Here is a 57,197-nt window from a genome sequence, read left to right on the forward strand (position 1 = left end):
AAGCATGTCCAAGAAATCACTTTTGATTCGTGGCAAGACGGCCTGGGTTTCTGGATCGCCCATTCTCACATTATACTCGATCACTTTTGGTTCTCCATCCACATTCATCAGACCAATAAAAAGAAAGCCTTTGTAATTAACGCCTTCTTCATGGAGTCCTTGTATGGTGGGTTGCACAATGCTATGTTCAACTTTTGAAATAAAGCTGTCATCTGCAAAAGGAACGGGACTTACAGCTCCCATACCACCGGTATTTAACCCGGTATCCCTTTCCCCGATGCGCTTATAATCTTTGGCAGCAGGTAAAATTTTATAGTTTTCCCCGTCTGTCACCACAAATACAGATAGTTCGATACCTTGAAGGAATTCCTCTACCACAACCTTGCTTGACGCTTCGCCAAATTTCTGGTTGAGCAGCATGTCTCTGAATTCTGCCTCAGCTTCTTGGTAATTTTGGCAGATCAAGACACCTTTGCCAGCTGCAAGTCCATCTGCCTTGAGTACAATTGGAAGGGTTTGCTTTTTGATAAATTCCACACCTTCGTCAACCGTCTCTGGCGTAAAGGTATCATGGGCGGCAGTTGGGATGCCGTGACGGGTCATGAACTTCTTGGAAAAGTCCTTGCTGCCTTCAAGGGTGGCTCCTTTTTGGTCTGGTCCGATAACCGGGATTGATCTCAGGCTCTCATCCTTTGCAAAATAATCCACGATGCCTCTTACCAACGGCTCCTCAGGCCCCACCACTACCATCGTGATGTCCTTTTGAAGTACAAATTCACGGATGGACTCAAAGTCATTGACACCTAGATTCACATTTTCCGCAATTTGACCTGTTCCGGCATTGCCGGGCGCTACATAGAGCTTTTCACATTTATTGCTATTGACTATTTTCCAGGCGAAGGCATGTTCACGGCCCCCGCTTCCTAGTAGTAAAATCTTCATTTCTATTGGGTTAGTTGGCATGTTCAGAGATGAACTTGATCCGGTAGACTCTTATCTCCTCCTCACCAAAATCCTCATCCTCTAGCTCTGCCAGGGCGTCTTTAATCTTGTCAGTCTCTGCAGACATAAAATATTCATGGAGGATGTCCTCTCGTTCCTCGTCCATGATGTTTTGAATGTAATAATTTATATTAAGCTTGGTTCCGCTATAGATGATCTGCTCGATTTCCTGTAGCAACTCGCTCAAGCTGATGTTCAGATTGGATGCGATTTCGTCCAGATCGATCTTTCGGTCAATTTGCTGTATGATGGAAATCTTAACCTTTGACCGGGTACCGGATGATTTTACGACCACATCTGATGCGGTAATAATCTCATTTTCTTCTACATACGTATTAATTAGCTTTAGGAAGGGGGCGCCAAACTTGGTTACTTTTCCCATTCCCACGCCATTGATCTGAGCCAACTCCTCCCGTGTGGTAGGGTAGAGGGTGGCCATTTCCTCCAAACTTGGATCCTGAAAGATCACATATGGAGGCAGGTTTTTAGTTTTGGCGACCTTTTTCCTTTCGGCTTTCAGCAGCTCAAATAGCTTTTCATCATAGGCCTTGTTGGAGTTATTGAGCTCCTCGGCCAGGTTGTCTTCGGCTATTTGGTCAAAATCATGGTCTTTGCTAAATACCAAGGAATAAGGGCTTTTGACAAACTCTTCGCTTTTGTCAGAAAGTTTGATTACCCCATAATTCTCAATGTCTTTTTCCAAAAGCCCTATAATCATTGCTTGGCGAATAACGGTTTTCCAATGCTTTTCGTCATGATCCTTGCCCTTTCCATACACAGCCAGTTGGTCGTGATGGTAGCTTTCCATGTATTCATTGTTTTCCCCGCGGAGCACATTCACCACATGTTCCAGGCTGAAGCGCTGCTTGGTTTCTTTCACCGCCTCGATTACCTGCAGTACGGACTCCATGGCCTCAAAGGTCTCCTTCGGCTTTTTGCAGTTGTCGCAGAATCCACAGTCTTTTTCAAAGCGCTCCCCAAAATAGTGAAGCAACACTTTCCTGCGACAAACGCTGCTTTCTGCATAGGCTGCCATTTCCTGCAGGAGAACTTTGGCATTCTCACGCTCATTTACAGGCTTGTCCTTGTTGAATTTTTCCAGCTTGATGATGTCATCATACCTGTAAAACATCATGCAATGGCCTTCCAGTCCATCCCTGCCCGCACGTCCGGTTTCTTGGTAGTATCCCTCAAGGGATTTAGGCACGTCGTAATGCACCACATACCGCACGTCTGGCTTGTCAATACCCATTCCAAAAGCAATGGTAGCCACTATCACGTCGATTTCTTCATTGAGGAAATCGTCCTGGGTTTTAATCCTCAGATTGGAATCAAGTCCTGCGTGGTAAGGTGCTGCATTGATGCCGTTTACCTTGAGGAGTTCGGCTACTTCCTCTACCTTTTTGCGGCTGAGGCAATAGATGATTCCCGATTTGTTCTTGTGGGACTTTACGTACTTGATAAGTTGCTTTTTGGTCTCGTTCTTCACCTTGGGCTTCACCTCATAGAAGAGGTTGGTCCTGTTGAATGAGGACTTGAAGAGGTCGGCCTCCTCCATCTGCAGGTTTTTCTGAATGTCCTGCTGCACTTTGGGTGTAGCAGTGGCCGTAAGGGCGATTACAGGTAGGTTGTCGCCTATTTGAGCAATGATGCTTTTGATCTTTCGGTATTCCGGACGGAAGTCATGTCCCCACTCCGAAATACAGTGCGCCTCATCAATGGCCACAAAGCTAAGCTTGGCCTGCTTCAAGAAATTGATGTTTTCCTCCTTGGTCAGGGATTCAGGGGCTACATAGAGCAGCTTGGCCCGTCCGGCAAGAGTTTCTTTCTTGACTTTATTGATTTCGGATTTGCTGAGTGTTGAATTGAGAAAATAGGCGTCAATCCCAAAAGCATTGAGCTGATCCACCTGGTTTTTCATCAAGGCGATCAAAGGAGAAATCACAATCGCCGTCCCCTCTTTGATCACTGCCGGCAACTGGTAACACAGGGATTTGCCCGCTCCTGTGGGCATGATCACAAATGTATTGTTGCCTGCCAATATATTATCTACTATCCCTTCTTGGTTACCTCTAAATTGGTTAAAACCGAAGATTTTCTTAAGATTCTCTTTTACTGTTTTATCCACGCCTCTTTCTTGTTTTTAATGATGTGTGCCCCACCCCTCATTAAACTTTAAAGGATTCTTTTTTTACCTTTGTGACAAATTTAACAATTAACCGCGGTAAAATTGAAGTTAATAAAAAATATTAGAAACAGCGCTATAAAGGTGCTTCAATCCGAGGCTGAAGCCCTACAGTCCATATCTGAACGTATCAATGGCGATTTTGAAGCCTGTGTGGAGGCCATTCTGGAGTCGAAGGGTAGGGTGGTGATCACCGGGGTTGGAAAAAGTGCCATAGTCGCCCAGAAAATTGTGGCCACGCTCAACTCCACAGGCACCCCAGCCCTGTTTATGCATGCCGCGGATGCAATCCATGGAGATTTGGGTATGATTCAACGGGAAGATTTCGTAATTTGTATTTCCAAGAGTGGAAATACACCCGAGATAAAGGTGTTGGTACCATTATTGAAGAGGCTTGGATCGAAATTGATAGCTTTAGTCAGCAATACGCAGAGTTATTTGGCCGAACATGCGGATTTTGTTTTGGATGCGACTATAAAAGAAGAGGCCTGCCCCAATAATCTTGCGCCTACCACAAGCACCACGGTCCATATGGCTCTTGGTGACGCACTTGCGGTTTGCCTGCTGGAAGCCAAAGGGTTTTCCAGCGAGGATTTTGCCAAATACCATCCGGGAGGAGCGCTTGGCAAGCAACTTTATCTTACTGTGGCCGATGTGGTGCCCAAAAATACCATTCCGGTGGTAAGCCACGATTCGGCCTTGGCTGAGATCATTGTAGAGATCAGCAGCAAACGCTTAGGTGCCACTGCGGTGACGGGAGAAGAGGGACAACTGCTGGGGATTATCACCGATGGAGACCTGAGAAGGATGCTTCAAAACCACAGCGATATCACCAAGGTGAAAGCCCAGGATATTATGACTGCCAATCCAAAGACTATTGATGTACAGGAATATGCTATTCGGGCTCTGAACCGAATGAAAGAATATAATATAACCCAATTAGTTGCCATGGATAATGGAAATATCGCAGGATTTATCCATATTCATGATTTAATGAAAGAAGGAATTGTTTAATTTAATACTATGAAGCAAAAACCCTATGTAGTGATTATGGCTGGAGGTATAGGCTCCAGGTTTTGGCCATATAGCAGAAATAACCATCCAAAGCAATTTTTAGATATCCTTGGAACTGGGCGGACTCTGCTGCAGATGACTTTTGATAGGTTTGTTCAGATCTCCGATCCCGACCGTTTTTTTGTGGTTACTAATGATAGCTATTTTGACCTGGTAAAGGAACAGCTGCCAGAGATGCCGGAAGACCATATCCTCACCGAGCCTATGCGTAGAAATACGGCGGCTTGTATAGCTTTTGCCAGTTATAAAATCAAAAAACTAGATCCAGAAGCCAGAGTGGTGGTGACCCCTGCGGATCACCTCATCCTCAAGGATGAGAAATTCCAACTCAGGGTAAATGATGCCCTCGATGCGGCTGATGAAAATGAACGCCTGGTTACTATCGGTATTAAGCCAAACCGACCTGAAACAGGCTATGGCTATATCCAATTTATGACGGATACCAATGGGGTAGCCAAAAAAGTTAAAACCTTTACGGAAAAACCCAACCTCAACCTGGCCAAAACCTTTGTGGAAAGCGGCGATTTTGTGTGGAACTCTGGGATGTTTGTTTGGAAAAACAGCAGTATCCTAAAGGCTTTCGAAAAATACATGCCGGAGCTCGCCGAAGTGTTTGAGGAAGGGGAAGGATTCTTTTATACCGACCAGGAGCAGGAGTTCATCAAAAGGGCTTACAGTCTAGTGAAAAACATTTCCATAGATTACGGGGTAATGGAGAAATCCGAAAATGTATTTGTAGTGTTGGGGGATTTCGGCTGGTCTGACCTTGGTTCCTGGATGAGCCTTCACGAACTTCAGCCTCATGATGATAAAAACAACGTGGTGGAAGGTAATGCCTTGCTCTATGATACAAGTAACAGCTTTGTAAAAGTGAACAGCGACAAACTCGTTGTCGTACAAGGCTTAGACAATTACCTAATCACCGAAGCCGATAACGTGTTGCTAATCTGCAAACTTGATGCTGAGAAGAAGTTCAGAGAGTTTGTAAGTGATGCTAAGAGTAGGGGAGAGGAGTTTGTTTAAATAAAAAAGTTTTAAACCGCTGAGGCGCAGAGAATCAGAGAAAATTTATCTCTGAGACCTCTGCGCCTCAGCGGTTTTTTTTAATTTTTGGCTATTACTTAGCCTTCCTCTGCCTTACAGCTTCGTAGATCAACACACCAGAAGCGACAGATACGTTTAAGCTCTCAATGTTGCCAGTCATAGGGATGGCGACAAATTCGTCGCTGATGCCCATCAGTTCGTTGCTAATTCCATCTTCCTCAGAACCCATAATCAGGCAAGTCGGACCGGAGTAGTCGGCGGCATACATGTCACGCTCGGTCTTTTCAGTACAACTGATGACTGTAAGGCCCATTTTTTTCAAATCTTTGACCGTGTAGTAGAGATTTTTTACACGACAGATCGGTAGGAAATTCAGCGCACCGGCGGATGTTTTTACCGCATCGGAATTGATCTGTGCGCTGCCTTTTTCAGGGATGATGATGGCGTGCACCCCGGCACACTCCGCCGTACGGGCAATAGCGCCAAAGTTTCTCACGTCCGTAATCCTATCCAAAACTAGAATCAGTGGAGAAACCCCTTTGGAAAAGCAGGTTTCGATCACATTGTCGAGTGAGGCATACTGGATCGCCGATACATGTGCGACCACTCCTTGGTGGTTTTTGCGCGTGATGCGGTTTAATTTTGCCTCTGGAACCCTTACTACAGGGATTCTTTCTGCTTTGGCCAAAGCCAGCAGTTCCTTAGTCAAATCGTTGTTTTGGTCCTTGTTGACAAGGATTTTGTCTATATCCTTTTGGGCATTGATGGCCTCGATGACGGCTCTAGTACCGAAAAGGAAGTCCTTTTCGTGTTCGCCTTTATTTATTAGAAAGCTATCTTTCCGCTTCTCCATAGGGTGATTCGTTTAAACCATTCAGGCTGGTAGGCTCTGGAACGGTTCAGTTGGTAATAATTTGGAGTCAATACATTTTTGACCCGCGCAAAGGTAAAGTTTATTTTTGAATTTGAGTCCACGCCTCCATAAACCCACACTTCTCTATCCACATTGAAATAAACCTCTTCTGGGGGACCCATTACTACATAGATCATCCCCCGGTCGGTTTTCCAGCCTTCACGGAAGTCGGTAAAAAGGATGTTGGCAAATTCCACCTGGCGGAAATATTCCCGGATCAAGGTTTTGGAAATATCCTCACTCTTGGTCATGTTGATCCAGTATTCGTCCAAAGCCCGCTTCTTATCCTCGGCTTCCAAAAGCTTCTCATGCTCCCGACGGGTTGAGATATAAACCACCATCTGCACCATTTCATCCCAGTCTGCCACTTTTGGAAAAGTTTCATTTACCGTTTTGACAAGCACTCCGGCCGGGGCCGTGGTGTCAGACTGTATAAAATAATAGCCAGTTTGGTCAAAGGTTTTGGGGACATTTTGTAGAAAAGGTTCCTCTTCGATCACATCCACTTCTTTCTGTACCGGCGCAGGTTTGGTTTCCATTGGAGGCACAGGCACGTTGAATTCCTGGGGGTAATAGAAGCTGAAAAGATTTACCCCCTGGTTGGATTTAAATAGAAGGGCTTGTCCGCGGATAAGAAAGTTTTGATCAAATGGAATGTTGTTGCTGAAATAAGCACCCAATGAGGGGGTCTCAAAAATGTAAGGGCTGCGCAAGTCAGCATGGTAAATGTACTCATCTCCCTGCCTGGTATCTTTGGCCCAAAGGACCACATAAGCCTCATTTTGGTCAGCAGGCACCTCTATGTTTTCTTCAAAGTAAAAGTGCCTGTCCGTATCGTAGCGCAATTTATCCTCCGTCAGCGGGATGATTTTTTCATCGGTGATCTCTTCGGTGAAGCTGTTGACCACGGCATAGGAAAACAGGTAATCCCCAAATTCAATGTTGTCTTCAATTTTTTCAATAGGCATTTGCACCGAAAAGCTGTTTTCAGCCTTTTTGATGGGAATAATTTTCAAATCTATTCTGGAATAGCGTGAATAGCGAAGCGATTGATTAAGATTTTGAAGGGTGGCCTGTGCAAAAGCAAATTGTGGAACGGACCAGATTACCAATAAAAGTAAAAGGGTTTGGATTGATTTTTGCAATTTTTGAAACTTCATATGTTATGAAAAATTAACCGTATTTTTGTTGAAATTAATAAAATTTTCTATGGCTACCTATACAACGGAAATTACTTCAGATAAGTTGGTAAGTGACAACCCCATTCACCAACGCCTGTTGAAAGCATATATGGCAGCCATCCCTCACGTAAAAGGTGATTTATTGGAAGTTGGCTGTGGAGAAGGCAGGGGGGTGGACGCACTTATTGACCAGGTAAAAAGCTTTCATGCTATTGACAAAAACGAGGAAATCATCGAGAAGCTGAAGGGGAAATACCCTAAAGGCAAATTTGAGGTGATGAATATCCCTCCGTTTGAAACTGTCGAAAGCAACAAATATGACTTTGTGGTCAGCTTTCAGGTAATTGAGCATATCAAAGACGATAAACTTTTTCTAAAGGAAATCTACCGGGTGCTAAAGCCCGGGGGATATGCCATTATTTCTACTCCCAACATCCGGCACTCACTCACCAGGAACCCTTGGCACGAAAGAGAGTATACTCCAAACCAGCTGACCGACCTTTGCGATGGGATTTTTGACCACGTGGAGGCCAAAGGGATCGGCGGCAACGATAAAGTTTGGGAATACCATGAGGCAAACCGCGAATCGGTTAAGAAAATCACCAGGTTTGATGTCTTTGACTTGCAGCATAGATTGCCGGCAAAATGGTTAAGAAAGCCTTACGAGGTGCTGAATAGACTCAACCGCAACAAGCTCCACAAACAGCAAAGTGATGCTGTGGAGGGAATCACTTACAAGGACTATATAGAAGTAGACAACCCTGAACAGGCACTGGACCTCTATTATTTCTTACATAAGAAACCATAATAAAAAAGCCGTTCCGCTTAGATTGCGGAACGGCTTTTATCGTGTTACCTTCTTTGAAGCTGGTTTCCTCCAGAGGACTGTCCGAATATGCGGTCCATGTCATTCTGGATTTGGGTAGCCATTTCATCATAACCTCTTTCCTTGAGTAGGGGGACAAAATATTTCAGCATCTCTCCAGCAATCATTGCCTCTCGGTCGATAGCCCGGTCGCGCTCGGTGTAGAATTGGAGCATCTGAACAGATCTATGGGAAATCTTTTCGATGATATCCATAGCCCAGTCATCTTCTCCAAGTTCGAAAAGCAATGGAACCGCCTGCCCATTGGCCAAATCATAAGGAATGGCTTCGTGAGGGAAAGCCTCCAGACTCAACATTTGTATATCTCTAGCTTTTTCAGTCTGGTTCTCTTCCAATAGCGCGATAGTTAAACTATTCAACGCACTTCTATGATTAGAGGTGAATCTCCTGAACTCATCGTCAAAATAATTGTCAGGATTGTTCATGCCTCTGAAGGCAAAATCATTCATGACATTGTCATAAGCCTTATCCGTATTCACCAATTCTTCAACATATTCAGGCTTTTTGACAGGAAGCAACCTGTAGGTCAAGCCTTCCATTACCACGTGATCACTCAAGTCAAACCCAATGGAGGCCAATGAGGTGTTGTTGAAATAGATAGGTCTTTCCCAGTTGTTGGTCACAATCATGTCCATGAGCATCATGCCGCCTTTGGTGACATAATTGCCCTTCACACGCATGTTAAGCTGGTCAACCATGAGGTCTTCCATGTGCTCTGGTATCACCCCTTTGGCTCTTACTTCATCCTTGTTCACGTCCAGTATCAGGTTTTTGGAGGGAACTGAAAACAGGGTTCCTTTGAAGCTGGACCTCAATTTCAACAAGTCGCTTTCGTTTTTCAGCAGTTTCAAATATTCCCTGGCGGAGATAGCATCCAGCCCTGGCCTTTCGCTTACATATAGCACATCATTGGTGCCTTTGCGGTAATTTCGTGGCTCAAGGGTGAAGTCAATGGCTGGAGACTCATTCACCGGTCTTCTCATCTGGTCTACATACCAGTCCGTGTCAAAATAGCTCAATACAATTACCCGAACATCGGTTCTGAAACCTTCAACTTCCTGAACATACCAAAGCGGGAAGGTGTCATTGTCCCCACCTGTAAACAAGATAGCATTGGGCTCACAGGATGCCAGGAAATTCCTGGCCGAATCCACGGAGAAGAAACGGTCGCTTCTGTCATGGTCATTCCAGTTTTGGATTCCCATTATGGCTGGCACAGGGAAAGCAATCATGGTAGCGATGATGCCTGCCACCGCAAAATTCTTGTTCAGTTTGGCGATCCAGTGCGTAAGGGCCATCACCCCGATACCAATCCAAATGGCAAACGCATAAAACGAACCCACATAAATGTAGTCCCTTTCACGTGGTTCCACTGGAGGTGAGTTGAGGTAAAGTACCAGTACTGCCCCCATCATCAAGAACAGCATCAGGGTTACGTAGAAGGATTTCGGATCCTTTTTGGCCTGGAAGATCAACCCGATGATACCCAAAATGAATGGCAACATGAGGTAATTGTTGTGGGCCTTGTTATCTTGAATGTAATCTGGATAGGTGTCGTCAAAAGCATCCCAGAAGCCCAGCCAAGGTGCATCTGAGAAATCACTTTCCCTGCCCGAGAAATTCCACATGAAATATCTCCAATACATATGTCCCAACTGGTGGGAGAACATAAAATAAATGTTATCAGAGAAAGAGGGCTTTTCCCCTTCCCTCAAGCCAAGTTTGGCTCTGTAGATCTGTCTGTGCCTATCTTGCGTGGAATAGATCCGCGGCAGGATGGTGGTATGCTCTGGATCGTAGGTACTGTTGATTTGATAGTCTACAATTTCATACTTGTTTTCACCCTTCACATAGATGGGCGCCCCTTCTTCCTGATCAATGATGTCGGCTGTGAAATACCTGCCGTGCAAGAGCGGGCGATCACCATACTGTTCCCTTTTGAGATAACTTACAAAGCTGAGGACATCTTTAGGGTTGTTTTCGTTGATCACCGTGTCGGCATTGGCTCGGATCACGATCATGGCATAAGAACCGTATCCGATAAGGATAAAGGTTAGGCTTAAAAGTATGGTATTCAGCAATACTTTTTTCTCCCTGATGGAGAAAAACATCGCCCATATCAATGCTCCAATAAATAGAGCACTGAATACGATGATACCAGAGCCAAATGGCAACCCAAGACTGTTGACAAAGAAAATCTCCACGGAACCTGCAATGCTCGGCAGACCGGGGATGATGATGTTGTTGATGATAATTAGCGCAACCCCTCCAAGAACGAGTGCATAAAAGGCGCCTTTCAGATTAGGGTTGGGATATTTCTTGAAGTAATAGATCAGCGCCAAGGCAGGCAGGGTGACCAAGTTGAGCAAATGGACTCCAATGGACAGTCCTACCAGGTAAGCGATAAAGATCATCCAGCGGTTTTCTTCCCGTGGATCGGTGATCACATCCCATTTCAAAAACGCCCAAATTACAATGGCGGTAAAGAAAGAGGACATGGCGTAAACCTCCGCCTCAACGGCCGAAAACCAGAAACTGTCGGAAAAGGTGTAAGCAAGTGCGCCCACAATTCCCGCCCCCATGAGGGCGATGGTGTGGCCCTTGCTCTCTTGGCCCATTTCAACTTTGAAAAGTTTTTTTCCAAATAGGGTAATAGACCAAAAGAGGAACAAAATCGTGAATCCCGAAAACAAGGCACTGGCAATGTTCATCCAGTAGGCTACCTGCAGTTCATTTCCAAAAGCAAAAAAGCTGAACATCCGGTAGACCAGCAAAAAGAAAGGGGCTCCCGGAGGGTGGGGGACCTGGAGCTTGTAAGCTACCGCGATAAATTCTCCTGGATCCCAAAAGCTCGCCGTGTCTTCAACTGTCAGAACATAGACTAATGTGGCAAAGAAAAAAACAATCCAGCCCGTGAGGTTATTGACCTTGTTATAATTCAACATGTTTAAAATCTTAATTACAAATGGCGAAAATAAAAAATTATAGATGAAAAATAGGCGGTTTAACAGATTTTAAACCGATCTAGGGCATTCTTTATCCTTTATACACCATCGCATAATAGGCAAGCCATAAAAGTAACCCCATCAAATAGCTGCTCAAGACCAATCCCAAGCAGGTTTTGTAGTTTTTTCCAGTAAGGGTATGGATGCCTATTGCAAGCAAAAACCAATATGAAACCTCAAATAAATTAATTGCCTGAAGAGGATAGTGAAACCTGCTAGGCACATTGTCCGTCGAGAGAAATGAAAAGATTGAGAAAGGGTGAAAATTCCTGATCTCCCAATAATTATCAGGAGGGATGGCCGCAAAATACAGCAGGCGGATCAGGTCCGGCAAAATAAAAACCATTTCAGCCACCAGGACAAATTTCCATATTTCCCCGTATTTGACTTTAAATCCAAAAAGGAATGTGCCAATCCATAATAGAAAAGCGGTTAAGGTAAACTTCCAAAGCAAGGCAAAAGGCGTCCATAAATAATTGAGCGTATTGAAGATATGGAAAAAGGTGAATGTGCCGTCCTGACCCAATTCATTGGAGCCTGGAATGGCCTCAATGATTAAAATATTGGTGAGATAACGCAGTAAGATGAAGGTTATCACCAAAAAAGCAAAAAAGATTCTTTTGTCGAAATTAATTAGTTCTTCCGTGCGTTGTGATAAGTTGGTAGGAGAAACGGCCATAGAATTATCAAAATTATATTACCGTAAATGTATGCTTTTGAAAGCTATCGCGTATAATTTTGCGGAAAAATGAAGTATCGTATGCGAAATATATTGTGTTTGTTGGTGTTTGGACTGGGATTGGTTACGGGGGGAGTCCACGCACAAATGAAAGAAGCAGTCCGTACGACAGCGGGGGATACGGTTGGGGCAGAGCCGTTGGAAGAGGTAGTAGACAACCCCTCCGGATATCTTTTATTAGACAGGGGCCTGCAGTTTCGCATCACTGAGTACGTGAATAGCATGTACAACTTTGATTTTGCCACGGCTGAAAGGGGATTTATGGTGATGAAGCATTCTTATCCTGATCATCCTCTGCCAGATTTTCTGATAGGTTTGAGCCAGTGGTGGAAGATCGCCCCAGATATGGAAAACGAGCGGTTTGACAAACGTTTTATTGCTTATATGGATTCCTCTATTCATAAGGCCGAGAAACTTATTAAGCAAGATCCTGAGAATAAGGAAGCTGCTTTCTTTTTGGCTGGTGCACATGGTTTTAAGGGGCGATTATATAGTGAGAGAAAGGCTTGGACTAAAGCCACTTTCTCTGGAAAAAATGCCCTGAAATATCTGGAAATGAGTCGCGGCGAGGAAGAACTGGGCCCCGAACTTTTGTTAGGGGATGCCCTGTTCAATTATTTTTCGGTGTGGATTCCGGAAAATTATCCTCTATTGAAACCCATTTTGGCATTGTTTCCCAAAGGGGATAAGCAACTTGGCTTGCAACAGCTGGAGGATGTATCCAAAAATGCCTTCTATGCCAGAGTGGAGGCCCAATATTTTCTTTTCAGGCTTTATTCGGCGGAGGAAAAGAAACCTTACGAGGCTTTGAGTATTACGGAATATTTGCACAACAAATATCCCAACAATCCTTATTTCCATAGATTCTATGCCCGTCAATTATATTCGGTGGGAAGAAGCTTGGATGCTATGGAGTCGAGTATGGAGATCCTGAAGCGGATAGAGGCAAAACAGACGGGCTATGAAGCCAATAGTGGTCGATATGCAGCTTTCTTCGTTGGGCAGTATTATGAGCGTATTGGGCAGACCAAATCGGCTAAGCAATACTATCAAAAAGCCATAGCATTTGGAGAGGAGTCCGAGACACAAGAGAGCGGGTATTATTTGTATAGTTTGTTGAATTTGGGGAAGATAGCCACCAAGGAAAATGACAAGGCAGCGGCCAAAAAATACTTCAAGGATGTGAAGAAATATGCCAAAAGAAAGCACCCTGCGCACCAAGAAGCGCGAGATTTTGTGAAAAAGAATAAAATTTAATCAAAAATTCATTTCACCTAAATTGTAAATTCAGGAGATAATTTGAATTTTTTCAAGATGATTATAGGGTTTGATGGTAATATTTTAGATAATCTTCATTAAGATTAACAATATTTTGTTTGAATGGCCGTTTTTTGTTTTGAATTGCTTTAAAATAATTTAAGAATATAGTACATTTGTGCAACATATAATTTTGCAAATACCTACATTATGGATAATAGCATCAAAGTAAAATTTGACAAGATTGACAGGAAGATTTTAGAAATCCTTCAGGCTAACGCGAAAATCACTAATGCTCAGCTTTCGAAAGACATTGGGCTTTCCCCTGCACCTACTTTGGAGAGGGTGAAAAAACTGGAGCAGTCTGGGATCATCAAAAGTTACCATGCCAAACTTGACCCTGAGAAAATCGGGCTAGGTGTAAGTACCTTCGTATTGGTAGGTCTAGTAGGCCACAACAAAGGTAACATCGACGCTTTCATGAAGGAAATCAACCTTATTCAGGAAGTGATTGAGTGTCACCACATTACTGGTACTGGTGATTTCATCTTGAAAATCATCGCTAAAGACATCACTGCTTACCAAAAGTTGATGTTGGAAAGAGTTTCTGAAATCAAAGAAGTGGATTCCATGCAGTCAATGGTTATCCTTTCAACTTTCAAGGACAGCAAAGTCCTTCCTATACCTGCTTAAGAAAGACTTTAAAAAGTTTGAGGGTGGCTTAGCGGTCACCCTTTTTTTGTTGTTTAACTTTGTACTCTGGGACCGGTCAGTTTGGTTCCTTAATTGGTTGAAATAATGGAGACGAAGAATCCTTGGACCACCCTTTCTTTAGAGCTTAAATACGACAATCCGTGGATTGCCGTTGAGGAGCATCAAGTTTTGACACCTGCAGGCACAGATGGTATTTATGGCAAGGTTCATTTCAAAAACCTTGCGCTAGGGATTATTCCCGTAGATGAGCAGGGGGATACCTGGCTGGTAGGACAGTATCGCTATACACTGGGAGAATATTCTTGGGAAATCCCCATGGGAGGAGGACCGCTCGATGTGGATATGCTGGAAAGCGCCCAAAGGGAACTGAAGGAAGAGACGGGACTTTCCGCCCAAAAATGGGAAAACATCATGAGGATCCACACTTCCAATTCGGTGACCGATGAGGAGGGCTTCGTTTTTTTGGCCACCGATTTGACACAGGGTGAGACTGAATTTGAGGAAACCGAGAAACTCCACGTTAAAAAGCTTCCGCTATCCAAGGCTTTGGAAATGGTGATGAATGGAGAGATTACAGATGCGATAAGTATTGCAGGCTTGCTGAAAGCAGGTAGGCTTTTAGATATAAAATAACAGATGACTCAACTAACCTATAAAGAGCATTTCAACCGCACCTTCAATTTGGCGTATCCGGTGATGTTAAGCCAGTTGGGGCAGGTTTTGGTCGGGGTGGCGGACAGTATGATGGTGGGCCGCTTGGGAGCCGAGCCATTGGCCGCGGCATCATTGGCCAACAGTATTTTCTTTGTGGTGCTGATGTTTGGGATCGGCGTGTCCATGGCCATAACGCCTCTTGTTGCTGCAGCCGACGGGAAGGGCAGCAGGAAACGTATTGCCAAACTTTTTAAACATGGTTTTGTCATCAACATGTTCTCGGCGCTGGTGCTGTTTTTGATCATTGTGATGGCCGCGCCATCGCTAGGTTATATGAACCAGCCAGAAGAGGTGGTCAGGCTGGCCATTCCTTATTTGGGAATTATCACCCTTTCCCTTATCCCTTTCATGTTTTTCCAGACCTTTAAGCAGTTTGCTGAGGGGCTATCCCAGACCAAGCAGGCAATGTTTATAACCATTTTCTGCAACCTGATCAACGTATTCCTTAACTGGGTGTTGATCTATGGTAAGCTAGGTTTTCCTGAAATGGGCCTAAACGGAGCTGGATGGGCCACCCTGATTTCGAGGGTGTTGATGGGCCTGATCATGTGGTATTATGTGTGGCATTCCAAAAGGTACACTGAATATAAAATTGGCTTCGGCTTTAAAAAACTCAGTTTTCCCATGATTTCCAAAATGCTAAAGATAGGTGTGCCCACAGGGTTTCAGTTTATCTTCGAAGTGGGAGCCTTCAGTGCCGCAGCCATTATGATGGGCTGGATTGGGGTGAATGCCCTTGCCGCACATCAGATAGCCATAAATTTGGCCTCCATCAGTTACATGATGGCCTCTGGGCTATCGGCCGCCGCCATGGTGCGGGTGGGAAACCAGCTGGGACGAAATGATATCAAAACGTTAAGGGAAGCAGGATTTACCATCTTTGGCATGGTAGCCTTGTTCATGCTTTGTTTTGCTTTTATCTTCATTGTGTTCAGAAATTTCTTGCCGACCCTATATATCGATGAACTTCCGGTTATTGAAATGACCGCCTCCTTGTTGATTATCGCAGGATTTTTCCAGCTTTCTGACGGCATTCAAGTGGTAGGGCTAGGGGCCTTGAGGGGAATGTCTGATGTGAAAGTACCCACCTTGGTGACTCTGGTCGCCTATTGGGTGATGGGGCTTCCATTGGGTTACCTTTTTGCCTTTGTCTTCAACATGCAGGAAAAGGGGATCTGGTATGGGCTTCTGATTGGTTTGACATCCACAGGTGTGATGCTGTTGTGGAGGTTTCACAAGCTCAGTGATAAGTTACTCAAAGAAACAAAAGCGCCGGTTTTGGACTAAAGCCGGCGCCTTAATTGCCCTCTCTCTGGCGCAATTCAACATTTTTGACTATTTTCCAATCTACAATTTTTAAATATGGAAAATAAGAAAGATTCACGCCCAATCAATTTCAGCCGAACCACCATCACCGAACTCATGATTCCCAGCTACGCCAATTTTGGCGGGAAGATCCATGGGGGTATTCTATTGTCACTTATGGACAAAGTAGCCTACGCCTGCGCCAGCAAGCACAGTGGTGCCTATTGCGTGACGGTTTCCGTGGACACGGTAGATTTCCTTAAGCCAGTGTCAGTAGGGGAGTTGGTTTCCTTGAAGGCCTCCGTCAATTACGTGGGAAACTCTTCCATGGTAATCGGTATCAAGGTGATTTCCGAAGATGTCAAAACCGGGAAAGTGAACCATACCAATACCAGTTATTTCACCATGATTGCCAAGGGGGATGATGATAAGCCATTTACTGTTCCTAAACTAATACTGGAAACACCTACCGATCTCCGCAGGTTTGTGGAGGCAATCTATAGAAGGAAGTTTAAGAGAAGCTACGGCGAGAGCCTCAAGGATATCAAAAGCCATTGGGAAGATGAGGACATCAAGGCCCTGCTCAAGAATGAAAGATGTATTAACAAAGCCGACTTATGAAAAAAACTATACTGACCGCGGCCTTGGCCATTGCCTTGGCCTACTCTGAAAGCCACGCCCAGTCGCATGTCATGTCCCAGCGCGACCAAGCCGAGGTGATTGACCAATGGCTAAACGACAAACTGGATTCTGTCCTTCCCAAACTCATGCGCAGAGAGGGGATTGATATGTGGTTTGTGGTAAGCCGGGAATATAATGAAGATCCGGTGATCAGGACTTTGCTCCCTGCCACCTGGCATGCCGCAAGGCGAAGGACCATGCTCCTGCTTTATGATCAAGGGGAGGGAAAAGGGGTGGAAAAACTTGCCGTGGCCCGCTATGATGTGGGAAAAGCATTTAAGAAATCCTGGGATCCAGAGGAAACTCCTGACCAATGGGAGCAGCTTACCAAGCTAATTGAAGAACGCAATCCATCTAAAATCGCTGTGAATATGGCGGACAATTATGGGCATGCTGACGGGTTGAACGCTACCGAATATAACCTGCTGATGGAATACCTGCCGGAAAACCTGAAAGACAAGGTGGTATCAGCCGAAAACCTGGCCGTGGGCTGGCTGGAAACCCGCACTGTAGCGGAAATGGCTACTTACAGGCATATTGTAGGTTTGGCACATGAAATCATTGCCGAAGGGCTTTCCGAAAAAGTCATTACGCCAGGTGTTACTACCACCGATGATGTGGTGTGGTGGTATAGGGAAAGAATCAAGGAGCTCAAGCTGGATACTTGGTTTCATCCCACTGTAGATATTCAACGGTCTGAAAGTGAGAAAACGTTGAAGTCGTTTGCCAGCAGGCCAGAGGCTGAGGTGATCATGCCGGGTGATCTGCTTCACATGGATTTTGGAATTACCTATTTGAGGTTAAATACGGATACCCAGCAACTGGCCTATGTGCTTAAGCCAGGGGAAACCGAGGTGCCATCCTATTTGGAAGATGCCTTAAAGGTAGGAAACAGGCTGCAGGATATCTTGACCAGCCAGTTTGAGACAGGAAGAAGCGGTAACGAGATATTGAGGAGAAGTTTGGAAATTGCAGAGAAGGAAAACATCAAGGCTACCATTTACACCCACCCGATCGGTTATCATGGCCATGCGGCGGGCCCTACCATAGGGATGTGGGACAATCAGGGCGATACCCCCGGATCGGGAGATTACCCGCTTTACCCCAATACGGCCTTTTCTATTGAGCTGAATGCAGAGGTGTTTATAACGGAATGGGACAAAGATGTTCGCATAATGCTGGAGGAAGAGGCGATTTATGATGGGGAGAAGGTCACCTATATCAATGGAAGGCAGACCAAGATCATGCCCATTCCCCGGCGCTCCACTCATCTCAACCCGTAAGAGGGTTCTATCAAAGAGGATTGATCCTCCGGTATTTCATCACTAAACTGGAGGCTCATTCCTTCAATTACAAAGTAGTGGCCCAAGCTATAGGCGGCCACCAATACCACTACTCGAATGGGATCCTGATAGTATAGGCCCATACTATGCAGGATATCCACTGTCAAGAAGAGCACAGATCCCACCAAAACCGGAACATAAGTTCTTGGTTTTAAATATTTTCTTCGCCTAAATGCGGCTATCATGGTAAGCACCAAAAAGATGCTGTAAATCAAAACGGGTGTTTTGAACACGCCTAGACGTGGGAAAATGATCAACAATACCGCCAGAATGATGGTGATAAAGATGATTTCAGGAAGGAAGAAGGTATCTTTTTTGAACTTTGGCTTTTGCTGAAAGGAAAGAAAGAACATCAGCCCGTATGCCACATTGGCCACTATAAAGCTACAAAGGCCGAGCATTCTGAAAAGGATGATTTCAAAATCCACCATGAAGAAAATGTCCCCAAGAAATTTGAAGAAGGTTGCTGTGATAAGAATTGGGATCAATGGGTGTTCAAATTTTTTGAACAGGGTAATCAGGGCAAACAAAATGGCTGGCACAATCAAAAGCCTACTTAGGTAATGAACCATATTGCTGCCCCCGCCCAATAGTGCGCTAAAGATAGCCACCAGCGTGATGACAGTATATCCCAATATGAATGTTCTGTTATTGGCAATCATTACCTTTTACAAGAATTAGACTTCTGAAATATAGTAACAACTTTCAAGTAATGTATTAATGTTATATTATCAAAATGTTTTGCGTTTATTTGCCTATTAAATATTTTCTCTTGTATGGAAAAGTAAATAAGTAGACAAAAGCAATCAGCGCACTTACCGTGCCCAGCAAAAACACCATCTTGAAATTGCTAGCTTGGTTTGCAAACAACCAGCCGGAAAACAATGCCCCCATACCGATACCTGCCTCAAGGGCAATGTACATCGTGGCCAGCGCTCTTCCCCGATAAGCATCAAGGGATAAATCAATCGTCCAAGCCGTAACGGTAGGTGAGTTCATTCCCACAGAGCATCCAAAAAGTACTCCGCCAATCATCAGCATCATCTTGCTGTCTGCATAAGCTATAATTAGCATAGATAATGCCATAATGAAAGTGGCAATCTTGAGGATGGGGATCCTGCCATAGCGGTCCGAAGTTTTTCCAGCTATGATTCTGATAGCCAGAGAGGATAGGGTGAAGACTGCAAAAAACAGCCCTTTGTTCTTTATACCCAAATGCGCTGAATAATCCGGAATTATTGTCAGGATGATGCCAAAAGAGAAAACGGTAAAAAACAGGACTACCGATGGATCCACCACCCGCTTTTCAATGATCTCATGTCTTTTTAGCATGAGATGGCTTTTGTGAAGTTTTTCTTTGTTGGGTACAGTTTCTTTTAGCTTGAAAAGAATGACTACCGACAGCAATGCAATGATAGCCGAGAGATAAAACAATGGCGTAAGGCCATAAATGGCAGCAATGTATCCCCCAAGTGCCGGCCCCGCTGCCATGCCTAGGGATCCAAAAAGCGATTGTATACCCATAGCTTCTCCTCTCCGCTGAAAGGGCACAATGTCGGCCACATAAGCTGAAGTGCCGGTAGGGGTAAAGCCGGTTGAGAAGCCATGCACAAACCTTAAGAACAGAAAACCACCGATCGAGGTCATGATAGGATACATCAAGCTTACCCCGAAGCAAATCATGGCACCAAAAACCATCACGGGGATCCTTCCCACCTTGTCGGCCAGCTTTCCGCTAAAGGGCCTGGAAAGACCAGCTGTTAGGGTAAACAAGGAGATGATAAGGCCTTTGTAATCCTCCCCGCCCAAAGAAGTGAGATAGGAGGGGAGCTCGGGCACGATCATGTTGAAGCTGGCAAAGAACAGAAATGAACTTATGCACAGCAACATGAAATCAAGGGTAAAGAAGGAAGGCCGGAAGTTCATGGGGTTTCAAATGATTAAAGGCACCGCTTGTCGCAGTGCCTTTAATCGCATTAATAAGAATGGTGATGCTTAATCCTGTTTAGACTCCTCTTCGCTTTGGGCCAGCAGGTAAGCTTTGATAAATTCATTCAGGTTGCCGTCCAGCACAGACTGTACGTCGGAAGTTTCATGACCGGTCCGGGCATCCTTGATGAGCTTATATGGGTGAAGCACATAGTTACGGATTTGAGAACCAAAGTCGATCCTCATTTTGCCGGACTCAATTTTCGCCCTCTCGGCATTTCGCTTCTCCATCTCCAGCTGATAAAGCCTGGACTTCAGCATTTGCATGGCCTTCTCACGGTTGGCTAGCTGCGAACGCTCGATCTGGCAGACCACCACGATTCCGGTTGGCTTGTGGGTCAGCTGAACTTTGGTTTCTACCTTGTTCACGTTCTGCCCGCCTGCCCCACCTGATCGGGAGGTGTGTAGCTCGATGTCCGAAGGGTTGATTTCAATCTCAATGGTATCGTCCACCACAGGATAGGCATATACAGAGGCAAAAGAAGTGTGTCTTCTTCCACCACTGTCAAATGGTGAAATTCTTACTAATCTGTGTACTCCGATCTCGGATTTTAGAAACCCATAAGCCAGAGGTCCGTCAAATTCCAGCGTAACCGACTTGATCCCGGCCACTTCACCTTCTTGGAGGTCTACTTCACGAACTTTGTAGCCGTTTTTCTCTCCCCACATAATGTACATCCTCATCAGGATGGATGCCCAGTCGTTACTTTCCGTACCGCCCGCACCTGGATTGATTTCCAGCATGGCGCTCAATTGGTCCTCTTCACTGCTGAGCATTTTTTTCAGCTCGAGGTCTTCAACTTCTGATAAGGCCTTGTTGTAATCAGCTTTGAGCTCGCTTTCGTCTACCTCTCCGGCAGTGTAAAACTCATATAGCACTTCCAGGTCCTGCACTTGGGTTTCCACCTTTTCATAGGCAGATGTCCAAGCTTTACGCGCCTGGATTTGTTTCATTGTTTTTTCGGCTTCTTCCGGATCATTCCAGAAGTCCGGTTGGGCGGATACCGCCTCTAGGTCTTCTATTTCTACTTTCTTACGATCGTAGTCAAAGATACCTCCTCAAGGCCGTGATACGCGCCTTCAAGTCTTTCAACCCGTCTGATGTCATAATAAATTCGTTTTATTTTAAGGGTGCAAATTTCGATATTTAAAACCGATTTACCTAATCTCTCCAGTTTAACAATTACCTCAACAGAAATGTGGCCCTCCACCCAATCAGTCAATCTGGTCCTCAGGCTCCTGTCGGATCAATTGAATTCTGTTGCGGCCCTGGTTTTTGAAATACTTATATTTCGTAAGGGATATGATTCCACTGGTAGCAAAAAGTGCACCTGAGAGAATCAGCCCGCCTGTACTGTAGCTTAGCCTGCCGTCATGATAGAGGCTGTTGATCGTTTCGGCGGTCAACCATAGAGCTCCCGCTCCAGCCGCCAACGTGCTGAGGTTTCGAATAGTCTGGTTTCTCTCGTCCTTGTGCCGGATGTCCACCACAGCGATTTGCTCAGGCTTGAGCACATTTTCACGCATCACTATGATATCCTGCTGGATTTCTGTGATGACGTCGGTGTAGAAGTAGTCCGCATCAGTTTGCCTGTAGGTGATTTCTTCCCCTACTTCGTAGAAAATCCTAGTTTTCTTATTGGTGCCTCTTTGCAGAAGCAATACATGCTGGGCAAAAGCAGCCTCGAGGCAGAATAAACATGCCAGTGATAAGAATAATACTTTCATAAATCCAAGTGAAAGGTAATCGTGCACATAAAAAGAGCAACACCTAGGTGGATGTTGCTCTTTAAGAATTTAAAGTTTGGTAATCCAGCCGTAAGGATCTTCTTTTTTGCCATACTTGATAGCATCAAGTTCTTCCAATACGTTGTAGCTAAAGGAGTCGCTTGGTTTTTCTGGCAAAGTAAAATCCTTGCCATTTACAGAGATGAGTGAAATGTGGGCTATGGTAGCGGCGGTACCGGTACCAAAGGCTTCCACCACGGAGCCTTTTTCCAAGGCCTCTTCCAGTTCTGCCACTCTTAGAAATCTCTCTTCCACATTCAATCCCATTTCCTTGGCCAATATCAACACACTTTCCCTGGTAATACCTGCCAAAATGGTGCTGGTGGTCAATGGAGCCGTGATTAAGGTGTCGTTGATAATAAACATAATATTCATCGTGCCGCTTTCCTCTATAAACTGGTGGGACTTGGCGTCTGTCCAGAGTAGCTGGTCATAGCCTTCCTTCTGGGCAAGCAAGGCAGGATACAAGGAACCTGCATAATTGCCCGCGGCTTTTGCATAACCTGTACCGCCTTCAGCCGCGCGGCTATATTTAGTTTCCACCTTCACCTTCACTGGCTTGGCATAGTAGTGCCCCACCGGGCAGGTGAATATGATGAATTTATAATTGCTGGATGGTCGGATCCCAAGAAAATCATCTGTGGCAAAAATAAAGGGCCTGATGTAAAGAGAATACCCGTCCTTGTTAGGAATCCAGGCATTGTCCACCTCCAAAAGTTTTTTCAACCCGCTCATGAATATTTCCTCCGGAAGTTCAGGGATACACATTCTTTGAGCTGAGTCGTTGAGTCGTTTTTGGTTCTCCTCTGGTCTAAAAATCAGGGTTTCCCCGTCTTTGTTTTTGTAAGCTTTCATACCCTCAAATACCGACTGCCCATAATGAAGGGTCGAGTTTGCCGGATTGAGGGTGAGCGGAGCATACGGCTCTATTCTAAACTCGCCCCATTCGCCATCTTTAAAATCAGCCACAAACATGTGGTCGCTGATGGTCTGTCCAAACTGTAGGTTGTCGAAGTCAGTTTGCGATAGTTTGGAGTCGGAGGTTTGGTTAATTTGGATTTCTATGGTAGTGTTCATGTTGTTATTTTCTAGGTTCCCACAGGACCTCGTTAATTTTCAGTTCTTTAGCCATCATTCTACCCAGCACAAAAAGGTAATCGGAAAGCCGGTTGATATAGGTGACGATCAGTTCATCCACATGCTCCGATTCATTTAATAGAATGATGCATCTTTCTGTCCTTCTGCAAACCGTTCGGGCCAAATGACAAAAGGAAACCGCCTGGTGTCCACCTGGCAATACAAAATTTTTCAGCGGTGCAAGTTGCTTGTCCATCTCATCGATAGCTTTCTCCAGCAACTCCACATCTTGCTCATGGATGTCGGGCCTCTTGACCTTGTCCTTGCCTGGGGCCGTGGCCAGTGCCGCTCCGACGGTGAAAAGCCTGTCCTGAATATCCTTCAAAAAGTCCGCTCGGCTCGAATTGACCTCCTGATCTCTGAGCAAGCCTATATAGGAATTGAGCTCGTCGACTGTTCCATAGGCGTCAATGCGTAGGTGAGCCTTGGATACACGGGTGCCTCCAAGTAGAGAGGTGGTGCCTTTGTCCCCTGATTTGGTATAGATTTTCATGGAAGAATTGAAAGTTGGTGTTATGTTTAACCCAATTCTTGGGCTTCCTGTTTTACTTTGGCTCTGGTTGGGTTATGGTTGATAGTATCAGACTCTACAAGTCCATCTCTCAATCTTACAATTCTATGCGCATAATGGGCGATATCATCCTCGTGCGTGACCATGATGATGGTGTTGCCTTTGGAATGTAATTCCTCAAAAAGGCCCATAATGTCATAAGAGGTTTTGGTATCCAAGTTACCGGTAGGTTCATCGGCAAGGATGATACTCGGGTCATTCACCAATGCCCTGGCAATGGCCACCCTTTGGCGCTGACCTCCTGAAAGTTCATTGGGTTTGTGACTTACCCTGTCGGCCAGCCCCACATTCTTCAGTGCCATGTAGGCTTTGTCGTGCCGTTCGGTTTTGCCATACCCAGCATAGATAAGTGGAAGGGCTACATTTTCCAAGCAAGTGGCCCTGGGTAAAAGGTTGAACGTTTGGAACACGAACCCGATTTCCCGGTTTCTGATTTCGGCCAGCTCGTTTTCGGTCATGTCACTTACATCTTTGTTGTTCAAAATGTAGGTGCCCGCCGATGGGGTGTCCAAGCAACCGATTATGTTCATGAGTGTGGACTTTCCTGATCCGGAAGGCCCCATAAAAGCCACATATTCCCCTCTGTTGACGGTGATGGAAATAGATTTTAAAGCGTGTACTTCTTCGGCTCCCATTCGGTAAACCTTCTGAATGTCATTGGTTTCAATTACTTTTCCCATCGCATAAAATTATTTTAGGATTTCAATATACGGTTTTCAAAGGATTATTACAGTATGATATGCCACAAACGGCATTTAAAAGTGTTTAACTTGTAGTTCCTCAAGGGTTTGGTCATCCACCCAGCCCCGCATGTCGCTCAAAGCCTCACTTCCATATTGGTGCAAGCCGGCCATCCGGCTGTGTTTGACAAAATTGATCCACAACAAAGGATCTCTGTTGAAACTGATTGCTTCCTGAAGGATGTTGTATTTTTCCATCAGGTCTTCCTCAGCTTCTACCGCTTTGAGCACCAAAGGGGTCCAATAGGCGTTGGCGGTAAGGTCACTGCCGTCCACTGTTCTTTCCAATCTTTCTTGGCTTGGGATCTTCCATTCACCGGGTTTCAGCATGGTGATGAGCTCAGATATATAGCTTTCTTCCTGTTGAAAGGTTGGCGATTGGAGGATCAAGGTCTTTAACCCTTCCAATTCTTTTGTGTCGAACCAATGGGCTTTTCTCCAAAGTGTTTCATAAGCAAGTCTAGACCTCATATCCACATCATCTACAGTTGCAATTCTGTCCAAAACCTCTTGCTTGGTGGCGGGAAGCAATCTAGAAAGTGCGTGAAAGAAACGTTCTTCCTGGGTTTCCACTGCTGTTTCCTCTTCCAAGTTGAGCCACTCCGGCCAGTCTGCCTCATACTGCAGGGCAATCCGCATTGCCAAATCGGGCTTCCCTCCATAATATAAGATTGCCAAGTGCTCGGGCTTGAAATTCCGAAAGCCCTTTTCTTCTGCCTGCTGCAGTTCTTTGGCCGCCTTTTCAAAATCAAGTTGACCAGCCAGAATCATGGCTGTGAGATGGTGGTAATATCCGGCTGAGCCCGCAAACCCGAAGGCAAGACCGTTGCTGTATTCCACAGCTTCATTTATCCTGTTGGCCTGGAGGGTCCGCAGCACCCTGAGCTGCCTCCATTCTTCTTCGGCCTGGGGGGCATTTTCCTCGGAAAGTTTCTGGTCAATAAATGCCAGGTCATCCCCAACTGTCCCAGTGGTCTGGTTGCTCCATTGGTTGGTCAGCAGCGCCCTCTCCAGAAGTGGCGTATTCACTTCTTTTTCATCTCGTAAACTGAAAGGGGCTATATTCCCTTTTTGGTTGTGAAAAGCCAGGCTGTTGATCTGTGCAATCAAATCGTTTTCAGGATCCATTTCCTCTTCAAATCGGATGAGGTGTTTTACCTGAAGCCCGATTTTATTGGCCAAAATGATTTTATTGTTGGCTGAAAGATTTTCCAGCAAGGCGTAGGCATCTTCCGATTTGTTGATTCTGCTCTGCAGCAGCGCCAGGTTGTTGCTCAAATGAATGTTGTCAGGGAAAATCTCTAAGCCTTTGGTCAGGTAGAATATCGCATCCAGGACTTTGTTTTCCCTATGCAAAACCGAGGACAGCAAAATGATATCATTCACGGTAGGTGCCACCTCCAGACTTTGTTCGAGCTCTCTTTTGGCCAAGGTTGGCTGTCTTTGGTTGAGCTTCATGTGGGCCGAGGCATTTTTTGCCTTTGGGTTGTTCCTATAGCGGTCCCAGCTGTTTTCAAACAGGATCCCAGCTTCAAGTGGACGATTGGTGGCGTAATAATAGTCAGCGGCCAAATTAGTGGAGCTGGCCCCAAACTGCAAACCAATAACCCCGTCGGCAAACATGACCAAACTGAGCATACCGATCAGTGCTCCAAGTCTCATGTGGATGTAGGCGAAAAGCTTGGGTTCGAATAGCACCCTGTGCACCATCTGCCCGCTGTTCATCAAGTTGGAGAAATTGGCTAGCACATAGGCAAAGAAGAGTGTACTAAAGGCTATTTGGGTATAAATAAAACCATGTCTGAGAAAGTCATGCATGGGCTGGTTAACCGAAAAGGCTGCCTTCCAGTAGGTGAAAATAGCAATGGCGAAACCGATCAGATAGAAGTTTTTCCCTATGCTTGGAAAAGGGTAGGGCTGCTCAATCTGCTTGGTTTTGAGGTGCACCTCCAAAAAGCCCAAAGCTCCCACCAGCAAAAACAAAAAAGGAATGGGTACTATAGGGAAGCCAAATGTGGCGTTTCCGGTAATGTCAAGATATACAAAGATAAGTGCTATCAGGTAGATGATAAAGATAGTTACAAAGTGCCAGGTGACTTTGATCCCGACGCCTTTATTAAGTTTGACGAGCAGGAAAAACAAACCTGTGATGGCGGAGTGGCCTATGTAGGCAAAAAAGATGAAGGAAAATCCCATTGCCAAAAGGCTGAGGTTTTCGGCCATCATGAGGTAGGGATTGATCACCGGGCTTAAGTATGCCAACAGTGGCAAGGTCAAAAGACCAACAGGGATAATTACTAGGGCTCTTTTGCCAAGCTGCCAATGGTCCAAAAAAGTATGGATAAGCATGGCCGGAGCCACCATCCCCAAAATCCAGATCAATAGACCATAAGGAGTGTTAATGCCCCCAATATTCAAACCGTTGAATCCGGCCAGCAGGGATAGTCCTATGAATATTACTGCTGTGACAATGAACTGAACCCGCTTGAAGGTGGATACAAATACCATCCCCGCAGCGGTCAATAGCCAAATGGCCAACCCAAAAACAAGGGTGGAATTCGTCTGAAGGATAGGGGGGAGGGATTCGTAATTCTGGAAAAGCACAAAGTTTTCAACCTCCAGTGGCAACTGCCATAATCCCAAATTCAGAAACTTGAGGGGAATGTTTATCTTTTCGGAAAAGATGCCCGGCTCGAGCGGCATGGCTCTACCCGGGTTGATATAAAGTGTTTCTATAAGAATTACCGCCCCGATCAGGCATAGCAGGCCCAGAAGGAGGTAGTTCGTGCGACTCGAAAACCGCATTATTCCATTACTTTTGGTACCCTGAAGTAATCAGAGTCTTTCTGAGGAGCGTTTTTCAGTCCTTTTTCATGTGAAAGGTGCTCGCCTACTTTATCTTCCCTCAATACATTGACTTCAGATGACATGGTGGTGATGGGCTCCACTCCTTCGGTATCCACCTCGTTGAGCTTTTCCACCCAGTCCAAAATCTGGGTCATGTCTTTGGTCATTTTCTCTGCCCCTGCCTCATCAAATTCAAGTCTGGCCAAATGGGCGATTTTCTTAAGGGTATTGTTATCTATTTTCATGTATGATCAAATTCTGAAGATTATTGTTTTCAGCTACTGTTTGGCCTGAAACCACCAGCTCGGGGTTGTCCTTCCACAATTGCTCCTGAATGGTTTGGTAGCAACGTTCTTTTAGCTCCCCTGCAGCCTTTACATCCAGTCCTTCCACTGAAATCGGCGGGTGAAAAACGACCTTGATGTTTTTATAGTTCAGCAACAGTTTGCCGTCGTCCGGCAAAATTAAGTGATTATAGGATAAAGTTACAGGAATAATGGGGATTTGTTTCTCAATGGCCACCTTGAAGGCCCCATCTTTAAACCTGCCCATTTGCGGAGGGTTTTGGGCGATGATTCCCCCTTCGGGAAAAATCACCACGCTGCTGCCTTTATCCAAGGCCTCCTTGGTTTTGGTGATCGTTTCTCCCCTGCTTCTCAGGCTACTTCTGTTGACGGCAATGTGCAAATTTCTGAACATGTAGCCAAAAATCGGAAGTTTGCCCAGGGAGCTTTTCCCGATAAAGATGGCATCATTGGGAATCAGCCCCAAGGCGGGGATGTCCAGATAGGAGAAATGGTTGGCTACGATGATGTACTGCTTGCTGAACTTCAGGTGGTGTTTGTTTTCGTATTTCACCTTGATGAAAAGCATCACAAAAAACAGCTTGGCCCACACCCTGTTGAGCATGCGCCCGTATTTCTTCAGGCCGGGAATCTCGATGGTCAACACAAAAAAAGGCAAAAGCAACAGGAAGGTGATGATAAACACCCCCAAACCGTAAATTGAATATATCCTCCTCAGAATTTTCATTGCTTGTTTACCATGTGGTTGGCCACTTTTACGAAGTACCCCAACATTTGATCTTTTACCGTGGAATCAAAATCCATTTTATCCATTGCCTTCATCATGGCATTCAGCCAGGCATCCCGCATCCTACCGCCGATTTCCCAGTTGAAATGCCTTCTGCGCAACATGGGATGGCCCCGCTTTTCGCTGTAAGTCTGGGGGCCGCCAAATACCTGTAGCAAAAACAGGAAAAGCCTTTCCTCGGCAGGAGCCAACTCCTCGGGATAAAGAGCCCTCAGATCTGGGTTTAGAGCCACTTCCTCATAGAAATAATGGACCAGCTTCTTGATTTTTTCCTCCCCAATTTTGCTATAGATTGTTTGGAAATCGTGCATGCTTTTTCTTTGGCACAAACATACTTAAAAAAAACCTGAAATCTGCAGGCAAGGATCTTAACAAATATTAAACCATCCGTTTGACTCTTAGGGAGGTGCCCTCGGCGCTGATCACCACTATTTTTTCTCCCCTATCGATAAATTCCCCGCGGCTGTAGGCATCATACAGTTCATCTTCCACTATTATTTTGCCGCTAGGCATAAGGCGGGTATGCGTGACTCCTTCCTTGCCTACCAGCGAATCGCTGTAGAAGGAACTGGTATAGCCTTCCGACTTGCTGAGGGTAGTGGCCAAAGAGATGTGGTTGAAAGCTTTCCATTGGTTTACCTTTGGTGCCAGGTAGAAAATCAGGGCTATGCTGATTACTGCCGAAAGGATCACGGTAAGCAATGCGGTAAATAATTCCCCTGTGGGCACAAAAGTGAAGTCAAAGGCGTCGTTTGGCAGCATGCCGAAGGTAAGTCCGGCCAGGATACCCAAGATGCCCAATATGCCAAACACCCCAAATCCCGGCAGCACGAATACTTCGACCGCCAGCAGGACAAAACCAACTATAAAAATCAAAATCTCCCAATTCCCAGCCAACCCGGTGAGGTAATAGGGGATGAAATATAAGATCATCGCCAATACGGACGCAGCCAAAGGAAAGCCCACGCCCGGTGTCTGGATCTCAAAGTAAATGCCTGCAAAGATCACCAGAATCAAGAACCCGCTCACAGCAGGGTTTAGGAAGAAAGCAATGACTTTTTCCACGCCACTTGGTTCATATCGTGTGATTTCATAATCCGTAATCCCCTGCCTTTCTATGATTTCCTCAATACTGTTTACTTGGGCTTCACAAAAGCCGTTTTCTATGGCTTCAGAAACCGAAAAGGTAATAACCGAGCCCTCCTTGGTGATGCCTTCTATTTCGATGCTCTGGTCCACCATGGCTTCGGCGATTTGGGGATCGCGGCCTTTGGCTTCAGCGGTGCTTCTCATCATGGAGCGCATGTAGGATTGGTACTTGTCGGGGGCCGCTTCGCCTGATCCACCTACCACCACTGTGGCGGCGCCTATGCTTGCCCCGCGGGCCATGTAGATGCTGTCGGCTGCTATGGAGATCAGTGCCCCTGCGGAGGCGGCATCCTTGTCTATGAACACGTGGATGGGAATCTCCGACTCCAATACCATGGTACGGATATCGTCGGCATCATTAACAGCCCCTCCGTAAGTATCCATATGGATGATGATGAGGTCGGCGGCTTTTTCCTTGGCCTCCTCCATGGCAAGGGTAACCTGTCGGTTCATCCTGGGGTCTATGTCCGATTTGATGTCAAAAACAAAAACCTTGGAACTGGCGGCTGGAATGCTGTCCTCCTGAAAAGCAAAGCTTTGGGAAGCTACTAGGCCCAGCAAACATAGCCATATATAAAAAGGATACTTCATGAATGATGCTGTTTTACTCACCAATATACCTAAATTATTGATTTTATCGTTGCTCCTATAGTAAAAGAATCGACTTCCAAACTGATTACAGTGCTGATTTTAGGGTGTAATATTTAACGATAATTAAATATTTTAGTGGCTTTAGCCCGTTGTATTTAAAGAAATTAATTTGAAATTTGTAGGCAAAAATTACCTCTTTGCCACATATTTCGAGCGGATCGTCAAACATCAAATAAAACTATCCGTTATTGCTGGAAACAGGTTGATTTTGTTTAAAAAAGTAACATTAATACCAGGTAAGAATATTCTAATGAAGAAAAGTTTATTGACTTTGTGTTTTATGGGTTTAGGAGTGGCAGTGTCGGCATCAGAGTATGCGGCGATGGACTCCGTGGGGATTGAGAAAAAGGATGGCAAAACTTTCATCATCCATGAAATTGACCAAAAGGAAACCCTTTTTGGAATCGCCCGGCGCTATGATGCTCCCATGAACGATATTATTACCGCAAACCCCACCCTTGCCGGCGGCCTTCAGCCGGGGCAGAGGATCAGGATCCCATATACGGAAAAAGAGCCGCTTCCCGAGGGGGCTAAAGTACATAAGGTGATGCCTGGTGAAACCCTCTTCGCCATTGCCAAAACCCACAACGTATCCGTGCAGGAAGTGACAGAATGGAACAACCTCAACGGCAACGGCCTAAGTGTAGGCCAAAACCTAATCATCAAGGAGGGTAAAAAGCCAGCGGCAGTTGAATCAGCTGCAGCTCAAACACCGGCGGCACAGACTCCCGCTGCTCCAGCTACTAAGCGAGAGGAAAAAAGAGCTGAAGCTCCCCGTGATGCCCAGCCAAACGCAGCTTCTACTGATGGCGAATGGGTGATGCATACTGTAGCCCCAGGGGAAACACTTTTTTCATTGGCGAAAGATTACGACACCAAGGTGGATGATATCATCCGTTGGAATCTGCTTACTTCTACTAACTTGGCCCCTGGGCAAAAGTTGAAAGTTAGCCAGCGAGAAGGTGGGGCGGCCCCGGCCAGAGCGACCACCCAGACTCCAGCTCAGCAGAACCAAGCTGCCAATCAATCCCAGCCACAGCAGGCAAAAAGCGGGAATGCTGACAAAGCAGACGTTGCCCAAAAGTGGATAGAAACAGTAAGAAGTGAAGCCCCAGCCGAGAATCCCCGTCCGGTGGTGAATACCAGAACCGCACCGCCAGTGGAGGAATCTACAGAAAGAAAGAATATCAAGGAAACCGGTCAGGCTGAAGTAATCGAAGGGACCGGAAACCATACCAAATATCTAGTATTGCACAGAAATGCTCCCGTTGGTACCATCATGAGGATCAGAAACGAGGAGAATGATGTGACCATCTTTGCCCGAGTGGTAGGAAAACTTCCTGAAACCGGCGACAATGGCAGGTTGCTGATCAAAGTATCCAAGGCTGCCTACGAGCAACTCAGGGCAGTTAATAGCCGTTTCCCAGTGGAGGTTTCTTATTGAAAAAGACGGAAGACGGGAGACCGAAGGCGGGAGATTGAGGACGTAGATATATTCGGTCTTCGGTCTCCCGTCTTTTTTGCCATTTTTAACACATTAGGTTCAATGGGAGCAAAGGCCTTTTAAAAGGGTTATTTGCTTCATTTTCAGTGGGTAACTGTTTTGATGAAAAGGAGAGGAATAGCCAATGTTTTTGCGTTTGTCCTTTTTTCGATCTAGTTTTGTGTTCGATTACCACTATAATGAATAAATTCCAACTCTTCATTCACCACTTCTTCCGGTTTATCTGGAATGCCATCTTTGTAATTTCCTATCCAGTTCTTGCATCGTTTGGGCTCTTATTTATAGGGGTTACTTACATGTTTTCCGGCTTGTCAAGGGTGTTGACCAAGTTCAAGAAAGGGGAAAAGATGGAGATTACTTTTGATAAAGCTGAATGGAAGAAAATGGTTCAGGATAATTCGTTGATAGAGGGGAAGGTCTGCACGCAGATCATGTTTGGGCCTAGCGGGTATCATTTCCGAAGGTCTGATGGGGTACCTTCCGTTTTGGAAGACTATGTTTTTGGCAACAAAATCAAGGTGTTGGAAGAAGGCTTGCTGCTTGAAAAGTGGAACAGCACCGACTCGAAAGACCTTCCCGATTTCGATATCTGCCTTTACGACCCTGACGAAGATTCGCTAAAGTCTCTCACCAATATTAAATGCTTTGATTGGCACTTAGCCGAGCAAGATGACAATTCGCTGAACTTCAAATGGTTTGACGGTACCCAAGGCGGGGAGGTGAAGATAGCTCTATGAGAGAAAGTATGAAGGAGTTTTTGGATGAAAAAGTGGCTTATTATAACCAGCCGGATTTTATCGAAAACGACCCCATCTGCATTCCCCACCGTTTTACCAAACCCCAAGATATTGAGATTGCCGGGTTTTTTGCGGCCGTACTGGCTTGGGGACAGCGGAAGACCATAATCAACAAGTGTGTTTCCCTGCTCGAAATGATGGACAATGCTCCGTATGAGTTTATCCTAAACCATTCCGAATCAGACCTCAAGCCTTTCCTGCACTTTAAGCACCGCACCTTCAATGCCACTGACACGCTGTATTTTCTAGACTTTTTCCGCAGGTTTTATCAGCAGCACGAGAGTCTGGAAGAGGCTTTTCTGCCGATAGGCAGCCATATGGAGATGGAAAAAATGCTGATTCATTTTCATGATTACTTCTTTGCTGATCCACTAGCTCCCCAGCGAACACGCAAGCATATCGCCACACCGGCTAGAAAGGCCGCTTGTAAACGCATCAACATGTTTCTCCGCTGGATGGTGAGAAAAGACGACAAAGGCGTGGACTTTGGTATTTGGCGCCGGATCAAGCCCTCCCAACTCATCTGCCCCTGCGATGTACACGTGGACAGAGTAGGGCGCAAACTTGGTCTGATCGAAAGAAAACAGACCGACTGGAGGACAGCCGTCGAACTAACCGGAAGGCTGGCTGAACTTGACCCTCTAGACCCGGTAAAATACGATTTCGCGCTCTTCGGCTTGGGCGTAGAGGAGAAGTTTTGAGAAGACACAGAGAGACTTTTCACCACAAAGATCAGCTAAGAAACGCAAAGAATGAATAGTGGCTTCCTTTATATCATTCAGAATAATGATGAATTAGGGTACCAAGTACAACGTACCAAGTACCAGGTATTCGCTGCGGAGGTGTGCAGGTTTGGGAGGCACAGCCTCCATTTCTGCCGTCACGAGACATCTTTCCACTAATACCCCATCCGAAGAGCGCAGCTCGCAGGGAGGGCGGCCAGAATAAGAACGGTTAATATCAGAAAAGCCTCCAAATTACTCAAAAAAGCACCATGTTATGCGGTGTACTTAGTACTTGGTACCTAGTACTTTGTACCCATTCACCTCCGTACTTGGTACCTAGTACTTTGTACCCATTCGCTTCATTTACCCCAAATCTCCGGCTTTTCCCTCCATTCTTCCAAAGACTTCAAGTCCTGATCGGAAGCGTAGTCCAGGGCTACTGCCTGTGGCAACATAGCAGAGTAATCACTCAAACAAATCAACTTTATTCCAGCATCTTCAAAGTTTTTTCTTGCGATGTCAAATCCGTAAGTAAAAATGGCCACCATGCCCATTACTTCGAAACCGGCATTTTTTAAGTCCTGCACGGCCTTAAGGGAACTGCCGCCGGTGGAAACCAGATCTTCCACTACCACCACTTTTTGGCCAGGGGTTACTTTCCCTTCGATCATGTTTTCCATGCCATGGCCTTTTGGTTTGGATCTCACGTACAAAAATGGCAAATCCATCTCATCGGCAATCAAGGCCCCTTGTGGGATACCCGCAGTAGCCACGCCTGCAATGGATTCTACTCCAGGGAAGTTTTCATTAATAGCACCTACTAGCGCATGCTTGATGTGGTTTCTTACTTCGGGAAAAGAAAGGGACAATCTGTTGTCACAGTAAATGGGTGATTTCCAGCCTGATGCCCAAGTAAAAGGGCTTTCTGGATTAAGACGGATGGCTTTTATCTCTAGGAGGTTTTTGGCTACCTCTTCGGCAATGTTTTTGTTAAATAGTTCCATACAATAAAATTAAAAGATAAAACCCATAACGCTGTTGTGATAGGTGTATTTTTTATGCAATTTTAGCTTCTAATCGAATGCCCCATGAGAATTTTCATCAACGATAAGCCTTTAGACATTCTGTCTAGTGAGGAGCTTTCCCCGGAAAAAACCTTTGAATGTATTTATGACAACCCCACAGACCTGCCTTCCTATGTGGAATTTCACGATGATGTGCTGCTCGTAAATCCCTCCAAGGAGATCATCCACAAATTGCTCTACTTGCTCAGGACTCGAAAACTCAAAAACCTGGATAGCATTACCATCCTGTCCAAAGACAAAGAGAAGCTAAAGAGATATATCAAAAGCCGATTTTCCATTGTCAAAGCCGCTGGTGGTGTAGTCACAAAAGGCGAAAAGGTGCTTTTTATTAAGAGGCTGGGCAAATGGGATCTGCCAAAAGGAAAGTTTGACAAAGGTGAAACTCCAGAGGAATGTGCCGTTAGGGAAGTGGAGGAGGAGTGTATGGTAAAGGTGAAATTAGGTGAACCAATCGTGAAAACGTGGCACACCTACACCCATAACCGCAAAAGCATCCTGAAGAAAACCTATTGGTACGCCATGGAAATCGTGGATGACTCCAACATGAAGCCGCAGACCGAAGAGGGGATTGAGGATGTGAAGTGGCTCAACCATCAAGAGGCAAAATTCGCCTTGGTCAATTCCTACCCGTCCATGAGGTACCTTTACAAGAAGTTTATCAAGATGGTGCCCAAGGTTCAGACCTCGTAGGGGAGGAATTCATTGATCTCCCCGCCATAGCGGTGCACTTCCCTTAGGATGGTAGAATTGATCGAACTGTACTTGGGTGAAGTGATCAGAAACACCGTTTCCAAGTCCTTGTTCAAATGCCTGTTCATCTGGGCGATGGCATTTTCATATTCAAAATCCGTAGTATTTCTCAAGCCCCTAAGCAAGAAATTGGCCTCGTTCTTTTTGGCTAAGGAGGAGGTGAGTTCGCTGTAGATTACCACTTTCACTTGTGGAAGGTCCTTGTAGGTCTCTTTGATTTTATCGACGATCAAATCGATGTCAAAATACCTTTTACTTTTGTTGGTGTTGTAACCAATAGCGATAATTACTTCGTCGAAGAGCTCCACGCCCCTCATTACTATATCGTGGTGACCAAGGGTAAACGGGTCAAAAGAACCCGGAAAAATAGCTACTTTTTTCATTCAATCGGTTTTAGAGTGTCCAATAGGTTTCCAGCCTCTGTGTTTCCTGTAGGCGCTCGGCCCCGGAGTGGTAGGTGGTATTGGCTCTTGGGGTGATAGGGATAAGGTTTTTGAAATAAGGCTGTAGGTCTTCCAAGTTGCTTCCAAGCGAGGAAAGATCTCCAATCAGGTTCACCTTGCAGTAATTCCTGTCAAAATTAAGCTGCTCAAAAGCTACGAAAACATATTTGAGCAACTCCTCGGTGTTGGATACCTCAAAGCGGTTGAACATCTTAAGCTCCTGGCTGGAAAAAGCCACAAGGTAGATGTGTCCATGCTCTGCGATGACAAAGATCTCCTGGCCCAGGTAATCGTTTTTTTGCTGCAGCACGTAATCCAGGGACAAGGCACCAGCATGGCCGAATTTGATCTCTGGAAACCGTTTTCTAAACTTGTCAGAAGTCGCTTTGTCTATTGCGGCCACCAGATGCAGGTTGTTGCTGTCCAGGCTTTCTGAAAACACCTCATGCGCTTCCTGCTGCACCAAGGGGCTGGAGTAGTTTAGGTAGGTGGCGGCTTGGCTTTGGTCAAACAGCACACCCGGCACTAGATTGAAGTGGTCGTTGTGCACCCACAATTTGGCCGTTTTTGGGTTTGATTTGAGCAGCTCATTGGATTCCAGGACGGAATTTAGTTCTGAGGCGGGAAGGCTTTCCCCAGCCACAACTTCCCCATTGGAGTCCTTAGCGATAATCAAAAGGTTGTCTTTAGACAAGAAAAGCGACAAATCTGACACCGCTTGGGTGTCAAATTTATCGCTTAGATATTTAAACTTCATGTTCTCTAATGGTTTTACCACTATTATTCCCAGTTACCTGAAGTAGAGGCGTCGGTTCTAGAACCTACTCTCAAAGCTTTCTCGTTGTTGTTCTCTCTTCTGGTCGGGTTGATTGGAGCTGGATCTCTGATCTCGAATACAGCGATCTCCCTGTTGTTACGGGTGATTTTGTCGGCAAAGAATTCAAACTCTCTTCCCCCAGAACCCGGCACAATGTGCAGGTTTTCAAGGTTGAAGTTAGGGTGTCTTCTTTCGTTGAACAAGGAGTCCATTACCGGTACAGAACCCAGTGTATCATAAGTTACAGTGGTTTCTTCCTTACCGTAGTCCAATAGGACGGTGGTCTCAGATCTTTGTACAAGATAGATATCCCCGCTTTGGATGAAATTCCTCAAATCATTCCAATTGTCAGCATACTCTCCGTTGCTGGCCAAGTAGGCAACTTGTGCGTCGCGCAGCATCTGAAGCTTTTCTACTACTCTGGCTTCAAGTCTTGCAATTCTCTTTTCTTCTTCCATTACGGTATCGATACCGTTGTATAGAAAATAGCCCAAAGCAAGAGCGCCCACTAGGAATACCAATGATAAGATCTTAGTTACGTTCATTTTAAAGGATAATTAATTCGTCTTAATAAGGTTGATGCTGTTTTTACAAGATGCTATTTTATGCATTTATTTTCAAAATTAAAATAACCTTTCCATATTCTTACATCATTTAGTGATTTTAGGTCCCAAAATACCTGATGTTTGGCTTCGTTGGGTATGGACTGCAGCTCATCTAGGTCCATGAATTTCACTTCTTGGATCAATTGTGTGCCCGCCGGCAGCTCTGGATCATGCCCCAGTTGGGGATTTTGCCCATTGGTACTTACCTCAAAAAAAAGTTCCACCGCATGGAGTGGCCTGTCCAGATATTCAAAGGTGAAAAGGAATTTTTCCACCCGGATCTCCAATCCCGTTTCTTCCGCAAATTCCCTGGCCAGATTGGCCGTGGCTGGACTGCCAAATTTCATCCCGCCCCCAGGCACGTTCCAAAAACTGCGGCCCTGGCCCATGTCATGCCTGATCATCAAAATCTTGTCCTCCTTGATGAGCACACCATTGACCCGCACCCGCAGCCTTCCCCCAAATTTGTCTGATATTTCTTTTTCGATATTCGGCATTAAAGCTTTAGATTAGCATTATGAGTAAAGATACGCATCCTCTGCCAAAGCCTTCCTATCTGATCAGAGGAAAGTTTCCTCACACCCCCACCCATGGTCAGGAGGCCTTCTTCCGGCTTTTGGATGAGTTTCTTTCTCCCCATATGGGCGAAAAACCCACCTTCATTCTCAGGGGGTATGCCGGTACGGGAAAAACTTCCGTGGTATCGGCTCTGGTGCAGATGCTTCCCCAGTTGAATTACCGCTCCCTGATGCTGGCTCCCACGGGCAGGGCGGCCAAAGTCATGTCTACCTACTCCGGCAAAAATGGGTACACCATTCATAAAATCATTTACACGCCCTTGGGCGAACAGGGGAATTTCTCGGGGTTTGACCTGCAAAAAAACTATTACACCAATACGGTTTTCATCGTGGATGAGGCCTCCATGCTTTCCGATGAGGGGGGCATGGGGCAGAGCCTGCTGATGGACCTGGTGCGCTATGTCTTCCAGCACAAGTCCAACAGGCTGATGCTGATAGGGGACAGTGCCCAGTTGCCTCCCGTGGGCAATCCCAACAGCCCCGCCTTGGATAAAAATTATATGGTGAGGCATTATGGACTGTCCATTCTGGAAACCGAGCTCACCGAAGTGATGAGGCAGCAGCTCGATTCTGGGATATTGTTCAATGCCACCAAACTCAGGGAGGAAGTGGTGAAGGAGAAGCCCCAGATTTCCTTTCAGGTAAAGCCCTTTAAGGATTTTTACAAAATGACGGGTGAAAGGCTCGAGGACGGGCTGCGGTACGCTTATAACAAGTTTGGTGTGGAAAATACCATCATCGTCACCAGGTCCAACAAAGCAGCGGTGCAATACAACCAATATATAAGGAGGGCGATTCATTTCATGGATGAGGAAATCACTTCTGGGGATTTGCTGATGATCGTGAAAAACAATTACATCTACATGGCCGATTCCGAGAGGGTGAATTTTTTGGCCAACGGGGATTTTGTAGAAGTGAGAAAAATTCGTTCTTTTGAGGAAATGTACGGGCTGAGATTTGCCACCCTGGAGCTGCAGCTGCTCGATTATCCCGAGGAGCCCAGCTTTGAGGCCAAGGTGATCATGGATACGCTCTATTCCTCAGGGCCCTCGTTGAGCCAAGAGGAATATAGGGAGCTTTACCGGCAGGTACAGGAAGACTACGCTGATATCGCCAAGAAAGGGGAGCGGATGGAGATGATCAAAAAAGATCCCTATCTCAACGCCCTACAGGTGAAATTTGCCTACGCCCTTACCTGCCATAAGTCACAAGGCGGGCAGTGGGATGCCGTATTTGTGGATCAGGGATATTTGAAGGAAGAGCAACTAGATACGGGATTTATTCGTTGGCTATATACCGCTGTGACCAGAGCGACCAAAGAGGTGTTCATGGTGAACTTTCATCCGAGGTTTTTTGGGTGAGAAGAGCGGAGTGGTTTCACGCATGGTAGTTTCACGCAAAGAGCGCAGAGATTTCACGCAAAGAGCGCGGAGGGTTCGCAAAGAGCGCCAAGGATTTGGCCCCCCCCCCCGGCGTCATTTCGACCGGAGTGGAGAAATCCAAACTTTGCGGTCTTTGCGCCTGCTTTGCGGCCTTTGCGTGAAACTGAAACGAAATGACGTAAAATTTCTCGCAGCGATCGCGGCGATTTTCGCAGCGCCGCAGCGAGAAATCATATTGTCATAGCATTGGGTGTGTTTGCAAAATATGTGACTCGAAATGACGGTGGGTAAGAAGAAACTCTGTGATCTTTGCGCCTCCTTCGCGTTCTTTGCGTGAAACTGAAACGCACTTAGCGTCTTCGAGCCTTAGTGGCTAATAATTGGATCAATAAAAATTAACATATATATAAACATGAGAAAGTTAGTATTAGTAATGGTAATGGCCGTGATGGCCTTTGCGGTGCAGGCACAGCAGGCTTCAAATGGCGAAGGTGCGGCGATTTCATTTGCCGAGAAGTCCAAAGATTTCGGAGACATCACCCAGGGTGACAAGGTGGAGCATACCTTCAAGTTTGAGAATACCGGCAGCGCCCCCCTCGTGATCAGCAACGTGGCCGCCACCTGTGGATGTACCGTCCCGGCCTGGCCAAAGGAGCCAATCGCTCCGGGAGAATCAGCCGAGATCAAAGTTTCCTTCAACTCTGCAGGTAAGATGGGCAAGCAGAACAGCGTAGTGAGAATCTACTCCAACGCCTCTGAGCCGATCGAGAAAGTGAGCTTGATTTCGAATGTGCAACCGAAGAAATAGTTTATGGGCCTGCGGCCGTTTAAGGTTTATGGTTTAAGGACTTATGAAGAGGCCCGGGTTTTAGACCCGGGCTTTTTTATTTTGGGGATTATTTATAAATTGATAGCTTATCTAAGGTTTCGGTCTTCCGTCTTCCGGTCTCCGGTCTTCGGTCTTCCGTCCCAAAATTTTTAATTCACGTATCCCCAATTTTTTCCCATGAACAAAATCATCTATTTCATCATCGCCCATCGCAATCCCGCACAAGTGGAAAGGTTAATCAGGAAATTGGAAGGCCCGGATACGGTTTTTTATGTGCATCTGGACATCAGGTCCGATATGGGTGAATACCGTTACCTCGAATCGGACGGGGTCAGGTTTATCAGTAACCGGGTAGCCTGTGTCTGGGCCGATTATGCGTTTGTGCAAGCTGTGCTCAATTTGGCAGAGGTGGCCCTGGCTGATGGGCAGCAGGGGATGATGGTGCTTTTAAGTGGGCAGGATTACCCCCTTAGGCCAGCTGAGGAAATACGTGGGTTTTTTCTAAGACACATGGACAAGAACTTCATCACCTGCATGCCCCTAGAGGAAGCCTGGCCGGAATTCAGCTGTTACCGCAGGAGGGAGACCTACAAAGTCAATTTTTCCGACAAGAGGGCCGACTTTGCTTTTTTCAAGGGCATTGATTTGATGCTCATCAATTGCCTGCTCAAGGGTAGGGTAGGGCTGGATATATTCAAACTCATCTTCAAGAAGCGGGTGGAACCCTTTAGGCTTTACGGCGGATCCGCCTGGTGGGCCATCAATACCAAAACCTTTGAAAAGATCCTGCGTTTTATGGAAATGCGCGGGGAGGAGATGAAGGAGTATTTTCAGTACACCTACTGCGCCGATGAGGAGTTTTTCCAGAGTCTGCTGATGGAAATACTAAATGGCGATACCTCCAGCATCCTCCCCAGTGTCACCTACGTCAACTGGACGAGGCCAAACTGTGAACTTCCCGTCACCTTTGGGGCCGGGGATTTGGAAGAGCTGAAGGAAAAGGCAAGTGACTTCCTGTTTGCCCGCAAGTTTGTCATGGACCAGTATGGGGAGATCTTGGAAGGTATTGACAGGGATTTGCTGGTTTGTGAAAGAATCACCACAGAAGAGAACACAGATTAACACAGAGTAAACTTTACTTTCCCTCGGGGTTCCCCCGTATCAGTTACGGATCACCTATGGATCACTTACGGATCAGTTACGGATATTTCCGAAAATTGACTAGAAAATGGGCCGTAGGAGCTCGGAAGCATTGAAAACGCTGGATTTCCGATGGGGCTTTCCGTAACTTTTCTTAGAATATTCATATTTTTCTTGGCAATTGGGCTTGATCGGCTTGTATTTCCGGCTAGGCTGACCCGTCCACCAGCCGGGGATGAAGCGTCCATGAAGCGTCTCACCCCCAACACTCACCCAACCCTCACCCGACACCCACCCAATCCCCACCCAAGGTTTCGCTGGGTCAGCGCTTGGCCAAAGGTGGGTGGGAGTAGGGGGAGAAACCCATATATTTCCTCTCCTACACGGATCTTCCCTTCAAATTATTTACCACTTTTCTGGTATCATTCTTACTAATGCTTTTTTGAATCCCTGACACGTGTTGTCATAAAAATATCCCTTAAAGTCTTTTTGTCGACTATAGTCCGTGGTGCAATTACTAATTACTTTCTACATTGTATTCTAAAACTCTAGCAAATAGTATGGACAAAAATTATATTAAAATTGCTATCGTTTCAGCTTTGTCATTATTAAATAATGAAGTTGATAATATCGAACATGAGGATCTTAAATCTGAATATTTATTGGTTATTGAAAAATTAGAATTTGCTTTGATGGAATTAAGCAGTGATGAATTGTAATGGATTAGCTTTACTCTTTAACTGAGAACAGGAAACCCAATAGATTTTAAATACTCAAAGGTTTCATCATAATAGGATGGTGGTCGTGTATGGTCATTCAAGTCACCTTCTGGTACAAAAATGACCATTCCTCTTCGAGCTCTTGTGAGCAACACTCGATAGGCATTCTTAATGTATACTTTTCTTTCCTCCTTAGAAATTCTTTGCCATTTATTTCCCTTGAAAGAGTGAGTTGACCACCCGTTTTCAGCATACCGAAAATCAGCATCCCAAGCTACACATGCCCAATCTAGTTCTAAACCTTGAACCTGAAACTCAGTCGCAACATCCTCCAAAAAATAAGAGGACCGGATATCTTCTTTCTCATTTAAAAACCAATGAACAGGGTTAATTGGGGACTTAACATCAATAGCATAAGGCTTAAGTCTTTGGGCTTGTGAAGAAACCATGATGCCAAATCTTTCCGTGCCAAGTGCTTTATTTCTTACCCAATCTTTAGCCTGTTTTAAATTTCTTGTAAGAACAATTGGGTATTTAGATTCAAGTCGTTTATAATTTGCTTTAGCTTCTGATATTTCTAAATCCAGAAGTGCCTGAACTAATTCAGATAGGTTTTCTGCACGAAAAGACCGCATGGATACTTTAAGATGCAAACCATTATTCAATTTAAGGTTTTTCCTTTTTTGTAATTGGGCTAAAGGCAAACCAGCCCCATATTCAGTGCCATTTAAATTATTAGAAGCATAAACTTTCCATTCAGGGAATGAACGGTTTAGTGATGCTACCCATTCAGAAATACCAGCCTCCCCTGTATTTATTTCTTGACCACCCCCGACTAAACATATTACTACACCCCAATCTTGATGTCTATCAATACATGAGATTAAAAACTCAGGTTCAGAGAAAGAGAAATTAGGCCTATTTTTCTTTCTTGCCATAAAATTAGCAGTTTGTTGAAGGTCCCAAGCTCTCTGAGCCTCATCGAAAATGGCAACGTGATCAAATGGGGGCTCGGGATCTTTTAAGCACTCGTCACGAAAATGATGAACGTTTTGAATAAACGACTTTACTTCTCTTTGTATATCACTTTTCTTTACCTTGTTTCCGATTTCTTTTTCTCTTGAAAACTTATCTCGCGCTAATGCTTCAATCAGAACAGAAACTAATGGACCATTCCCTGAAAGAAATACGCTATTGCTTTTTTTGTCACGTTTTAATTGCTCTGTGGCCACCTTCAGACCTACTAGGGTCTTACCTGCACCTGGCACACCAGTTACAAAGCAAATAGCTTTTTCTTTTTTCCTTTTAGTGGATTCAATAATTTCTAAGACACTGTTAGTGGTTTGCTTTAAAGATTCACCAGCAGCATCATTTCTTTGTATGTTATCCACTGTATGGTCTACATACAGTTTTCTTGCAGATTCTATAAGTGTAGGGGTAGGGGAGTATCTTCCTTTTTTCCAGGCATCAATTAATATTGGCTTCCCACTTGCAAAAGATAATATCCCCGATATGTGGAAATCTAAGTTATGTCTGTTAGCTTTTACTATAGACAAAATTCCCTCACGTTTAAAATGATAATCCGAAAGTGGCGCTCCAGTATTTTCAGTGGCAATTAAAATAGGCGCGATTATACAATTATGACTAGTTTCATGAAAACTTTTTAAGTCTACGGCATAATCCAAAGCTTGGTCTATAGAGTTTCTAGAGAACTTTTTTTCTCCTACTTTAAATTCAAGAATAAATAATACATGATCGATGATTGTAAGGACATCAATTCTTTTTCCCATTCTTGGGATATCATATTCAAAGAAAATTTCACCATTTAAACCTTCCAGGATGTGTTTTAAGACGGTGATTTCCTCCTTCCATGCAAATGCCTGAGAAGGGTCGGTTGAAAAAGGGTTGTTACTTGCAATAATCCCGAAAACCTCCTCATTTCCCTGACTTAAAAAGTTTTTTATGGAGGATGAATAATAAGCTCTATTCATGTGTTTTGCCTTAGTATTTAACTAAAGTAATGATTCAGACTTTAATTTGAACGAATCCTTATTTTTTACTAATATTATTGTTTAAATCTTCCCCGGAATTTTTTTATTTAATCCTCTAATCTTCAAGTTCTTCCACAACCCTCTCCGCCCAATACTTATAAATCTCCGCATCCGGGTGCAGCTTGTCGCTAACCACGGCAAGGGGGTAGTCGCGGTAGTGGGTGGTGATGTCGAGGAAGGTGATGCCGTGGCGTTCGGCGATGGTCTGTGCGGCGCGGTTGAAGCGGTCGATTTCCTGGGCCACTTTGGCCTTGTCTGTTTCTTTTTCGGTGGCAAAGGGCGTGATGCCCCAGTCTGGAATGGATAGGACGAGGACGTTTTCCTTCTTTCCTCCCGCAAAACCTATGGCCTGCTCGAGCAACTGCGTGAATTCCTCCCTGTAGTTGTCCAGGTCCATGCCCCTGTACTGGTTGTTTACCCCGATGAGCAAGGTGACCAAATCAAAGGTCTGCCCCTCTATATTGGCCTCGCTGATCCCTTTTTGGAGTTCATCGGTGGTCCAGCCGGTGGTGGCGATGATTTTTGGGTCCTCAAAATCGTAACCTTTTTCCCTTAGCATGGCCACGGCCTGGTTGGGGAATCTTTCGTGCTCTTCGACTCCTTCCCCAATGGTGTAAGAATCGCCTAATGCCAAGTATGTAAGTTTTTGCTCCATTTTCGGTTGGGTTGTAAGTACGGCCAAGCTTAAGGCCAAAAAGGTGAACAGGTGGATCATGACTGGAATAGCTTTTCGGTAAGCTGGAAGGTGCCCTCATCCGCATTCATTCGGGCTTTGGCGCCAATCGGTACGATGAATTGTTTGGGCACATGGCCGATCATGGCACCGCGGTAAGCGGGGATGTTGAGGGGTTTGATGTAATCGTCAAAAATGTCGTCCAGCGTCAGGGTGCCGTATCCGCCCGTGGGGCTGCAGTCGGTGCACTGACCAAAGACGAAGCCTTTGATCTGGCTGAGGGCGCCCATAAGCTTTAGGGTGCTCATCATGCGGTCCACCTTGTAAGGTTCCTCGCCGATGTCTTCGAGAAACAAGATTTTGTCGTGGAAATCCGGCAGATAGCCCGTTCCCGCCAAAGCGGTCAATACCGTCAGGTTGCCACCCACCAGTTCTCCTTCTACCTCACCGCTAGTAATGGTCTGGATACGGTTGTTTTTGACGATCAGCTCATCGCCTTTTTCCTGCTCGTTTTCAAACTTGTGCAGGGACTGGTTGAAAAACACTTCCTCAAACTGTCTTACATTAAAACTGTTCCAGCTGCCTGTGCCGTTGGGGCCGTGGAAGGTGATCAGGCCGGTTTTGGCATAGATCGCGTTGTGCAGCGCGGTAATGTCGCTGTAGCCCAAAATCGGTTTGGGGTTGCGTTTGATGTTTTCGTAATCGATCATGGGCAGGATCCTGGCCGCCCCGGATCCTCCGCGGATGCAGATGACGGCCTTCACTTGCTCATCGGCAAACATGCCGTTAAGGTCATTGGCCCGCTCGGCATCGGTCCCGGCGAGGTGCCCTCTTCGGTTCTGTAGGTTTTCGCCCATTTTGACCTCAAAACCCAATGCCTCCAGCGCCTCTTTGGCCAACTGAAACTGTATCCTTTCGGCCGTGGCCGCGGAAGGACTGATCAAGCCTACAATGTCGCCTTTTTGCAAAGGTTTGGGCAAAAGCTTCTGAACAGGGGAGGTGGATTTGATGGCCTTTTGCATCCCGAGGATGGGAAATAGGCTCATGGATAGTCCCAAGGACTTGAGGAAATTTCTTTTGTTCATGTGTGTTTAAAAGTTTTCCCGGATATAGACCATCACCTTTTCCATCTCTGCTCTCACCTTGCTGGCCTTGTAGGGGTAATTGTTGTTCATAAATGCAAAGGCATATAACTTGTCACTTTTTGTTCTGACTAATCCAACCAAGCTGTGGTTGTTGGAAATGGTGCCCGTTTTGCCAAACACATAAGGTTTGGGCGCATGGTAATTGTTTTTTAAGGTACCGCTCACACCGCCTTTGGGCAGCAGGTTGAACAGCATCTCGTCAGGCATTACCCTGTAGATTTTATCCATCAAAACCACCAGTGATCGGGGGGTCATCAGGTTGTGCCTGGACAACCCGGAGCCATCCACCCACAACAATTCGTCAGGAAGGTCAATTAAGTATGTTTTTTTGATATAATCAATGGCTCTTTCAGAATTAAGCTCCTGAAAGAGTTCATCAGAAATCATCAGCAGCAGGTGTTCGGCGATAAAATTATCGCTTTCCAGCATCATTTCTTTATACAGGGCCTCCGTACGGATCCCCTTGAGGCGCTGGTGGTCCTTCGGGAGCTTTTCCTTGGTGGGGATCACCATTTTGTTGAGTTCCGAACTGGCCAGTTGGGCAAAAGTCTGCTGGCTGGTCAGGAAGGGCACGTAGGTATTCATGCCGTTGTAGGTGCGGGGATTATAATAGAACTGGTTACTGTGAAATTCCCTTTGCACGTTTCGCACATCCCTGTCGCTGGTGGTGAGGTTTTGCCTAAATAGGGAAGGGCTGACTTCCGGCTTGTTGTTGCGGTTGATCACTTTGGCGACGTTGCCATAGATGGGGAAGGGTGATTTTTCGGCAGAGTAGGAGAAATAATAATCGTCCCATTGCCAGCCAAAACCAAATGCCTGGTCCTTCCAGTTGGCATCGGAGAAGTTGATTTTTTCATACTTGTCAAAAAACTCCCTTAATCTGGGCTGTTGGGGCAGGGCATGGTATTTCCAGCTTGGATCCCCGGTGCCCCAAACGGTGACTTCGTTGCCTTTGTTCACATACCTAAGAATGGTGGTGCTGTCCCCCAAAGTGATCAGGGAAGAAAAGAAGGTTACGAGCTTGGTAGTGGAGGCGGGGATGAAGTATAGGTGGCTGTTTTTTTCATAGACCGGCTGCTGGGTGTCCAGGTCATAGAGCATAAAACCGGTGAGGTGGTTGTTGAAGAAGGAGTCCTTGTTGAAATAGCTTTCCAGCTCCGCAGTCTTATCCCGAGAAGGTTGGGCAATTAGGCTGGAGACTTGTAGGAATAAAAGGAGCGTGATTGTACTAGGTACTAAGTACAAAGAACTAAGTAATCTGGGGCGGTGTACGTGCTTGCTATAAGTCTTTACTTCCATCTATTCAAAAAGCTTTTTGCTTTAACTTTAATCTCTTTGAAATCCATTCTTCAAGGATTTTATCTTTTTGCCACGAAAGCTATTGTGGCTTGCTGCAACTCCGCGAAACCCTGCCTGCGCAGGCCGGTCCGTGTCCCTTTATTTCCGCGAACATCACCCTTCGTACTTCGCCATTGCCACACATACCCAGCCAGCGATGAAGGCTACGCCGCCGAAGGGCGTGATGGCGCCAAGCCAGGTGATGCCTGTCAGGGACAGCACATACAGGGAACCGGAGAAAATAACGATGCCGGCCAAAAAGAGCCATGCGCTACGCTTGATCCATTTTTCCTGCAATTTCAATAACGACAGTATGCCCACCAATAACATTGCCAGGGCATGATAAAAGTGATATTTCACTCCCGTTTCAAAAGTCTCTGCCCGGCCCTGCATCTCCAGCATATCTGCCAATCCATGGGCCCCAAAGGCCCCGATCCCCACAGCCAGCGCCCCCAAAACGGCTCCTACTTGTATTATTCTTTCTTTATGCATTTTTTTTATATTATCCGGAATGATGTCGGTAGCCTATTTTTCTTTGATTGTCAGGACGGAAGACCGATGACCGAAGTAACATGATTCCGCAAAGATGCCTGCCTTGCCGGCGAGGCAGGCCTGCTTGCAGCAAAGGCAAGCTCTGTGCAACTCCATTTAAAACTCTGAGTAACTCCTCTGTGTCCCATTAAAATGTCAACCCCTCGCCCCGAAGATGGCGCTTCCGATCCGCACCATGGTGCTGCCTTCCTCCTGTGCGATGAGGTAATCCCCGCTCATGCCCATGGAAAGCTCCTCCATTTTCATGTTGGCGGGGAGTGGTAAGGTTTTCAATTTGTCAAACAGGCTTTTTAACCCCGAAAACTCCCTGCGGATCTGTTCCTCATTTTCTGTGAAGGTGGCCATTCCCATCAACCCCTTTATTTCCACATGCTCTAGAGTCTTCAGCTCCCCACTTTCTATTAGCTGGAGGAGCTCAGTCTCATCAAAGCCAAACTTGCTGTCCTCCTCCGCAATATGAACCTGTAGCAGGCAGGGGATAGTCCTTTCGGCCTTTTTGGCCTGTTTGTTGATTTCCTTGAGCAGCTTGAAGGAGTCCACGCCATGTATAAGATGGACAAAAGGGGCGATGTATTTGACCTTGTTGCGCTGTAGGTGGCCAATCATATGCCATCGGATGTCGGAGGGCAACTGGGGCTGTTTATCTACGAGTTCCTGTACTTTGTTTTCTCCAAAGTCCCGTATGCCAGCCTCATAGGCTTCCTGAAGGTCTTCTTTGGGTTTGGTCTTGCTTACAGCTACCAGTAGGCAGTCGGGGTTAATAAAAGTGTTTTTTATCTCCTGAAGGTTTTCTTTTATAGCCATTCTCCTAAATTTACACTCTCAAAGATACTGTTTAAGATTAGGACGGGCAATCCTCCGGCCTGCATTGTTTTAACATTAGCATATAAAATTATGGCGATATTAGGCACTTTATTGAAACGCGGCATCAGGTTGCGGGAATCCCTGGAACAGGAATACAGTTCCCCAATTGAGCTTCAGAAAAGAGAGCTGAAAAAACTGATGATCGCAGCCTCCAAAACGGAGTTTGGACGTCAGTACGGTTTTTCGGACAAACTCAAGGAGTTTAAGAAGAAGGGCAATACCTTCTATGAGGTGTTCAAACAGGATATGCCGATATTCGACTACAACAGGATGTATGACGAATGGTGGCACAAGTTGCAGGAAGGACAGAAGGACATCACATGGCCAGGGGCTATCAAGTATTTTGCCATGACTTCGGGCACCTCGGGAGCCTCCTCCAAATACATCCCTATCTCCTACGAAATGGTGAGGGCCATCCGGAAGACAGGTGTGCGCCAGATCCTTTCCCTGTCCAAATATGATCTGCCGGACAGGCTGTTCAACACCGGTATCCTGATGTTGGGAGGAAGCACGGATTTGGAGTTTAACGGCACCTATTTTTCCGGTGACCTGAGCGGGATCACGGCTGGCAAACTTCCTATATGGTTCCAGCGGTTTTATAAGCCGGGTTCCGAGATTGCCAAAAATAAAAACTGGGGTGATAAACTCGAAAGGATCGTGGACAACGCCCCCAACTGGGATATTGGGATCATTGTGGGGGTGCCTGCATGGTTGCAGATCTTGCTCGAGAAGATCATCGAGCGTTACAACTTGAAATCTATTCATGACATTTGGCCAAACCTCAAGATTTTTGTGCACGGAGGGGTGAGTTTTGAGCCTTACAAAAAAGGCTTTGAAAAGCTGTTGGATAGGCCGCTTATTTATATGGAAACCTACCTGGCGAGTGAGGGTTTTTTGGCCTTTCAGGCCCTGCCTGACCGCCGCTCAATGAGGCTAGTGCTCAATAATGGGATTTTCTATGAATTTATTCCTTTCAAGGATGAAAATTTTGACGAAAATGGGGAGGTAAAGCCGGATGCGCAAACCCTTTCCATTGACCAGCTCGAGGAGGGTAAGGAATATGCCATACTGATCAGCACCTGTGCCGGGGCTTGGCGTTATTTGATTGGGGATGTGATCAAGTTTGAATCTTTGGCGGAAGCCGAGATTGTGATCACCGGCAGGACCAAGCATTTTCTCAGCTTGTGTGGGGAACATCTTTCCGTGGACAATATGAACAGGGCCATTGAGCTGGCTTCAGAGGAATTGGATATCGATATCCGGGAATTTACGGTCATAGGTGTGCCACACGGGAGCCTATTTGCCCATCACTGGTATATTGGCAGCGATGATGAAGTGGATGCGGGGAGGTTGAGGAACATTATTGATGAGAAGCTGAAAAGTCTGAATGACGACTATATTACAGAGCGCCAGCATGCGTTGAAGGAAATTGAGGTGAAAGTGTTGCCTCAGGAGACCTTCATTGAATATATGCGGCAACAGGGCAAGGAAGGCGGGCAGAATAAATTCCCACGTGTGTTGAAAGGGGATAAGGCGGAGGCTTGGGTTGGCTTTTTGAAGGAGAAAGGGCTGGCATAAAATGAATGTAATAGAAGGAATTGGAATGGGGCTGGTGCTATCCCTTATCATCGGGCCCGTTTTTTTTGCCCTGATCCAAAGCAGCATTGAAAAAGGTTTCAGGTATGCCGTGGCGATGGCTGCCGGCATTTTGCTGAGTGATAGCCTTTATGTGTTGCTTACCTACTTTGGCGTATCCCTGATCACCAACAATCCGATGGTGGAGATGGTCTTGGGTTTTGTCGGTGGCGGTTTTTTGGTGGCTTTTGGGGTCCTGACTTTTATGAAGAAAGGCATGGGCCGACCAAACACCGGAGGTTTCCCCAAGAGTAAAAAGCGGCCCATGAAGCGGAAAGGCTTTGCCAAAGGCTTTTCCCTCAACGGCGTAAACCCTTTTGTGTTGCTCTTTTGGACTTCCATAGCGGGATTAGTGCATTTAAAGGATGGATTTGGAGCTCTTGACGTGGTGGGGTATTATTTGGGAATCCTGCTCACGGTGTTCCTGATAGACGTTCTCAAGGCCTACAGCGCTACCAAACTCCGCACCTTCATCACTCCGAAGATCATGCAGTTGCTCAACAAGGTTGTGGCAGTGGCACTGGTGGGCTTCGGAATCAGGCTGATTGTATTTGCTGCTGAGGCGGTATGAGGCTTCACGTAGGCAAATGGGTCACAAAGGGCACCAAGAAGAAGTCGCTCAAAGGCTTCTTCGCTTACTGATACCCCATCCGAAGAGCGCAGCTCAGAGGGAGGGGCACGATGGTAAGAACCTTTGTACCTAGTACTTGGTACCTGGTACTTTGTACCCATACGCAAGTACTAGGTACGAACAGATGAGATAAAAAGGCTTCTTCTCTGCAAAATGGGTGGCAAGTGTATGTATCCATCCATACCTCAAGTTCCATTGAGACGCACCATCTCCGCTAACTACCTAAAATCCACTCACTCCTGAACAAACGGTAATTACTAGGTACATAGTACATAGTACATAGTACATAGTACATAGTACATAGTACTTAAGTACACCCCTCTAATCCAACAAAAAGTTATTAAGAAAACTACTCTTCAGCATCATCCAAAAAAACAAGAATACAAAAGCCCACATCATGTATGCCCGATAGTAGTCCTGGGTTTCCTTGTATCTGTTTTCGATGATTTCGGCCTTTTCGAGTTCATCGATCTGGTCAAAGATCTGGTCTAGCGCATCGTCGTCGCCTGCTCTAAAGAACTGTCCGCTGCCTATTTGGGCAATCTCACGAAGGGTGGTCTCATCCAGGTAGCTTTCGATCATCTGGGGACGGCCGAAGAAATCCGTGCCGTAGGGCACCATCCCGTCTTTCCCCACTGCAATGGTGTATATCTTGATATCCAGGGCGGCGGCCAGCTGTGCGGCAAAAATGGGGTCCACATTCCCGGCATTATTGTCGCCGTCACTAAGCAGCACCATCACCTTGCTGGTACTTTCTGATTCCCTCATGCGGTTAGTGGCAGTTGCGAGGGCGCTTCCTATGGCTGTACCTTTGGCATCCATCATGTTGAAGGAAATGTCACTGATGGCGTCGGTGAGCATTTTGTGGTCGGTGGTGAGGGGAGAAAGGGAAAAAGCCTCTCCGGCAAAAACCACCATTCCGATCCGGTCACCTCGCCGGCCTTCTATAAATTCATTGGCTGTCTCCTTGGCGGCTTCCAATCTGTTTGGTTTAAAATCCTGCAGATCCATAGATTCAGAGATATCCAGCACCAGCATGATGTCAATACCTTCCGTGGACTGTTCCACCCGCTCATTGGTGCGTTGTGGGCGGGCCAAGGCGATGGCGATCATCCAGAGGGCCAGTAGGAAAAAGAAGGTGGGAATCAGCCTTAAATAAGTCCAAGGGTTGCTCTGGGCCACTCTCTTGGGAAGGGTAAGCTCCAAGGAAGGGTTTCTCAAAAACTTGATAAAAACCCTCAATAGCATCAATATAGGGATGATCCAAATCAGATGCAGCGCCCAGATGTTTTCCCACTCGAAGGAGCGCAAAGTTTCTGGGGTAAACCAATGCCATGAAAGCATGTCGCCTATACTATTTATGTTCATGGATCAGTTCAATTTTCTTAGTGTACATATTTCGGCAATCCGTTTTCAGGTTCTGACAGATGGCTGGCAGTTGCTCTGTTTTGCGGTCTGCATAGATGATAAGTTCGATGTTTCGCAGGTCATCCAAAATGCCATCACGGGGAAGGTCCATGGCCACCTCTGTGGAGGTCCATTCCTGATAGGGCCGGTTGGTCACCAGCTCAAGGTACCTTTTCCAGAGGCCCAGCACATTGTCGGCATGTGAGGCGGTGGGTTGGGAAATGAAAGTGGAAGTGACATTCTCCCATTTCTTTTCAAACCTGTTCCATCTCCTTTTTTCCAACCAGGCAAGCCAGTGGTTATAGATTTTATCCCCAAACACAAAATAGATCACAATACCCAGCACCAGGATGATGGACAGAGCGATATAGAAGTATGGATAGTTGAATTCCCTTTGGATCTTCTGGTAAGTATCGTTGTCTTTGAAGGCCGGTTCAGGCGGGATCTCAGATAAGGTTAGGATAAGGGCCAGCTGGTCATCTTCGGGGAAGTACTCGAGACTGTCATATTTCAACACCTCATACACCGGCATGGTAAAGTTCCGCACCGGATCCAGGGAGAAGTTGGAGAGGTAATAGATTACGCTATCCCTGGTGACGGTGTCACGGGTATCGGTGACAAAGGTTTTTCTGCCCAGGTATTCCATATCTTCAAACCGGAAGGAGGAATCGGGGAAAATGACCTGCTGCCTGGGGTGGTAGGTGGCCTTAAGCACGTACTCCACCCGTTCGCCGAGCTTGGCGGAATCCTTACGGAAATATCCCTCTACCTGCACATCCTGGGCGGACAGCATGTAAGGGAATAGAAAGGTGATGATGAATAAAAACGAATGCTGCTTACCCACGTTTCATGGTTTTATTTCGATACTTAAATAATTCTATCAAAGGCAAAACAATGTCCTGCTGGGTGTCAATGGATAGGTAATTTATTTGATGTCTTTTGCATAAGTCGCTGATAGCTTCTCTTTCATCGGTAAAGGTGGATGAGATTTTTTTAGAAAAGGTTCGGAAAGCGGTGTTTACCCAAGTGGTTTTGTCTTCCTCCTTGTCATAAATGGGGATGATGCCCAGGGAAGGAAGTTTGGTTTCCCGAGGGTCGGTTACCTGTATGGCCACCACGTCATGTTTTTCGCCCATGGCTTTCAAAGTCCTTTCGTAGCCCTCATCTATAAAATCCGAAATCACAATGATGATACTTCTTTTCTTGACCAAATTCAAGGTGTAGGTAAACATGGAATTGAGGTCGGTTTTCAGGGATTTATTTTCATGCTGAAAGATTGCGCGGATGAGTTTGACCCCATGGCGCTGGCCCTTCCCAGGGAGTACCACCTGTTCTTTTTGGTCACTGAAAGAAATCAGGCCTACCTGGCTTCCTTCATAGAGGGCGGCCAACGTGAGCACTCCGGCAATCTCTTTTCCGAGGTCAAGTTTCTTTCTGCCTTTTGCCCCAATATTTTGGGATCCACTGATGTCGAGCAGAAATATTACCGACTGATCTTTTTCTTCTTTAAAAGTTTTAACAAATGTTCCGTGCCCTTTTGCGGATACTTTCCATTCAATAGTCCTCACATCGTCTCCATACTGGTAGGGGCGGAGGTCATCAAATTCCAGACCTGCCCCTTTGAAAATAGACTTGTAATCCCCCTGTAAATGGTTGTTGGCCACTTTTCGGAGCATAATTTCATATTTTCTGAGCTTTTTAAGCAGGTGTTTCATTTGCTGTGTTTTTCCTGAGGCCTAAATTTAACGCACTCATTTGAATAATAAAACGTGTAGAAGGTAACATATTATTTAAATTCGTTTGAATTGGCTAATTTTGCAGTGTGAAAAAGTTGATAATATTTCTGGTTCTGTCGGTTTTTGCCCTTTCCTGCGGCAACGGTGACAGACCCAAACAGTTGTTGAATGAGGATCAGATGGTGGCCATCATGATGGACATCCACATGGTGGAGGGCATCGCCAGTTCGTTGCCCATTTCCTATGATTCCTCCAAAAAAGTGTACCCTTACCTGGAGCACCGGGTTTTTGAAAAACATGGGGTGCCGGATTCAGTTTACGTTGAAAACCTTCAGTATTACCTGCGTGATGCCGCCAAGATGGAGCAGCTCTATGCCAGGGTGATTGATTCTTTGACGGTCAAACAAAATATAGGAGAACAATAAAATATGCTATATCCCAAAAGCCTTGAGCATAAGATTGATTTTGACAAAATCAAAGATCACATCAAGGCCGAATGTACAAGCCCACTAGGGGTGGAGTTTGTTTCCAAGATTTCCTTTTCCAAGGACCCCAAATTGATACAAAAGCTTCTCGACCAAACCGAGGAGTTTAGGCAGATCATCATATCCGGTGAGATGTTTCCCGCTTCCAACTTCTTGAATATTTACCCTTTTCTGGAAAAAGCCAAGATTGAGGGGACCTTTCTATATGAGGATGAGTTTCATGACATCAAAATGTCATTGATCACCCTGAGGGAATGCACGGCATTTCTGGAAAAGTACCAGGAAGAATATCCGAATCTGTATCAGCTGGTAGGCATGGTGACTTTGGACAATACCCTGCTGAAGGCAATTGAGAAGGTGATTGATGAAAAAGGAAAGCTGAAAAACAATGCTTCCAAAGAATTGGCCTTGATCCGGTCGCAGATCCTTTATGAAGAAAACAGGTTGAGGAAGGTGCTGGATAGGATTTTCAGAGAAGCCAAATCCAAGGGGTATACGCCGGAGGATGCTTCGCTCACCATCAGGGGAGGAAGGATGGTGATGCCTGTTTTGGCTGAAAACAAGCGTAAGATTAAAGGTTTCGTACACGATGAATCCGCCACTGGTCAGACGGTGTACCTCGAACCTGCCGAGGTACTGGACATCAACAATGAACTCAAGGAATTGGAGTACATGGAGCGAAGGGAGATCACCAAGATCCTTACGCAACTTACCGATACCTTGCGGCCCTATATTCCAGACCTGAGAAAGGCTTTCCAGTTTCTAGGCATGGTGGATTTCATCCGGGCCAAGGCCAGGTTTGCCATTAAGGTGAATGCAAGCAAGCCCTCCTATGAAAAAGCCAAGGTGATCGAATGGTACAACGCCCGACACCCGCTATTGGAAATGGCTTTGGCCCAGCAAGGCAAAAAGATAACCCCGCTTAACATACAGCTTGACCATAACAAAAGGCTCCTAGTGATCTCTGGACCAAATGCCGGAGGTAAGTCGGTGACCTTAAAAACGGTATCCCTACTCCAATATATGGTGCAGTGTGGTCTACTGATCCCGGTGGATCCACATTCCAAGTTTAGCATTTTCAACAACCTGTTCATCGACATAGGAGATGAGCAGAATATAGAAAACGACTTGAGTACTTACAGCTCACACTTGATGAGCATGAAGTATTTTACCGAATTTGCCGACAAGAAGACCATATTCTTTATTGACGAATTTGGTACGGGTACCGAGCCGCAATTTGGCGGGGCCATCGCGGAGGCGATCCTGCTAGCCCTCAACCAAACGGGAGCGTATGGGATAGTGACTACCCACTACGGCAACCTCAAACAGGTGGCGGCCAAGCACCAGGGCATGGTCAATGGTGCCATGCGGTATGACGTGGATAAACTCGAGCCTCTCTACCAATTGGAGGTAGGCAAGCCTGGGAGTTCCTTTGCTTTGGAAATCGCCTCCAAAATCGGGATCCGCAAGGATATCATAGCAGAAGCCAAAGAGAAAATAGGGGAGGAGCGGGTGCGATATGACAAGCTTCTCAACAAGGTAGAAGCGGAAAAAAACAAGTATGACAAGCTCTTGCTGGAAACCCAGATGAAAGACCGTCTACTGACCAAACGGATGGAAGAGTACTCTCAGTTAAAGGAAACTTTAGAAAAGAACAAAAAGGAAATTGTGCAACAGGCCAAGGTGGAGGCCAAGCAACTGCTTGATCAAACCAACAGGCAAATAGAAGCCACTATCCGGGAGATCCGTGAAAGCAAGGCTGATAAGGAGGCCACCAAAAAGGCCAGAGCCACTCTCGAGCAGCACAAGCAGGAGGTGAAGCCTGAAAAGCAGAAAGTAGCCCAGGGGGCTGAGATTAAGGTGGTCGGAGGAGCTATTCAGCCTGGCGACCATGTGAGGCTGAAGGATAACGGGGCCGTTGCTGAGGTGATTTCGATCAAAAATAAGGATGTGGAAATCAGCATTGGGGAGCTAAAATCCAATGTGAAACTCAACAGGCTGGATAAGATCAGCAAAACTGAGGTAAAAAAAGAGAAGAAAGCCATTGCCAAGCGCATGTCCTATGACACCACGGCGGCCATGCGCGAGTTTAATGTCAACCTTGACTTGAGAGGCAAAAGGGGAGAAGAGATTCTGCCGATGGTCGAAAGATTTGTCGATGAGGGCTTCATGTTAGGCTTGAAGGATCTTCGGATCGTCCATGGCAAAGGAGATGGCATCTTGAGAGATATTACCAGAAACCTGTTGAGGCACATGGATAGTGTTTCCTCATTTGAAGACGAGCATGCCGATAGAGGGGGAGCTGGAGTGACGCTGGTGACGCTGAAGCAGTAAAAATAAGAAGTTCATCATTTGATCACTAAATAATGATGAATGATGAACTTCGAATAATGAATAATGAAGTAATGACCGCGTTAAGCCTACTCTGTCGTCAACTCAAACACATATGAACCTGCCACAGCATTGGTTCTTGCGTTGGGCATTGGGATGGAGAAGCTGAGTCGGAGGTTGTTTTGGTTGCGGGTGAATTGGATTTCTTCTCCGGAGGCGGGTTGATCGCCTGTCAATATCACCCGGTCAAGGTTGCTGCCTGCCAAGGACCAATTGCCTGAGGCATCAAAGATCCCCTGCCCATTTGAACTGCTATAGGTGCGGCTTTGGCCGGAAGCATTGAAGGTGATTGAAAAACCGTTGAACAAGTCCGTTTGGTTTGCCCCATCTTTTGTCACAGAGCCTCCTTGGGCCACCGTCCAAGTGGCTGATCCATCATCGGCCAGTTCTTCGGTTGCCAATTGTTCTGGGGTTTTTTGGTCTGGTTCGGGAGTTTCACTTCCGCAGGCAGATGCCGCAATCAAAATAGTTAAGGCTAAAAAGCCTTTTAGTAGATGCTTGATCATAAATACAAAATTGTTCTGCTGTAAATTTAACTAATCCCTTCAAAAATCAAAGCTGATTTTTAAGCTTGTAGTCTTCAATGGATATGGTTTGATCACAAAAATTGTATTCCCTTTCATCATTGGAGCAGATTATGGTAGTTTTCTGTAGGCCGAATTTTTTTACCATATCCAAATACCAATTCACCCCCCTCACATCCAGATTGGAGGTAGGCTCGTCCAAAAGCATCAGTGGGGAGTCGGAGAAAAAGCACACACCCAGTTTAAGCCGTTGCTTCATTCCGCTGGAAAAGAACTGGATCTGTTTGTTTTTATGCTCCTGAAGATACATCAATTCCAGCATTTTTTCGGTGGTCAAACCTTCAAGTTTGTTCTTGAATTTGAAATGGAAATCCAGAAACTCCA

55 protein-coding genes (2 of these 55 only partly in view) are annotated in these 57,197 nt (G+C 45.8%); 21 read left to right on the forward strand and 34 right to left on the reverse strand.

Going from position 1 to position 57,197, the window contains the following annotated elements:
• Together purD and recQ are read right to left on the reverse strand one after the other, a co-directional pair.
• Positions 1–942: the 5' portion of a phosphoribosylamine--glycine ligase gene (gene purD, locus KI659_RS02225; protein WP_213943704.1), read on the reverse strand. The gene continues 351 nt to the left of window position 1, outside the view; only the first 942 of its 1,293 coding nucleotides appear in the window; it begins with the start codon at positions 940–942; the stop codon falls past the left edge of the window.
• Between the two features lie 10 nt (positions 943–952).
• Entirely contained in the window at positions 953–3,130 is a 2,178-nt protein-coding gene (recQ, locus tag KI659_RS02230; RefSeq protein ID WP_213943705.1) for a DNA helicase RecQ, read from the reverse strand.
• Between the two features lie 102 nt (positions 3,131–3,232).
• On the opposite strand from recQ, the gene KI659_RS02235 reads away from it, so the two are divergent.
• A complete protein-coding gene (locus KI659_RS02235) occupies positions 3,233–4,201 on the forward strand; it encodes a KpsF/GutQ family sugar-phosphate isomerase (protein ID WP_213943706.1) in 969 nt (322 codons plus the stop codon).
• A gap of 9 nt (positions 4,202–4,210) precedes the next feature.
• Complete coding sequence (locus KI659_RS02240; RefSeq protein WP_213943707.1) at positions 4,211–5,284, forward strand: mannose-1-phosphate guanylyltransferase; 1,074 nt, start codon at positions 4,211–4,213, stop codon at positions 5,282–5,284.
• Between the two features lie 94 nt (positions 5,285–5,378).
• Here KI659_RS02240 and rlmB read toward each other — a convergent pair whose 3' ends face one another.
• Both rlmB and KI659_RS02250 read right to left on the reverse strand, forming a co-directional pair.
• Entirely contained in the window at positions 5,379–6,158 is a 780-nt protein-coding gene (gene rlmB, locus KI659_RS02245; RefSeq protein WP_213943708.1) for a 23S rRNA (guanosine(2251)-2'-O)-methyltransferase RlmB, read from the reverse strand.
• Positions 6,131–7,378: a GWxTD domain-containing protein gene (locus KI659_RS02250; RefSeq protein WP_213943709.1), complete on the reverse strand. Its 1,248-nt coding sequence runs from the start codon at positions 7,376–7,378 to the stop codon at positions 6,131–6,133. The genes rlmB and KI659_RS02250 overlap by 28 nt, the downstream gene beginning before the upstream one ends.
• A gap of 49 nt (positions 7,379–7,427) precedes the next feature.
• On the opposite strand from KI659_RS02250, the gene KI659_RS02255 reads away from it, so the two are divergent.
• Complete coding sequence (locus tag KI659_RS02255; RefSeq protein WP_213943710.1) at positions 7,428–8,207, forward strand: class I SAM-dependent methyltransferase; 780 nt, start codon at positions 7,428–7,430, stop codon at positions 8,205–8,207.
• 44 nt (positions 8,208–8,251) lie between these two features.
• Here the strand turns inward: KI659_RS02255 and KI659_RS02260 are convergent, their stop codons facing one another.
• Together KI659_RS02260 and KI659_RS02265 are read right to left on the reverse strand one after the other, a co-directional pair.
• Positions 8,252–11,230 carry a glycosyltransferase family 117 protein gene (locus KI659_RS02260; protein WP_213943711.1) on the reverse strand — a complete coding sequence of 993 codons (2,979 nt, stop codon included), beginning with the start codon at positions 11,228–11,230 and terminating at the stop codon, positions 8,252–8,254.
• Positions 11,231–11,321: 91 nt separating this feature from the next.
• Positions 11,322–11,969, reverse strand: coding sequence for a sulfate ABC transporter permease (locus tag KI659_RS02265; protein WP_213943712.1), 648 nt, complete (start codon positions 11,967–11,969; stop codon positions 11,322–11,324).
• Positions 11,970–12,050: 81 nt separating this feature from the next.
• On the opposite strand from KI659_RS02265, the gene KI659_RS02270 reads away from it, so the two are divergent.
• The 6 genes from KI659_RS02270 (at position 12,051) to KI659_RS02295 (ending at position 17,983) form a co-directional block, all read left to right on the forward strand.
• Positions 12,051–13,286, forward strand: coding sequence for a tetratricopeptide repeat protein (locus tag KI659_RS02270; RefSeq protein ID WP_246535259.1), 1,236 nt, complete (start codon positions 12,051–12,053; stop codon positions 13,284–13,286).
• A 210-nt stretch (positions 13,287–13,496) separates the two neighbouring features.
• A complete protein-coding gene (locus KI659_RS02275; RefSeq protein WP_143960347.1) occupies positions 13,497–13,979 on the forward strand; it encodes an Lrp/AsnC family transcriptional regulator in 483 nt (160 codons plus the stop codon).
• Between the two features lie 105 nt (positions 13,980–14,084).
• Positions 14,085–14,633, forward strand: a complete 549-nt coding sequence (locus KI659_RS02280) for an NUDIX domain-containing protein (protein ID WP_213943713.1) — start codon at positions 14,085–14,087, stop codon at positions 14,631–14,633.
• A 3-nt stretch (positions 14,634–14,636) separates the two neighbouring features.
• On the forward strand, positions 14,637–16,001 hold the full coding sequence (locus KI659_RS02285; protein WP_213943714.1) for an MATE family efflux transporter: 1,365 nt from the start codon (positions 14,637–14,639) through the stop codon (positions 15,999–16,001).
• Positions 16,002–16,076: 75 nt separating this feature from the next.
• Entirely contained in the window at positions 16,077–16,640 is a 564-nt protein-coding gene (locus tag KI659_RS02290; protein ID WP_213943715.1) for an acyl-CoA thioesterase, read from the forward strand.
• Positions 16,637–17,983, forward strand: a complete 1,347-nt coding sequence (locus tag KI659_RS02295) for a M24 family metallopeptidase (protein ID WP_213943716.1) — start codon at positions 16,637–16,639, stop codon at positions 17,981–17,983. Before KI659_RS02290 ends, KI659_RS02295 begins: the two co-directional genes overlap by 4 nt.
• On the opposite strand, the gene KI659_RS02300 is transcribed toward KI659_RS02295, so the two are convergent.
• From KI659_RS02300 to KI659_RS02355, 12 genes are all read right to left on the reverse strand, one after another.
• Positions 17,968–18,705: a lysoplasmalogenase family protein gene (locus KI659_RS02300; RefSeq protein ID WP_213943717.1), complete on the reverse strand. Its 738-nt coding sequence runs from the start codon at positions 18,703–18,705 to the stop codon at positions 17,968–17,970. The genes KI659_RS02295 and KI659_RS02300 overlap by 16 nt on opposite strands.
• An 85-nt stretch (positions 18,706–18,790) precedes the next feature.
• Positions 18,791–19,969 carry an MFS transporter gene (locus tag KI659_RS02305; RefSeq protein WP_213943718.1) on the reverse strand — a complete coding sequence of 393 codons (1,179 nt, stop codon included), beginning with the start codon at positions 19,967–19,969 and terminating at the stop codon, positions 18,791–18,793.
• A 69-nt stretch (positions 19,970–20,038) separates the two neighbouring features.
• A protein-coding gene (prfB, locus tag KI659_RS02310; RefSeq protein ID WP_213943719.1) for a peptide chain release factor 2 occupies positions 20,039–21,140 on the reverse strand; the annotation gives its coding sequence in 2 pieces (ribosomal slippage) (positions 20,039–21,079 and positions 21,081–21,140; 1,101 coding nt in all).
• A gap of 107 nt (positions 21,141–21,247) precedes the next feature.
• Complete coding sequence (locus KI659_RS02315; protein ID WP_213943720.1) at positions 21,248–21,760, reverse strand: hypothetical protein; 513 nt, start codon at positions 21,758–21,760, stop codon at positions 21,248–21,250.
• A gap of 69 nt (positions 21,761–21,829) precedes the next feature.
• Positions 21,830–22,897, reverse strand: a complete 1,068-nt coding sequence (locus tag KI659_RS02320) for a branched-chain amino acid aminotransferase (RefSeq protein WP_213943721.1) — start codon at positions 22,895–22,897, stop codon at positions 21,830–21,832.
• Between the two features lie 4 nt (positions 22,898–22,901).
• On the reverse strand, positions 22,902–23,450 hold the full coding sequence (locus KI659_RS02325; RefSeq protein ID WP_213943722.1) for a cob(I)yrinic acid a,c-diamide adenosyltransferase: 549 nt from the start codon (positions 23,448–23,450) through the stop codon (positions 22,902–22,904).
• Positions 23,451–23,476: 26 nt separating this feature from the next.
• A complete protein-coding gene (locus tag KI659_RS02330) occupies positions 23,477–24,208 on the reverse strand; it encodes an ABC transporter ATP-binding protein (protein ID WP_213943723.1) in 732 nt (243 codons plus the stop codon).
• Between the two features lie 75 nt (positions 24,209–24,283).
• Positions 24,284–27,073, reverse strand: coding sequence for a hypothetical protein (locus KI659_RS02335; RefSeq protein ID WP_213943724.1), 2,790 nt, complete (start codon positions 27,071–27,073; stop codon positions 24,284–24,286).
• Positions 27,073–27,360, reverse strand: a complete 288-nt coding sequence (gatC, locus tag KI659_RS02340; protein ID WP_213943725.1) for an Asp-tRNA(Asn)/Glu-tRNA(Gln) amidotransferase subunit GatC — start codon at positions 27,358–27,360, stop codon at positions 27,073–27,075. Before gatC ends, KI659_RS02335 begins: the two co-directional genes overlap by 1 nt.
• Positions 27,347–28,147, reverse strand: a complete 801-nt coding sequence (locus KI659_RS02345; RefSeq protein ID WP_213943726.1) for a lysophospholipid acyltransferase family protein — start codon at positions 28,145–28,147, stop codon at positions 27,347–27,349. The genes gatC and KI659_RS02345 overlap by 14 nt, the downstream gene beginning before the upstream one ends.
• Entirely contained in the window at positions 28,144–28,518 is a 375-nt protein-coding gene (locus KI659_RS02350) for a globin domain-containing protein (protein WP_213943727.1), read from the reverse strand. Before KI659_RS02350 ends, KI659_RS02345 begins: the two co-directional genes overlap by 4 nt.
• A gap of 67 nt (positions 28,519–28,585) precedes the next feature.
• Complete coding sequence (locus KI659_RS02355) at positions 28,586–29,947, reverse strand: NfeD family protein (protein WP_213943728.1); 1,362 nt, start codon at positions 29,945–29,947, stop codon at positions 28,586–28,588.
• 310 nt (positions 29,948–30,257) lie between these two features.
• On the opposite strand from KI659_RS02355, the gene KI659_RS02360 reads away from it, so the two are divergent.
• From KI659_RS02360 to KI659_RS02370, 3 genes are all read left to right on the forward strand, one after another.
• On the forward strand, positions 30,258–31,451 hold the full coding sequence (locus KI659_RS02360) for a LysM peptidoglycan-binding domain-containing protein (RefSeq protein ID WP_213943729.1): 1,194 nt from the start codon (positions 30,258–30,260) through the stop codon (positions 31,449–31,451).
• A 239-nt stretch (positions 31,452–31,690) separates the two neighbouring features.
• Positions 31,691–32,248: a hypothetical protein gene (locus KI659_RS02365; RefSeq protein ID WP_213943730.1), complete on the forward strand. Its 558-nt coding sequence runs from the start codon at positions 31,691–31,693 to the stop codon at positions 32,246–32,248.
• Positions 32,245–33,009 carry a TIGR02757 family protein gene (locus KI659_RS02370; protein ID WP_213943731.1) on the forward strand — a complete coding sequence of 255 codons (765 nt, stop codon included), beginning with the start codon at positions 32,245–32,247 and terminating at the stop codon, positions 33,007–33,009. Before KI659_RS02365 ends, KI659_RS02370 begins: the two co-directional genes overlap by 4 nt.
• Positions 33,010–33,392: 383 nt before the next feature.
• Here the strand turns inward: KI659_RS02370 and pyrE are convergent, their stop codons facing one another.
• Positions 33,393–34,037, reverse strand: a complete 645-nt coding sequence (gene pyrE, locus KI659_RS02375; RefSeq protein ID WP_213943732.1) for an orotate phosphoribosyltransferase — start codon at positions 34,035–34,037, stop codon at positions 33,393–33,395.
• An 84-nt stretch (positions 34,038–34,121) separates the two neighbouring features.
• On the opposite strand from pyrE, the gene KI659_RS02380 reads away from it, so the two are divergent.
• Positions 34,122–34,808: an NUDIX hydrolase gene (locus tag KI659_RS02380; protein ID WP_213943733.1), complete on the forward strand. Its 687-nt coding sequence runs from the start codon at positions 34,122–34,124 to the stop codon at positions 34,806–34,808.
• On the opposite strand, the gene coaD is transcribed toward KI659_RS02380, so the two are convergent.
• From coaD to KI659_RS02400, 4 genes are read right to left on the reverse strand one after another with little or no spacing between them, the layout of a single operon-like run.
• Positions 34,796–35,251 (reverse strand): pantetheine-phosphate adenylyltransferase, encoded by a 456-nt coding sequence (gene coaD / locus KI659_RS02385; protein ID WP_213943734.1) that lies wholly within the window; start codon positions 35,249–35,251, stop codon positions 34,796–34,798. The two genes, KI659_RS02380 and coaD, sit on opposite strands and share 13 nt — an antisense overlap.
• A 10-nt stretch (positions 35,252–35,261) precedes the next feature.
• Positions 35,262–36,068, reverse strand: a complete 807-nt coding sequence (locus KI659_RS02390) for a DUF3822 family protein (protein WP_213943735.1) — start codon at positions 36,066–36,068, stop codon at positions 35,262–35,264.
• Positions 36,069–36,091: 23 nt separating this feature from the next.
• Positions 36,092–36,673, reverse strand: coding sequence for a hypothetical protein (locus tag KI659_RS02395; RefSeq protein ID WP_213943736.1), 582 nt, complete (start codon positions 36,671–36,673; stop codon positions 36,092–36,094).
• Positions 36,674–36,726: 53 nt separating this feature from the next.
• On the reverse strand, positions 36,727–37,230 hold the full coding sequence (locus KI659_RS02400) for an NUDIX domain-containing protein (RefSeq protein ID WP_213943737.1): 504 nt from the start codon (positions 37,228–37,230) through the stop codon (positions 36,727–36,729).
• Between the two features lie 20 nt (positions 37,231–37,250).
• On the opposite strand from KI659_RS02400, the gene KI659_RS02405 reads away from it, so the two are divergent.
• The 4 genes from KI659_RS02405 to KI659_RS02420 all read left to right on the forward strand — a co-directional run bounded on the left by KI659_RS02405 (position 37,251) and on the right by KI659_RS02420 (position 41,381).
• Positions 37,251–38,672, forward strand: coding sequence for an ATP-dependent DNA helicase (locus KI659_RS02405; RefSeq protein ID WP_213943738.1), 1,422 nt, complete (start codon positions 37,251–37,253; stop codon positions 38,670–38,672).
• Between the two features lie 433 nt (positions 38,673–39,105).
• Positions 39,106–39,501 carry a DUF1573 domain-containing protein gene (locus KI659_RS02410; RefSeq protein ID WP_213943739.1) on the forward strand — a complete coding sequence of 132 codons (396 nt, stop codon included), beginning with the start codon at positions 39,106–39,108 and terminating at the stop codon, positions 39,499–39,501.
• Between the two features lie 198 nt (positions 39,502–39,699).
• Positions 39,700–40,644 carry a beta-1,6-N-acetylglucosaminyltransferase gene (locus KI659_RS02415; protein ID WP_213943740.1) on the forward strand — a complete coding sequence of 315 codons (945 nt, stop codon included), beginning with the start codon at positions 39,700–39,702 and terminating at the stop codon, positions 40,642–40,644.
• 578 nt (positions 40,645–41,222) lie between these two features.
• A complete protein-coding gene (locus KI659_RS02420) occupies positions 41,223–41,381 on the forward strand; it encodes a hypothetical protein (RefSeq protein ID WP_213943741.1) in 159 nt (52 codons plus the stop codon).
• A gap of 17 nt (positions 41,382–41,398) precedes the next feature.
• Here KI659_RS02420 and KI659_RS02425 read toward each other — a convergent pair whose 3' ends face one another.
• The 6 genes from KI659_RS02425 to KI659_RS02450 form a co-directional block, all read right to left on the reverse strand.
• Positions 41,399–43,372 (reverse strand): DUF2075 domain-containing protein, encoded by a 1,974-nt coding sequence (locus KI659_RS02425; protein WP_213943742.1) that lies wholly within the window; start codon positions 43,370–43,372, stop codon positions 41,399–41,401.
• Between the two features lie 115 nt (positions 43,373–43,487).
• The gene (locus tag KI659_RS02430) at positions 43,488–44,087 is read right to left on the reverse strand and encodes an SGNH/GDSL hydrolase family protein (protein ID WP_246535260.1); all 600 of its coding nucleotides are present in this window, start codon (positions 44,085–44,087) and stop codon (positions 43,488–43,490) included.
• Between the two features lie 56 nt (positions 44,088–44,143).
• Positions 44,144–45,190, reverse strand: a complete 1,047-nt coding sequence (locus KI659_RS02435) for a S66 peptidase family protein (RefSeq protein WP_213943744.1) — start codon at positions 45,188–45,190, stop codon at positions 44,144–44,146.
• A 6-nt stretch (positions 45,191–45,196) separates the two neighbouring features.
• Positions 45,197–46,495, reverse strand: coding sequence for a D-alanyl-D-alanine carboxypeptidase/D-alanyl-D-alanine-endopeptidase (locus KI659_RS02440; RefSeq protein WP_246535261.1), 1,299 nt, complete (start codon positions 46,493–46,495; stop codon positions 45,197–45,199).
• A gap of 207 nt (positions 46,496–46,702) precedes the next feature.
• Positions 46,703–47,080 carry a DUF423 domain-containing protein gene (locus tag KI659_RS02445; protein WP_213943746.1) on the reverse strand — a complete coding sequence of 126 codons (378 nt, stop codon included), beginning with the start codon at positions 47,078–47,080 and terminating at the stop codon, positions 46,703–46,705.
• Positions 47,081–47,275: 195 nt separating this feature from the next.
• Positions 47,276–47,944 carry a YggS family pyridoxal phosphate-dependent enzyme gene (locus tag KI659_RS02450; RefSeq protein WP_213943747.1) on the reverse strand — a complete coding sequence of 223 codons (669 nt, stop codon included), beginning with the start codon at positions 47,942–47,944 and terminating at the stop codon, positions 47,276–47,278.
• A gap of 90 nt (positions 47,945–48,034) precedes the next feature.
• Between KI659_RS02450 and KI659_RS02455 the strand changes: the two genes are divergently transcribed.
• Positions 48,035–49,582 (forward strand): GH3 family domain-containing protein, encoded by a 1,548-nt coding sequence (locus tag KI659_RS02455; RefSeq protein WP_213943748.1) that lies wholly within the window; start codon positions 48,035–48,037, stop codon positions 49,580–49,582.
• Position 49,583: 1 nt separating this feature from the next.
• Complete coding sequence (locus KI659_RS02460; protein WP_213943749.1) at positions 49,584–50,210, forward strand: LysE family translocator; 627 nt, start codon at positions 49,584–49,586, stop codon at positions 50,208–50,210.
• A gap of 381 nt (positions 50,211–50,591) precedes the next feature.
• Here KI659_RS02460 and KI659_RS02465 read toward each other — a convergent pair whose 3' ends face one another.
• Genes KI659_RS02465 through KI659_RS02475 form a run of 3 tightly spaced genes read right to left on the reverse strand, consistent with a single transcriptional unit; the run spans position 50,592 to position 53,392 of the window.
• A complete protein-coding gene (locus KI659_RS02465) occupies positions 50,592–51,638 on the reverse strand; it encodes a vWA domain-containing protein (protein WP_213943750.1) in 1,047 nt (348 codons plus the stop codon).
• Entirely contained in the window at positions 51,625–52,521 is an 897-nt protein-coding gene (locus KI659_RS02470; protein WP_317195907.1) for a hypothetical protein, read from the reverse strand. Before KI659_RS02470 ends, KI659_RS02465 begins: the two co-directional genes overlap by 14 nt.
• On the reverse strand, positions 52,514–53,392 hold the full coding sequence (locus tag KI659_RS02475; protein WP_213943751.1) for a DUF58 domain-containing protein: 879 nt from the start codon (positions 53,390–53,392) through the stop codon (positions 52,514–52,516). The genes KI659_RS02470 and KI659_RS02475 overlap by 8 nt, the downstream gene beginning before the upstream one ends.
• A 107-nt stretch (positions 53,393–53,499) precedes the next feature.
• Here KI659_RS02475 and KI659_RS02480 point away from each other — a divergent pair, with 107 nt between their 5' ends.
• Positions 53,500–53,838 carry a DUF4296 domain-containing protein gene (locus KI659_RS02480; RefSeq protein ID WP_213943752.1) on the forward strand — a complete coding sequence of 113 codons (339 nt, stop codon included), beginning with the start codon at positions 53,500–53,502 and terminating at the stop codon, positions 53,836–53,838.
• A 3-nt stretch (positions 53,839–53,841) separates the two neighbouring features.
• The gene (locus KI659_RS02485) at positions 53,842–56,232 is read left to right on the forward strand and encodes an endonuclease MutS2 (protein WP_213943753.1); all 2,391 of its coding nucleotides are present in this window, start codon (positions 53,842–53,844) and stop codon (positions 56,230–56,232) included.
• Between the two features lie 86 nt (positions 56,233–56,318).
• Here KI659_RS02485 and KI659_RS02490 read toward each other — a convergent pair whose 3' ends face one another.
• Together KI659_RS02490 and KI659_RS02495 are read right to left on the reverse strand one after the other, a co-directional pair.
• Positions 56,319–56,795 carry a hypothetical protein gene (locus KI659_RS02490; protein ID WP_246535262.1) on the reverse strand — a complete coding sequence of 159 codons (477 nt, stop codon included), beginning with the start codon at positions 56,793–56,795 and terminating at the stop codon, positions 56,319–56,321.
• Positions 56,796–56,841: 46 nt separating this feature from the next.
• On the reverse strand, positions 56,842–57,197 hold the 3' portion of the coding sequence (locus KI659_RS02495) for an ABC transporter ATP-binding protein (protein WP_213943754.1). The gene runs 280 nt beyond the window's last position; only the last 356 of its 636 coding nucleotides appear in the window; its start codon lies beyond the right edge, outside the window — the gene reads right to left on this strand; the stop codon is at positions 56,842–56,844.

It is taken from the genome of Litoribacter ruber (assembly GCF_018449405.1).
Lineage (GTDB): Bacteria > Bacteroidota > Bacteroidia > Cytophagales > Cyclobacteriaceae > Litoribacter > Litoribacter ruber.

Excerpts from the sequence above, each read along its gene's own strand:
- KI659_RS02240 (WP_213943707.1), top strand. The coding sequence starts at position 4,211 with ATGAAGCAAAAACCCTATGTAGTGATTATGGCTGGAGGTATAGGCTCC.
- rlmB (WP_213943708.1), bottom strand. The coding sequence starts at position 6,158 with ATGGAGAAGCGGAAAGATAGCTTTCTAATAAATAAAGGCGAACACGAA.
- KI659_RS02250 (WP_213943709.1), bottom strand. The coding sequence starts at position 7,378 with ATGAAGTTTCAAAAATTGCAAAAATCAATCCAAACCCTTTTACTTTTA.
- KI659_RS02255 (WP_213943710.1), top strand. The coding sequence starts at position 7,428 with ATGGCTACCTATACAACGGAAATTACTTCAGATAAGTTGGTAAGTGAC.
- KI659_RS02260 (WP_213943711.1), bottom strand. The coding sequence starts at position 11,230 with ATGTTGAATTATAACAAGGTCAATAACCTCACGGGCTGGATTGTTTTT.
- KI659_RS02265 (WP_213943712.1), bottom strand. The coding sequence starts at position 11,969 with ATGGCCGTTTCTCCTACCAACTTATCACAACGCACGGAAGAACTAATT.
- KI659_RS02270 (WP_246535259.1), top strand. The coding sequence starts at position 12,051 with ATGCGAAATATATTGTGTTTGTTGGTGTTTGGACTGGGATTGGTTACG.
- KI659_RS02275 (WP_143960347.1), top strand. The coding sequence starts at position 13,497 with ATGGATAATAGCATCAAAGTAAAATTTGACAAGATTGACAGGAAGATT.
- KI659_RS02280 (WP_213943713.1), top strand. The coding sequence starts at position 14,085 with ATGGAGACGAAGAATCCTTGGACCACCCTTTCTTTAGAGCTTAAATAC.
- KI659_RS02285 (WP_213943714.1), top strand. The coding sequence starts at position 14,637 with ATGACTCAACTAACCTATAAAGAGCATTTCAACCGCACCTTCAATTTG.
- KI659_RS02290 (WP_213943715.1), top strand. The coding sequence starts at position 16,077 with ATGGAAAATAAGAAAGATTCACGCCCAATCAATTTCAGCCGAACCACC.
- KI659_RS02295 (WP_213943716.1), top strand. The coding sequence starts at position 16,637 with ATGAAAAAAACTATACTGACCGCGGCCTTGGCCATTGCCTTGGCCTAC.
- KI659_RS02300 (WP_213943717.1), bottom strand. The coding sequence starts at position 18,705 with ATGATTGCCAATAACAGAACATTCATATTGGGATATACTGTCATCACG.
- KI659_RS02305 (WP_213943718.1), bottom strand. The coding sequence starts at position 19,969 with ATGAACTTCCGGCCTTCCTTCTTTACCCTTGATTTCATGTTGCTGTGC.
- KI659_RS02315 (WP_213943720.1), bottom strand. The coding sequence starts at position 21,760 with ATGAAAGTATTATTCTTATCACTGGCATGTTTATTCTGCCTCGAGGCT.
- KI659_RS02320 (WP_213943721.1), bottom strand. The coding sequence starts at position 22,897 with ATGAACACTACCATAGAAATCCAAATTAACCAAACCTCCGACTCCAAA.
- KI659_RS02325 (WP_213943722.1), bottom strand. The coding sequence starts at position 23,450 with ATGAAAATCTATACCAAATCAGGGGACAAAGGCACCACCTCTCTACTT.
- KI659_RS02330 (WP_213943723.1), bottom strand. The coding sequence starts at position 24,208 with ATGGGAAAAGTAATTGAAACCAATGACATTCAGAAGGTTTACCGAATG.
- KI659_RS02335 (WP_213943724.1), bottom strand. The coding sequence starts at position 27,073 with ATGCGGTTTTCGAGTCGCACGAACTACCTCCTTCTGGGCCTGCTATGC.
- gatC (WP_213943725.1), bottom strand. The coding sequence starts at position 27,360 with ATGAAAATAGATAACAATACCCTTAAGAAAATCGCCCATTTGGCCAGA.
- KI659_RS02345 (WP_213943726.1), bottom strand. The coding sequence starts at position 28,147 with ATGAAAATTCTGAGGAGGATATATTCAATTTACGGTTTGGGGGTGTTT.
- KI659_RS02350 (WP_213943727.1), bottom strand. The coding sequence starts at position 28,518 with ATGCACGATTTCCAAACAATCTATAGCAAAATTGGGGAGGAAAAAATC.
- KI659_RS02355 (WP_213943728.1), bottom strand. The coding sequence starts at position 29,947 with ATGAAGTATCCTTTTTATATATGGCTATGTTTGCTGGGCCTAGTAGCT.
- KI659_RS02360 (WP_213943729.1), top strand. The coding sequence starts at position 30,258 with ATGAAGAAAAGTTTATTGACTTTGTGTTTTATGGGTTTAGGAGTGGCA.
- KI659_RS02365 (WP_213943730.1), top strand. The coding sequence starts at position 31,691 with ATGAATAAATTCCAACTCTTCATTCACCACTTCTTCCGGTTTATCTGG.
- KI659_RS02370 (WP_213943731.1), top strand. The coding sequence starts at position 32,245 with ATGAGAGAAAGTATGAAGGAGTTTTTGGATGAAAAAGTGGCTTATTAT.
- pyrE (WP_213943732.1), bottom strand. The coding sequence starts at position 34,037 with ATGGAACTATTTAACAAAAACATTGCCGAAGAGGTAGCCAAAAACCTC.
- KI659_RS02380 (WP_213943733.1), top strand. The coding sequence starts at position 34,122 with ATGAGAATTTTCATCAACGATAAGCCTTTAGACATTCTGTCTAGTGAG.
- coaD (WP_213943734.1), bottom strand. The coding sequence starts at position 35,251 with ATGAAAAAAGTAGCTATTTTTCCGGGTTCTTTTGACCCGTTTACCCTT.
- KI659_RS02390 (WP_213943735.1), bottom strand. The coding sequence starts at position 36,068 with ATGAAGTTTAAATATCTAAGCGATAAATTTGACACCCAAGCGGTGTCA.
- KI659_RS02395 (WP_213943736.1), bottom strand. The coding sequence starts at position 36,673 with ATGAACGTAACTAAGATCTTATCATTGGTATTCCTAGTGGGCGCTCTT.
- KI659_RS02400 (WP_213943737.1), bottom strand. The coding sequence starts at position 37,230 with ATGCCGAATATCGAAAAAGAAATATCAGACAAATTTGGGGGAAGGCTG.
- KI659_RS02405 (WP_213943738.1), top strand. The coding sequence starts at position 37,251 with ATGAGTAAAGATACGCATCCTCTGCCAAAGCCTTCCTATCTGATCAGA.
- KI659_RS02410 (WP_213943739.1), top strand. The coding sequence starts at position 39,106 with ATGAGAAAGTTAGTATTAGTAATGGTAATGGCCGTGATGGCCTTTGCG.
- KI659_RS02415 (WP_213943740.1), top strand. The coding sequence starts at position 39,700 with ATGAACAAAATCATCTATTTCATCATCGCCCATCGCAATCCCGCACAA.
- KI659_RS02420 (WP_213943741.1), top strand. The coding sequence starts at position 41,223 with ATGGACAAAAATTATATTAAAATTGCTATCGTTTCAGCTTTGTCATTA.
- KI659_RS02425 (WP_213943742.1), bottom strand. The coding sequence starts at position 43,372 with ATGAATAGAGCTTATTATTCATCCTCCATAAAAAACTTTTTAAGTCAG.
- KI659_RS02430 (WP_246535260.1), bottom strand. The coding sequence starts at position 44,087 with ATGGAGCAAAAACTTACATACTTGGCATTAGGCGATTCTTACACCATT.
- KI659_RS02435 (WP_213943744.1), bottom strand. The coding sequence starts at position 45,190 with ATGAACAAAAGAAATTTCCTCAAGTCCTTGGGACTATCCATGAGCCTA.
- KI659_RS02445 (WP_213943746.1), bottom strand. The coding sequence starts at position 47,080 with ATGCATAAAGAAAGAATAATACAAGTAGGAGCCGTTTTGGGGGCGCTG.
- KI659_RS02450 (WP_213943747.1), bottom strand. The coding sequence starts at position 47,944 with ATGGCTATAAAAGAAAACCTTCAGGAGATAAAAAACACTTTTATTAAC.
- KI659_RS02455 (WP_213943748.1), top strand. The coding sequence starts at position 48,035 with ATGGCGATATTAGGCACTTTATTGAAACGCGGCATCAGGTTGCGGGAA.
- KI659_RS02460 (WP_213943749.1), top strand. The coding sequence starts at position 49,584 with ATGAATGTAATAGAAGGAATTGGAATGGGGCTGGTGCTATCCCTTATC.
- KI659_RS02465 (WP_213943750.1), bottom strand. The coding sequence starts at position 51,638 with ATGAACATAAATAGTATAGGCGACATGCTTTCATGGCATTGGTTTACC.
- KI659_RS02475 (WP_213943751.1), bottom strand. The coding sequence starts at position 53,392 with ATGAAACACCTGCTTAAAAAGCTCAGAAAATATGAAATTATGCTCCGA.
- KI659_RS02485 (WP_213943753.1), top strand. The coding sequence starts at position 53,842 with ATGCTATATCCCAAAAGCCTTGAGCATAAGATTGATTTTGACAAAATC.
- KI659_RS02490 (WP_246535262.1), bottom strand. The coding sequence starts at position 56,795 with ATGATCAAGCATCTACTAAAAGGCTTTTTAGCCTTAACTATTTTGATT.